The sequence below is a fragment of the Acinetobacter sp. 22301 genome, assembly GCF_052045285.1.
Classification (GTDB): domain Bacteria; phylum Pseudomonadota; class Gammaproteobacteria; order Pseudomonadales; family Moraxellaceae; genus Acinetobacter; species Acinetobacter pittii.
Genome location: NZ_JBQEOR010000018.1, coordinates 1 through 46,015 on the forward strand (window position 1 = coordinate 1; position 46,015 = coordinate 46,015).

Annotated in this window: 48 protein-coding genes, 1 tRNA gene and 2 pseudogenes; 28 read left to right on the forward strand and 23 right to left on the reverse strand. The window is 38.4% G+C overall.

The features are described from left to right. A partial coding sequence (locus tag ACTJJH_RS17625) for an IS3 family transposase (RefSeq protein WP_202743106.1) occupies positions 1-85 on the forward strand: 85 nt, incomplete at its 5' end. A 509-nt stretch (positions 86-594) separates the two neighbouring features. On the opposite strand, the gene ACTJJH_RS17630 is transcribed toward ACTJJH_RS17625, so the two are convergent. Both ACTJJH_RS17630 and ACTJJH_RS17635 read right to left on the reverse strand, forming a co-directional pair. After that, entirely contained in the window at positions 595-933 is a 339-nt protein-coding gene (locus tag ACTJJH_RS17630) for a hypothetical protein (RefSeq protein ID WP_017481398.1), read from the reverse strand. 285 nt (positions 934-1,218) lie between these two features. Then, positions 1,219-1,986: a class I SAM-dependent methyltransferase gene (locus ACTJJH_RS17635; RefSeq protein WP_284108481.1), complete on the reverse strand. Its 768-nt coding sequence runs from the start codon at positions 1,984-1,986 to the stop codon at positions 1,219-1,221. A gap of 191 nt (positions 1,987-2,177) precedes the next feature. On the opposite strand from ACTJJH_RS17635, the gene ACTJJH_RS17640 reads away from it, so the two are divergent. From ACTJJH_RS17640 to ACTJJH_RS17650, 3 genes are all read left to right on the forward strand, one after another. Next, positions 2,178-2,852, forward strand: coding sequence for an HAD family hydrolase (locus ACTJJH_RS17640; RefSeq protein ID WP_025466012.1), 675 nt, complete (start codon positions 2,178-2,180; stop codon positions 2,850-2,852). 234 nt (positions 2,853-3,086) lie between these two features. Continuing rightward, positions 3,087-3,572, forward strand: a complete 486-nt coding sequence (locus ACTJJH_RS17645; protein WP_031944142.1) for an Lrp/AsnC family transcriptional regulator — start codon at positions 3,087-3,089, stop codon at positions 3,570-3,572. Between the two features lie 178 nt (positions 3,573-3,750). Continuing rightward, positions 3,751-3,867, forward strand: coding sequence for a hypothetical protein (locus tag ACTJJH_RS17650; protein ID WP_002117441.1), 117 nt, complete (start codon positions 3,751-3,753; stop codon positions 3,865-3,867). Positions 3,868-3,882: 15 nt separating this feature from the next. Here ACTJJH_RS17650 and ACTJJH_RS17655 read toward each other — a convergent pair whose 3' ends face one another. From ACTJJH_RS17655 to ACTJJH_RS17670, 4 genes are all read right to left on the reverse strand, one after another. Next, positions 3,883-4,692 (reverse strand): pyrroline-5-carboxylate reductase family protein, encoded by an 810-nt coding sequence (locus ACTJJH_RS17655; protein WP_440601527.1) that lies wholly within the window; start codon positions 4,690-4,692, stop codon positions 3,883-3,885. Positions 4,693-5,046: 354 nt separating this feature from the next. Beyond that, the gene (locus ACTJJH_RS17660) at positions 5,047-5,271 is read right to left on the reverse strand and encodes a hypothetical protein (RefSeq protein ID WP_005076883.1); all 225 of its coding nucleotides are present in this window, start codon (positions 5,269-5,271) and stop codon (positions 5,047-5,049) included. 222 nt (positions 5,272-5,493) lie between these two features. Next, positions 5,494-5,709, reverse strand: a complete 216-nt coding sequence (locus ACTJJH_RS17665; protein ID WP_005070223.1) for a cold-shock protein — start codon at positions 5,707-5,709, stop codon at positions 5,494-5,496. Positions 5,710-6,052: 343 nt separating this feature from the next. Beyond that, the gene (locus ACTJJH_RS17670) at positions 6,053-6,985 is read right to left on the reverse strand and encodes an LpxL/LpxP family acyltransferase (protein ID WP_032056596.1); all 933 of its coding nucleotides are present in this window, start codon (positions 6,983-6,985) and stop codon (positions 6,053-6,055) included. 239 nt (positions 6,986-7,224) lie between these two features. On the opposite strand from ACTJJH_RS17670, the gene ACTJJH_RS17675 reads away from it, so the two are divergent. Further along, a complete protein-coding gene (locus tag ACTJJH_RS17675; protein ID WP_014206232.1) occupies positions 7,225-7,842 on the forward strand; it encodes a LysE family translocator in 618 nt (205 codons plus the stop codon). 96 nt (positions 7,843-7,938) lie between these two features. Here ACTJJH_RS17675 and ACTJJH_RS17680 read toward each other — a convergent pair whose 3' ends face one another. The 3 genes from ACTJJH_RS17680 to ACTJJH_RS17690 all read right to left on the reverse strand — a co-directional run bounded on the left by ACTJJH_RS17680 (position 7,939) and on the right by ACTJJH_RS17690 (position 9,368). Beyond that, positions 7,939-8,484, reverse strand: a complete 546-nt coding sequence (locus ACTJJH_RS17680; RefSeq protein WP_311082781.1) for a glycoside hydrolase family 108 protein — start codon at positions 8,482-8,484, stop codon at positions 7,939-7,941. Positions 8,485-8,514: 30 nt separating this feature from the next. Then, positions 8,515-8,904, reverse strand: coding sequence for a hypothetical protein (locus tag ACTJJH_RS17685; RefSeq protein WP_002119864.1), 390 nt, complete (start codon positions 8,902-8,904; stop codon positions 8,515-8,517). Positions 8,905-9,113: 209 nt separating this feature from the next. Next, a complete protein-coding gene (locus ACTJJH_RS17690) occupies positions 9,114-9,368 on the reverse strand; it encodes a hypothetical protein (RefSeq protein ID WP_002119927.1) in 255 nt (84 codons plus the stop codon). A gap of 673 nt (positions 9,369-10,041) precedes the next feature. Here ACTJJH_RS17690 and ACTJJH_RS17695 point away from each other — a divergent pair. Further along, on the forward strand, positions 10,042-10,713 hold the full coding sequence (locus ACTJJH_RS17695; RefSeq protein WP_017481391.1) for an XRE family transcriptional regulator: 672 nt from the start codon (positions 10,042-10,044) through the stop codon (positions 10,711-10,713). 151 nt (positions 10,714-10,864) lie between these two features. Here the strand turns inward: ACTJJH_RS17695 and ACTJJH_RS17700 are convergent, their stop codons facing one another. Together ACTJJH_RS17700 and ACTJJH_RS17705 are read right to left on the reverse strand one after the other, a co-directional pair. Further along, entirely contained in the window at positions 10,865-11,098 is a 234-nt protein-coding gene (locus ACTJJH_RS17700; protein ID WP_002119938.1) for a hypothetical protein, read from the reverse strand. Positions 11,099-11,273: 175 nt separating this feature from the next. Next, positions 11,274-11,350: transfer RNA gene (locus ACTJJH_RS17705), tRNA-Met, on the reverse strand. 255 nt (positions 11,351-11,605) lie between these two features. On the opposite strand from ACTJJH_RS17705, the gene xseA reads away from it, so the two are divergent. Both xseA and xseB read left to right on the forward strand, forming a co-directional pair. Then, on the forward strand, positions 11,606-12,871 hold the full coding sequence (gene xseA, locus ACTJJH_RS17710) for an exodeoxyribonuclease VII large subunit (protein ID WP_440601528.1): 1,266 nt from the start codon (positions 11,606-11,608) through the stop codon (positions 12,869-12,871). After that, complete coding sequence (xseB, locus tag ACTJJH_RS17715) at positions 12,861-13,055, forward strand: exodeoxyribonuclease VII small subunit (protein WP_002119890.1); 195 nt, start codon at positions 12,861-12,863, stop codon at positions 13,053-13,055. Before xseA ends, xseB begins: the two co-directional genes overlap by 11 nt. A gap of 255 nt (positions 13,056-13,310) precedes the next feature. Here the strand turns inward: xseB and ACTJJH_RS17720 are convergent, their stop codons facing one another. Next, positions 13,311-13,529: a hypothetical protein gene (locus ACTJJH_RS17720; protein ID WP_017481389.1), complete on the reverse strand. Its 219-nt coding sequence runs from the start codon at positions 13,527-13,529 to the stop codon at positions 13,311-13,313. A 48-nt stretch (positions 13,530-13,577) separates the two neighbouring features. Further along, positions 13,578-14,171, reverse strand: coding sequence for a LysE family translocator (locus ACTJJH_RS17725; RefSeq protein WP_005076893.1), 594 nt, complete (start codon positions 14,169-14,171; stop codon positions 13,578-13,580). A 443-nt stretch (positions 14,172-14,614) separates the two neighbouring features. Here ACTJJH_RS17725 and ACTJJH_RS17730 point away from each other — a divergent pair, with 443 nt between their 5' ends. Next, a complete protein-coding gene (locus ACTJJH_RS17730) occupies positions 14,615-14,944 on the forward strand; it encodes a hypothetical protein (RefSeq protein ID WP_440601529.1) in 330 nt (109 codons plus the stop codon). Between the two features lie 459 nt (positions 14,945-15,403). Then, positions 15,404-15,760: a four-helix bundle copper-binding protein gene (locus ACTJJH_RS17735; protein WP_005070246.1), complete on the forward strand. Its 357-nt coding sequence runs from the start codon at positions 15,404-15,406 to the stop codon at positions 15,758-15,760. 607 nt (positions 15,761-16,367) lie between these two features. Here ACTJJH_RS17735 and ACTJJH_RS17740 read toward each other — a convergent pair. From ACTJJH_RS17740 to ACTJJH_RS17750, 3 genes are all read right to left on the reverse strand, one after another. Further along, a complete protein-coding gene (locus tag ACTJJH_RS17740) occupies positions 16,368-16,775 on the reverse strand; it encodes a GFA family protein (RefSeq protein ID WP_410562864.1) in 408 nt (135 codons plus the stop codon). Positions 16,776-16,802: 27 nt separating this feature from the next. Next, complete coding sequence (cueR, locus tag ACTJJH_RS17745) at positions 16,803-17,204, reverse strand: Cu(I)-responsive transcriptional regulator (RefSeq protein WP_001020650.1); 402 nt, start codon at positions 17,202-17,204, stop codon at positions 16,803-16,805. Between the two features lie 75 nt (positions 17,205-17,279). After that, complete coding sequence (locus ACTJJH_RS17750; protein ID WP_440601530.1) at positions 17,280-19,751, reverse strand: heavy metal translocating P-type ATPase; 2,472 nt, start codon at positions 19,749-19,751, stop codon at positions 17,280-17,282. 166 nt (positions 19,752-19,917) lie between these two features. Here ACTJJH_RS17750 and ACTJJH_RS17755 point away from each other — a divergent pair, with 166 nt between their 5' ends. Further along, positions 19,918-20,118 (forward strand): heavy-metal-associated domain-containing protein, encoded by a 201-nt coding sequence (locus ACTJJH_RS17755; protein WP_078210158.1) that lies wholly within the window; start codon positions 19,918-19,920, stop codon positions 20,116-20,118. Between the two features lie 57 nt (positions 20,119-20,175). Here the strand turns inward: ACTJJH_RS17755 and mobR are convergent, their stop codons facing one another. Then, the gene (gene mobR / locus ACTJJH_RS17760) at positions 20,176-21,846 is read right to left on the reverse strand and encodes a phenol degradation transcriptional regulator MobR (RefSeq protein WP_440601531.1); all 1,671 of its coding nucleotides are present in this window, start codon (positions 21,844-21,846) and stop codon (positions 20,176-20,178) included. A 369-nt stretch (positions 21,847-22,215) separates the two neighbouring features. Between mobR and ACTJJH_RS17765 the strand changes: the two genes are divergently transcribed. The 7 genes from ACTJJH_RS17765 to ACTJJH_RS17795 all read left to right on the forward strand — a co-directional run bounded on the left by ACTJJH_RS17765 (position 22,216) and on the right by ACTJJH_RS17795 (position 27,939). Beyond that, positions 22,216-22,503 (forward strand): phenol hydroxylase subunit, encoded by a 288-nt coding sequence (locus ACTJJH_RS17765; protein ID WP_000193471.1) that lies wholly within the window; start codon positions 22,216-22,218, stop codon positions 22,501-22,503. Positions 22,504-22,524: 21 nt separating this feature from the next. Beyond that, positions 22,525-23,526 carry an aromatic/alkene monooxygenase hydroxylase subunit beta gene (locus tag ACTJJH_RS17770; RefSeq protein WP_002119874.1) on the forward strand — a complete coding sequence of 334 codons (1,002 nt, stop codon included), beginning with the start codon at positions 22,525-22,527 and terminating at the stop codon, positions 23,524-23,526. 11 nt (positions 23,527-23,537) lie between these two features. Beyond that, positions 23,538-23,804, forward strand: a complete 267-nt coding sequence (locus ACTJJH_RS17775) for an MmoB/DmpM family protein (RefSeq protein ID WP_000049448.1) — start codon at positions 23,538-23,540, stop codon at positions 23,802-23,804. A gap of 45 nt (positions 23,805-23,849) precedes the next feature. Then, positions 23,850-25,376: an aromatic/alkene/methane monooxygenase hydroxylase/oxygenase subunit alpha gene (locus tag ACTJJH_RS17780; RefSeq protein WP_440601532.1), complete on the forward strand. Its 1,527-nt coding sequence runs from the start codon at positions 23,850-23,852 to the stop codon at positions 25,374-25,376. Between the two features lie 59 nt (positions 25,377-25,435). Next, complete coding sequence (locus ACTJJH_RS17785; RefSeq protein WP_057105724.1) at positions 25,436-25,798, forward strand: phenol hydroxylase subunit P4; 363 nt, start codon at positions 25,436-25,438, stop codon at positions 25,796-25,798. 14 nt (positions 25,799-25,812) lie between these two features. Next, entirely contained in the window at positions 25,813-26,874 is a 1,062-nt protein-coding gene (locus ACTJJH_RS17790) for an NADH:ubiquinone reductase (Na(+)-transporting) subunit F (RefSeq protein WP_130173997.1), read from the forward strand. A 183-nt stretch (positions 26,875-27,057) separates the two neighbouring features. Continuing rightward, positions 27,058-27,939 carry a SphA family protein gene (locus tag ACTJJH_RS17795; RefSeq protein ID WP_130173996.1) on the forward strand — a complete coding sequence of 294 codons (882 nt, stop codon included), beginning with the start codon at positions 27,058-27,060 and terminating at the stop codon, positions 27,937-27,939. Between the two features lie 48 nt (positions 27,940-27,987). Here ACTJJH_RS17795 and ACTJJH_RS17800 read toward each other — a convergent pair whose 3' ends face one another. Together ACTJJH_RS17800 and ACTJJH_RS17805 are read right to left on the reverse strand one after the other, a co-directional pair. Continuing rightward, entirely contained in the window at positions 27,988-28,947 is a 960-nt protein-coding gene (locus ACTJJH_RS17800; protein ID WP_017386346.1) for a LysR family transcriptional regulator, read from the reverse strand. A gap of 44 nt (positions 28,948-28,991) precedes the next feature. Further along, positions 28,992-29,121, reverse strand: a pseudogene (locus tag ACTJJH_RS17805) (hypothetical protein). 104 nt (positions 29,122-29,225) lie between these two features. Between ACTJJH_RS17805 and benA the strand changes: the two are divergent. The 7 genes and pseudogenes from benA (at position 29,226) to ACTJJH_RS17840 (ending at position 37,388) form a co-directional block, all read left to right on the forward strand. Next, positions 29,226-30,608 carry a benzoate 1,2-dioxygenase large subunit gene (gene benA, locus ACTJJH_RS17810; RefSeq protein WP_002119889.1) on the forward strand — a complete coding sequence of 461 codons (1,383 nt, stop codon included), beginning with the start codon at positions 29,226-29,228 and terminating at the stop codon, positions 30,606-30,608. After that, positions 30,605-31,124 (forward strand): annotated as a pseudogene (benB, locus tag ACTJJH_RS17815) (benzoate 1,2-dioxygenase small subunit). Before benA ends, benB begins: the two are co-directional and overlap by 4 nt. A gap of 52 nt (positions 31,125-31,176) precedes the next feature. After that, positions 31,177-32,193, forward strand: a complete 1,017-nt coding sequence (gene benC, locus ACTJJH_RS17820; RefSeq protein ID WP_440601533.1) for a benzoate 1,2-dioxygenase electron transfer component BenC — start codon at positions 31,177-31,179, stop codon at positions 32,191-32,193. Positions 32,194-32,211: 18 nt separating this feature from the next. Then, on the forward strand, positions 32,212-32,997 hold the full coding sequence (locus ACTJJH_RS17825) for a 1,6-dihydroxycyclohexa-2,4-diene-1-carboxylate dehydrogenase (RefSeq protein WP_440601534.1): 786 nt from the start codon (positions 32,212-32,214) through the stop codon (positions 32,995-32,997). 57 nt (positions 32,998-33,054) lie between these two features. After that, positions 33,055-34,248, forward strand: coding sequence for a benzoate/H(+) symporter BenE (gene benE, locus ACTJJH_RS17830; protein ID WP_068929976.1), 1,194 nt, complete (start codon positions 33,055-33,057; stop codon positions 34,246-34,248). 481 nt (positions 34,249-34,729) lie between these two features. Continuing rightward, positions 34,730-36,088 (forward strand): aromatic acid/H+ symport family MFS transporter, encoded by a 1,359-nt coding sequence (locus tag ACTJJH_RS17835; protein WP_320125028.1) that lies wholly within the window; start codon positions 34,730-34,732, stop codon positions 36,086-36,088. A 43-nt stretch (positions 36,089-36,131) separates the two neighbouring features. Next, entirely contained in the window at positions 36,132-37,388 is a 1,257-nt protein-coding gene (locus ACTJJH_RS17840; protein ID WP_068929978.1) for an OprD family outer membrane porin, read from the forward strand. Between the two features lie 100 nt (positions 37,389-37,488). On the opposite strand, the gene ACTJJH_RS17845 is transcribed toward ACTJJH_RS17840, so the two are convergent. Both ACTJJH_RS17845 and hrpA read right to left on the reverse strand, forming a co-directional pair. Then, positions 37,489-38,595 carry a beta-ketoacyl-ACP synthase III gene (locus ACTJJH_RS17845; RefSeq protein WP_032004013.1) on the reverse strand — a complete coding sequence of 369 codons (1,107 nt, stop codon included), beginning with the start codon at positions 38,593-38,595 and terminating at the stop codon, positions 37,489-37,491. 95 nt (positions 38,596-38,690) lie between these two features. Next, a complete protein-coding gene (hrpA, locus tag ACTJJH_RS17850; RefSeq protein ID WP_440601535.1) occupies positions 38,691-42,548 on the reverse strand; it encodes an ATP-dependent RNA helicase HrpA in 3,858 nt (1,285 codons plus the stop codon). A gap of 352 nt (positions 42,549-42,900) precedes the next feature. On the opposite strand from hrpA, the gene ahpC reads away from it, so the two are divergent. Further along, a complete protein-coding gene (gene ahpC / locus ACTJJH_RS17855) occupies positions 42,901-43,464 on the forward strand; it encodes an alkyl hydroperoxide reductase subunit C (RefSeq protein ID WP_003652649.1) in 564 nt (187 codons plus the stop codon). A gap of 194 nt (positions 43,465-43,658) precedes the next feature. Beyond that, complete coding sequence (locus tag ACTJJH_RS17860; RefSeq protein WP_002119898.1) at positions 43,659-43,874, forward strand: KTSC domain-containing protein; 216 nt, start codon at positions 43,659-43,661, stop codon at positions 43,872-43,874. Between the two features lie 65 nt (positions 43,875-43,939). Here ACTJJH_RS17860 and ACTJJH_RS17865 read toward each other — a convergent pair whose 3' ends face one another. Further along, on the reverse strand, positions 43,940-44,527 hold the full coding sequence (locus ACTJJH_RS17865; RefSeq protein ID WP_046812983.1) for an O-methyltransferase: 588 nt from the start codon (positions 44,525-44,527) through the stop codon (positions 43,940-43,942). 45 nt (positions 44,528-44,572) lie between these two features. After that, entirely contained in the window at positions 44,573-44,791 is a 219-nt protein-coding gene (locus ACTJJH_RS17870; protein WP_206218450.1) for a DUF1653 domain-containing protein, read from the reverse strand. 256 nt (positions 44,792-45,047) lie between these two features. Between ACTJJH_RS17870 and ACTJJH_RS17875 the strand changes: the two genes are divergently transcribed. Further along, positions 45,048-46,015, forward strand: a 968-nt coding sequence (locus ACTJJH_RS17875) for an FAD-dependent oxidoreductase (RefSeq protein ID WP_440601536.1), incomplete at its 3' end; no start/stop codon positions are given.

Below are 46,015 nucleotides of genomic sequence, written 5' to 3' on the forward strand. Positions count from 1 at the left end.
TTATTATAATCATGAGAGAATCAAGGTGAAGCTACAAGGTTTATCCCCTGTACAATATAGAAACCAGTTTTTAAAAACTGCTTAACTAACTGTCCAACTTTATGGGGTCAGATCATTCCGCCGCAGAGGGGGCACGCAGGGATGCCCACAAAAAAGAGAGACTTTTTCGTGTGCTTTGGGTATGCGGCCTGTCAAAGCCGACTGGCAATGTGGCCAGCAGGCAAAGGATAATCGGAGGGGTTTTAGGTGTCAATGTGATATTGGCTAGAAAATAATTAAATAAATATTGTTTTTTATTGGATTAAAATATTTAACTAATTTATTAAAACTCATTATTTAGTAAAAATAATAATAGAACAAAAGAGGGTTAGCAGACTGATTTACCCAAAAATCAGCACATCCGAAGATGTCCCCCTTCCGTTCCGCCGCAGAGAATAATAAGAGAGATTTCAAGTGTCAATCGGATATTGGGTGGATTTTTAAATTTAATTATCTAGTTTAATTAGGGAATTATATTTGGTGATACACCGATAAAATGGATAATTAAATCCATCTTATCGACTTGCTAGAATCGGTTTTTAAAACCTTATTTTTTTATTGTTTAATATATTTGGGGAACTCTTTTAAAACCTTATGACAAAAGTGGCCCTGTGTGTCCTCTTTCTTACGCTCTTCAAACTCCTTCATACCAAATTTCATAACCTCTCTACCATATTTTTCACCAAGATCATGTTTAGTACATTTTGCGGCAGCATCCTTTAACTCTTCTGAATAATAGTGATAATTACAATCAAGCTGAGCACGGCTTAAAAAACCATGCAGTTCCACTGCTTTCTCACACTGAGTTTGCTCTAGAAGATTTCTAGACTCTTGAGCAGCATAAATTGATGTTGCTAAGAATAAAGTGAAAATCGTTACTAAAATATTACGCATTATTTCCCCGACAAAGTTATTAAAAGTATTAGTGATAATATTGCGGGCGTATTAAATAATAATTATTTATAAGTGTCTATTAATAATAAAGAAAATGGGATAAAACCCCATCTCTTTTGAATACTTAATCACCTTAATAAAATTGGGTGATTAATTTTTATCAAGTGAATGATATTAAATTTGTTTTATAACCATCTTTAATATTATTCGAGTTATTCGAAAAAAGAGTTTTAGTGATATTTAATCCATTTCTAATCTACTAAAACCCTTATTCATAACACTACGTTAAAACCCTAATTTCTTAAAGATAAAATAACCCACATGGCTTTCAAAGCTACCGTCATTTTGGATTTTAAAATACTTCTTCACAAGGTCAGATGAACCTTCCTGCAAATAACGTAAAGTTTTGATTTGATCTTCAGGCGTTTTCATGCGCTTTACCCAACTATCAAAGTCTAACGAAAGCGTTTGTTTATCTAAACCCACCAAATCAAAGCCTGCATCTTCAATAAAATAGACCCACTCTTTCACACTATAGTTTCGTACATGGCTTGGGTCTCGAATAGTTTCGATGGTCTGTAAAAAAGTATCTAATATGGGCGAGCTAGAACTAATAATGTCTACAAAAATAACAATACCATCTGGCTTAAGCACACGGTTTACTTCTTTCATGGCAGTCGGAACATGTTGCCAGTGATGCGCAGAATATCGGCTAATGACCACATCAAACTGCTGATCACTAAAAGGCATGTCCTCAGCAATGCCTTGCTGCACAAAAATGTTTTTTAATTTGCGTTGGCTAGCCGTCTTAGACACGGTGTCTAACATTTCATGAGATAAATCGTAAGCAAAAACAAGGTCGGCATGCGGAGCAACATTGTAGGAAACATGCCCACCACCACAGCCTAAATCAAGGACTACAGCTTTTTCAATTTTCTGAATCTCATTAATAAATTTATTAAATTCAATACCTTCAGAATGAGCTTGGCTATTTAAATAGTCGAGAGATTTATTTTGATATTGTTTTTGATTTATATCATGCTGGGTGATCATAACCTTGCTCCTCCTTTGTAATGGAATTACATTAAAGGAAAAGTTAGATAAAAAATAATGATTAGTTTTTCTTCAATTCATAAATAAAAGTTATTATTTAATTGAATACAGAGTAAGCACAAAAATTGAAAATTCTTAAATCCAATAGACAGCTATACTGTGTTTATCTAAAAATTTTATAACACTCCAAAATGCCAAATATTATTTTATTTGATTTAGATCAAACTCTACTTGACCGAAATACATCCCTTATAAAATTTGTTGAGTGGCAAGTAAACTTTTTTCAATTGGTATCACAAGAAAATAAACAAGCTTTTATAACTAGATTTATCGAATTAGATAACAATGGAAGTGTGTGGAAAGATTTAGTTTATTCTCAATTATTAGAAGATTTTAATATAAAAAACTTTAGTGTTGAGAGCCTACTTGAATCGTACATTAACGACTTTAATAAGTTTTGCCGCCCTTTTGAGAAAGTTCTAGAAACAATTCAAAATCTTTATAACAAAGGATATAAATTAGGCTTAGTTTCTAATGGTAAATCCCCCTTCCAAGAAAATAATTTTTATGCACTCGGTCTCAAAGAGTTTTTTTCTACAATTATCGTCTCAGAAGCCGTAGGTATGCGAAAACCAGATAGACAGATATTTGAGTATGCATGTAAAGAACTTGGCTGTACTCCTAATGAATGTATTTTTGTAGGAGATAATCATAAAGCCGATATTGAGGGTGCTAATAACGCAGGAATGAAAACTATATTTTTTCACCCAGATCCTTCTATCTGCTCGACTGTAGCGGATAAAAGAATTCACCATTACGATCAACTAGAACCAGCAATTAATACATTAGAGGATTTCATTCTTTAGAAAAGGATATTTGTTCTTTTTATTAAATCCGCAAAGAGCACTGTTTAGTCACCCTTACTGAAACAGTGCTCTTTGCTCCATCCCAACCTCTATCCAGAAAGGTTCGATGCATAGAAATAGTGTATGTACCTTTGACTCAAAATGTTTCCTGTATTTTTTAAAATTTTTAAACATTCACAGCATAAAAATGAAGTATATTAATTTTTATCAGAAGATTCTTCTTTGGTTTATATTTTGAACAGAACAGAATACACACTAGATCGTATAGATCGGAAAATTTTATCTGCATTACGTGGAAATGGCCGTTTAACTGTAGCTCAACTGGCCGAAGAAGTAGGGCTTTCATCTTCTCCATGCTGGACTCGACTGAAACGTCTGGAAACTTTAAAAATTATTGAAGGATATACGGTAAACGTAAACCAAAAAGCGATTGGCATTCATGAAGTCTTTTTTATTGAAATTACTTTAGAGCGCCACGATGACGAAATGCTAGAAAATTTCAGTGAAGCATTAGCAGATATACCTGAAGTAGTGGAAGCTCATCTCGTCACAGGTGACTATGATTATCTGGTTAAAGTAGCAGTCAAAGATGCTGACCATTACGAACGATTTTTAAGAAAGAAGCTTTATTCAATTAAAGGAATACGCCACACCCGTTCGACCTTTGCCCTACGCCCTCTCAAATCTGCTAATACAGCCGATTTAATGTTAATCGAATAGAAATGCTAAACACTTAGAAATAATTCCTTAATTTATTGATTTAAAAATCTTTATTAAGATAGAACCTAGAAAATATAACAGATCATAGCTCTGTTATATTTTTTTTAAAAAATTCTGTATCTATGATTACAGCCTTCACCTCTTCAAAATGTAATTAATCTGAATTGGAGGCATCGCCATGAACATTTTGAAGAAAAAAAATAAGGCCAGTTTTGTATTCTTTATTATTACCCTCTACTCTTTTATTGGGTTTGGCTTAGGCTTCGTAATTTGGGAATACTTTTTAAAGGCCTAGTTTGCTAAAGAAGCATCAGCTCACCTCAGTAATAATTTCTGAAGTGATTTCTTTACTACGATGATATGCGGCCTTCATGGCTAAACGTATATCATCAGATACATTTCCTAGTTCAAACATTCTGAGTGCTGATTCGGTAATCCCGTTAGCCAACGTCACCTTACCACACAGATCCGCTGGCGGGACATTACTTTTACGGACCATTTCAACTGCGCCACTAGCCGCTTGGAGTGCTAAATCTAGAGCAAATTGTTTATCAAGTCCTAAAGAAACCCCTGTCTTTATCATGCTGTCTAAAAGATAGAAAAAGTAAGCTGGTCCCGAACCAGACAAAGCAATAATTGCGTCTGTCTGCGTTTCAGACGGCGCCCAAAAAGTCTGACCAGTTGCAGAGTACAGCATTTCAATTAGGTCTTTATCCAGCTGGTCCATTTGCTCTGAAGCAATAAGCACATGCGTCCCGGTATGCGTAAGCACAGGTGGATTTGAAATTACACGAACAATTTTTTTCGAACCCGTAAAACGAGTTAAGTTTGCAATATCTACTCCCGCCATCATAGAAACTATAATTTTACTAGCTAACCATTTTTTTAGCGGTATAAGTGTCTCTTTTAACTGTTTAGGCTCTAGTAGCAAAACAACAATTTCAGCTTTTTTTAGTCCATTTTCTTTTTGCTTCAAAGCATTTGTATCATTAATCTTTTTCTCTTCAATAAGGTGTATTTTTTCTTTTTGAAATCCTTTTAAAACCAACCCTCCTATTAACGCTAAAGCTAAATTACTACTGCCAATAAAACAAATATTAGGTTGTACTGCATTTAACATTTAAAATGTTTTCCTTTCTTAAGAGAGGTTTATAACAACAAATATTATCTATAATTTAATTATATATATTGAATTAATGATGACCGTCTGAATAAAGAACCCACTTTAATAAAATATATTATTAAAGTGGGTTTTGTTTTATTTGCGCAATAAATAAAACAACTTTAGATTAAGCCTAATGTATTACTATTGTTAGTAAATACCACTAAAAAAATGTTAATCTATGTAACATATACAAGAGTATTGTAAAAAATTCTGTAACGAATTCTATTAAGCTTATATAAAGAATATCTATTACTTAATAAGAAAATCTTTAAACCAAAACAAGACACTGAAGTGTTCTAGTTCAAACAACTAAAGAGTTTCTTTCTTGTTCGCTAAAATTCTCTCGGCTTTTCTGATGGCCTGTTGTAAATCAATATCTTCGCACACCCAAAAGGTAAAAATTTTTCCAAATAGGTGGAAATGCTGTTTAACATACTGAGAGCTATTGTCTGAATAGTGCTCTTCTATCTTAAAAAAATCATTATGATTTTCTATCTTTTGACCGTCTAAAATACCGCCAATACAAATATCCATTTGAGTACCATACACCTAATTACTTATATTTTAACAAAAAATTTAGAAGCACTTTTAAGAGCATATTTTTATTCTGCTTTTTATTTTGAAAGATAAGTTTAATTAAAACTTATAAAAAACCCACAAGATAGAGTGGGTTTTTAAACTCTTCTAAAGCGCTTTAGCCTTAAACATATTCTATTTAAATAATATATTTAAAACAACTCTAGTCGCTCTATGAAATTATGAATTCTGAAGAATCACAATATTTGAAGCTTGTGGGCCTTTTTTACCCTGTACTACAGTAAACTCAACACGTTGGCCTTCTAAGAGAACCTTAAAACCTTGTGTTTGAATATCGGTAAAATGAGCGAAAATATCCTTACCTTCATCAGCCGCAATAAAACCAAAACCTTTAGTTTCATTGAACCATTTTACTGTACCAGTAGAAGTAGACATATATTTATCCTAAATTTTAAAATATTATAACTTATTATTGGGGAAACCAATTTAACTAAAAAATAGACGTGAAAACTTAAATATCTGAATGAACCGAAGACTTATAAATAAAACTACGAAATAGAAATTTATGATGACAAGAATATTTTGTTAGTTATGCTCGACTATACACGCTTCAAAATCATTTGCAATCGATATTCAAAATAATTAAAGCAAGAAAAATTTTATAGTGTTGACTCAACATCTTTCATCTTGATTTGATTAAAGATTCTTTCAATTAAAAATCTAATATTCTATATTTTAATTGAAAGAAGTACTTTTAATTCTTGAATTACTGACGCCATTAATAGAATTTCTGTTCACCAGCAGGGCGTGTTTTAAAGCGTCGGTGAAACCACATGTATTGTGTAGGGGCAATTCGAATTTGATTCTCAATAATCTTGTTTACCCTTTCAGCGTCACTGACTTCACAGCCACTCGGGAAGTTTTCTAATTTTGGCTCTACCAACACATGGTATTGAGGGTTACGAATATCACCACTTCGATAAAAATATAAAGGCACGGCTGCTGCTTTTGAGATATCCATTAGTCTGCGATGCGCTGTAACAGTAGCTGCCTGAATACCAAAAAATGATGCCATTACGCCTTGTTTTAAGCCAAAGTCCTGATCTGGGCTATACCATATCGCATGACCATGTTTAAGGTTTTGTATGAGTCCACGCATGTTGTCTCGAGCAATTTGGTTTTTATACACTCGCGCACGACTACGATGAATCAAAAAATCTAAAAACGGATTGTTTTGAGGTCGGTAAACCACGTCCATATTAAAGAATAAAGTACATGCCGCTCCACCTGCATCTAAAAGCGTACTGTGGGTACCTAATAAAAGTACGCCATTTTCCTGATTATTAGTTAAATTTTCTAAACCATCTATGTGAACACGACTTTTAAACCAATTTGGGCAATACCAAGCATTTAAAGCTTCAAATACACCCGTTAAAGTATCAACAAAAACCTGTTTAGCTTTTGCCTCAATTTGCAAAGGTGTTTTTTCTGGGAAACATGCTTGTAAATTACGTAGTGTAGTTTTTCTTCGAGAACTTAAAGATTTCCACGCTATTTTTGATAGTAAGTCAGCAAGGCGCCATTGAATAGCCCAAGGTAACATCGCAAATAACATTAGAATAAAAGCTAAAAACCATATACCCCAATATTTAAACGCTAAAAAGGAAAATTGAAACTCGCCAGATTTAAACTGCCGTTCATTTTTCGTCATACTATAGATTTCTTGAGGTATAGACTTAGTATACTAACATGCTCAATTTTTAACGTTGTGTGTTTATGTTGCTTTCACTTTTATAGTTTTATATGTCCTATTTATTTATATAAATCTATATTTTAAATATTTAATCTATTTAAGCCTTAAATATACATAACCTTCTGTATACATCGATTATTTTCTCATTTAAAGTAACCGCACAATCTTGCCTCAATTGATAAATAGGATATATCAGCGTGAGCGGTCTTTTAGTATTTATAACAATAGCATTTCTTACCCTATTAAGCCCAGGACCGGGAGTTTTATTTACTGTCACAAATTCAATTAACTATGGTGTTAAAACTGCTTTGTTTGGAATAAGTGGTTTAATTATTGGTATGTTTGTGATCGCTGTAATTTCTGCCAGCGGTGTAGGACTTATTATTACCAGTAATCCTACTATTTTTACGGTTTTAAAGTTTATTGGTGCATTTTATCTAATGTATCTCGGATATAAAAACTTCACTAAAAAACTTGCAACCCAAGAGTTAATGACCGATCAACAAAAAGATAAAGCTGTAAGTAAATCTAAATTGTTTTATCAGGGCCTATTCGCATCTTTGCTTAATCCTAAAACAATCGTATTTTTTATCGCACTCTTCCCTCAATTTATTGATATCAAGAAAGAGATTTTAAATCAATTTTTAATTCTTTCTTTAACCTTTTGTTTTATTGGTTTTTTAATTCATTTAGTTTACGCAAATTTTTCTTCGATTTTCAAAGAGAAGATGTTGGCTGGAAATAATTTCTCGATTCTCAACAAAATTAGTGGCGCTATTTTCTTTCTGCTTGCCATTTTACTCATCGCACAATAAAGCATTGCTCGACCTATTATTTGTTAAAAAGCCTTAACTCATGGTTAGGCTTTTTAACTCATTAGATCTTTAAACATGTTCTCTTCTAATACATTTTTAGAGTATTACTCTGTTTAATATCCAACCATAAAAGAAATCTTCGTAGTTAGGGTTGTTCTCGGTAATTTCAATATAATGCTGCCCTTGCATAATATTTAAAATGCGCACGAGTACTTTTTCACCCTCTTTATTACGTCTATTTAAGTACGTAGCCAGTGCTTGCAAAGTAAGAGGTCCGTACTGGCCATCTACCACAAGATTTGACCAACCTTCCTTCCCCTGCTTATTCAGCAGATTTAAAGCACGTTGTAATAAAGGCTTTGTAAAATTGATGCCACAATTTATAGCTGTATCCAGTAACTCTTCTGCAATAGCTGGGCTAATCGCATTAATCTGGTCAAACTGTGGTTCAAGCCAGTATTTTTGCTTATAAATAGATTTGGCGATACTTAAGGGCAAGTCTTGCATGTTGCCTTGATATCCGTTCGATCGAGCGACTGCTTCTGTAATGCCAAATTTAGTCGCATGGCCATGATCTGATGGATGGTTAACATATCCGCCTTCTCGGCTGATAACTTTTTCTAAGTATTGATCAATATTCATTTTATTCTACCTTTATATTTAAAGCTGTCTTTAGCTATTTTGGAGATCATCTTTTGCTTTTTTTAGGTCTTTAATGACCTCTACAATCGTTTTACCTTCTTGTTTATTGATGAAGTTAAATATCCATCTCACAATAGCCCAGCCCGGTAAACCACAGATGAAGAAAAATCCAGATAGGGTGATCATTCCCCAAATATCGGATACCCATTCATGCAGGTTCCATTTCATAATAATGAATGAGCCGCCTGTCAGGCTTGAAACTACTGTACAGATGAGAGCAACAATCCATTCTTGTGGAGAACGAGGAAAACGCATCATCAATACAACTGCGACAACTAAGCTGACTGCCAAAGCCACCATAATTGCAATACTATAAAAATTTAAAAATGTGGCTAACCCACTGCTAGAAACTGTTTCCATGACTTTGTCCTGCGCTAAAGGGTAAAACTTGAAAACTCATCACGTTGACCAGCTTGTGGTTTTCAATGTTTATTAATCCCTTCGTTTTCTTTATTACAGTCAATAAAAAACACTAACGCTTTAAAGCAGCGCTAAATTGCAAGACGAACTTATCCTTGACCCCATTTATTTCAGGGGTCCGAGAAAGAATGTTTGTATGCTAAAGCCTGTTAGTGTGCACCGTTTAAGGCTTGTTCAATCAACTCAATCACTGTGATTGCACCAATCGCTTTTTGCATAGAGACTTGATCATCGAATTCGAATGCGTCATCTTCAAGCTCATTTACAATCTGCTTGGCCTCCTCAAGTGCCCTTTTTATTTTTTGTACCTTATATTTGTTTACGTCTTTGGCAATTGTCGGGATATACCCTCCACGTTTTGCATTTTTAAGTTGTTTAGCTCTGTTCTGCATTGCTGTAGTCATTCACTATCTCCAACTCAATGTACTCGTTAGTAAGGCGTCTTTATCGTTTGTTATTCTTGAGGTTTTGATACATTCTTTGAGCAATATAGCTAAGCTATGACTACAAATGTGTGTTCAAAACGTTTCATCTGGTACAACAATCATAAAGAACCCAACTATATGCAATTAAGTCACTAATTTATAAACAAATATTTCCTTTTCTAAAAATGTAAAAAAGTATTAAATTTTGTGGATTTAAGCTTTTTACACGCCTTAATTTTTTGACCAAAAAGTTCATATAAGGCTTTGCCGTATATCGGAAACTTTTGTTAGGTCTCACAATCTTTGTTAAATTCTTCATGTTCTTGATACCCTTTATCGACGAACATTAAGCCTGATCCACGGAATCGGGCTTTTTTTTATTCCAATTTTTGTTTTGATAGCCTGTTTGCAAATAATAATTGAGCTATCTCCCTTTTATTCTGCTACCTCTAGAAACAAAATAAATTTAGCTTCCATCTCAAAGCTTTGATAAAGCAATAAATAGTGACTTAGGCACCACTTAAAATTTCTCTATTTATCTTGAGATATAACTGATATTATAACTATAGTTATTATTAGTCAATAACTATAGTTGTTTTACTAGATATAACTTAAGTTATATATTTGTTATAAGTTTACTGGTGTAACCATTATGGCTCTTAAAGACCGTTTAAAAGACTCTAGAATTAAAGCCAAAAAAACTCAGGCTGAAGTGGCAGAAGCTGTAAAGATGTCACAACCTGCCTATCAGGCTTTAGAGTCAGGGAAAAATTTAAAATCTGCATTTCTTCCTTTAATTGCCCAATTTTTAGGAGTGGATGGTTATTGGTTAACGACTGGGAATACTGAAGACTCTTTTAGAGAAAGTGATGTATTAAGCCCGACTGTGGTGAGTGCAGAATCTACCGATCAATATGTCTGGATTGAAGTCGTAGAAGCTAACTTTTCTTGTGGGACTGGTGAATCTATTGAATTTCATTTTGATGCTATTAATGGAAAAATTCCTTTCCCCGCTTCATTCTTTAAAGAAAAACGTGTTGCACAAGAATGCATGCGTATTATTAAAGCTAAAGGCGATAGTATGACCGACTACATTAAAGATGGAGATTTGGTCGGTATTGATATCTCACAGACTGAAGTCATTGATGGCGAGATTTATGCGGTTTACTTTGCCGGTGAAGGAATGATTAAACAGATTTTTAAAGAAGCAGATGGTTCTTTAATTTTGCACAGCTTAAATGAAAAATTTAGAGATCGACGCGTAACAGAAGAGAACGGTAAAAACTTTAAGGTTATGGGTCGCCAGTTTTGGCGAGCAGGCTAATTTAGTTATTAAATATAATTAAAATAATAATACGAGCTTTTTAATCATTTCAGCCTTTTTATAACTTTAATTATTTATATAACCTGTAAACATAAAAAAACCTATCTCCTTTAAAAGAGATAGGTTCTCTCGCTTTATTACCATGGTTTTATCAACAATATGTATTTAAACGATAAAGTTGATTAAATCCGGCATAGAAGCTTTTACCATCTTGATTTAACTCAATTTCTTCACCAGATTGAAGTTGAATTTTTTTACCAACTTCGACCCAACGATATCCATCGAGAGAGTTTTGTTTACGCACATGAGGAACAATCCTCACATTAATTTCATTGCCATTTACGGCTGTGGCAATGTGCCACTCATTTACTATATTCACAATCATTCACTCATCACTGAGCTCATGTGATTTTACGGTATGTAATTAGAACGCTAGATTTAGGGTATGGACAGTTCGTCTAGAATTTAATATTTAGCTTTATATAGGGTTATTTATAAGCTAATTGCTTTTCATAATTTTCGTATTATGAAAAGTGGTACATCACAGAGCATAATATTTTTGGATGCGGGAGTCGGATTTGAACCAACGACCTTCGGGTTATGAGCCCGACGAGCTACCAGACTGCTCCACCCCGCAATTGGAAGTAAGCTTTATACGCTCATCTATTTTATAAAGCAAACTTTATTTTTTAATCGGTTGTAATTATTAACAATTCTCTTTTTATTATTTTTTCATTTTAACCATTCAGTCTAAATTCACCTATCAATTTCAATTTTTAATTCTTTAAATTGTTGTATTTATTTTAAATAGAACCCGATATTCATAGACAACAATTGCCTTGGTTGGATGGCTTTTATACTATCTAGTTTGGCCCTTTAATTTTTAGTTCGTATGTCTGAACCTCAGTTTTCCCTTAGTGAATATCTCGGCACAGTTCAGGAAGTCATACGTGTGGCTTTTGATGAGCCAGTTTGGGTAAAAGCAGAAATTCGAAATTTAAATATTAAGGGCGGCCATTACTATTTAGAACTCGCAGAAAAAGATGCAGAGACTGATAAAGTCATTGCCAGCTGTAAAGCCACAATCTGGAAATTTTCAGCGAGTAAAATTGTTTTAAAGTTTGAACGTGAAACTGGGATTGAGATTTCGAGCGACTTAAATGTGCTCATCAAAATTAGAGCACGTTTTGATCCTCAATATGGATTTTCGGTCAACATCGAAGAGATTGACTCAAGCTTTACGTTGGGTGAAATTGCTAAACGTTATCAGCAAATTATTGAACGCCTTACTCAAGAAGGTTTAATCCATAAAAATAAACTTCTTCCCACTCCTTTTGATATTCAAAATGTTTTAGTCATTGCTCCTCAAAATGCTGCGGGCCTTGGTGACTTTAAAAAAGATGCAGATGCACTTGAGCGAAATGGGGTTTGCCATTTTGTGTATCACACCGCTACTTTTCAAGGAAACACGGCTGCAACCAGCTTGATTGAATCCTTAGGTTCAGGTTTAAGGCAATGGGCCAGTACGTTTAACTTTCCACCTGACTTAATTGTGATTATTCGCGGTGGTGGATCGGTGAATGATTTAGCTTATTTAAATGATTATGAACTTGCCGCTCTACTTTGCAAACGGAGTGTACCCATTTGGGTAGGCATAGGGCATGAAAAAGACCGTACAATTCTTGATGAAATTGCTCATCGCTCATTTGATACACCAAGTAAAGTGATTGCTGGCATCCGAAACCACATTGTTGAACGCGTACAAGAAGCTGTAGATAGTCTGCAAACGATTAAGCTACTTTCTCAGCATCAAATCACGATCTATCAAAGCAAGAATGATCAACTGCTTCATCACATTAAGTCATCCGCACAGAGTCAACTTAGCTCGGCACATCGTTTGCTTGACCAGATGAAAGAACGTATTCAGTTTAGCTCACAGCAACAAGTTAAATTTTCATTAGCCCAAATCGAATCTTTGATGAAAGAAATTCTTTTGCAAAACCCGAAACAGGTTCAGGCCAAGGGCTATGCAATTGTTAGATCAGAAGGAAAAGCGATTCGCTCTATACACCAAATTTCAAGCCCCGCCCTTGCTATTGAGATGCAAGATGGTGTGGTTGAAGCCAACATTACGCAGGTAATTCCAAATGAAGAATGAAGAATTAACGTTTAAAGATGGTCATGACATTTTGAAGAAAAATGCCGAATTACTTGAATCTCAGGAAAGCCCGGATATCGATAATTTAATGAAAATTGTTGAAGAATCTATTACGGCTTATAAAGCATGTAAATCACGTATTGAAGCTGTTCAACAAGCTCTAGATGAGACATTCAAAGAATAAAAAAAGCCCACTCCTACTTCTCATTGAAGAAATGGGCTTAGTGAAATCCACTTAATCCTGAAATGCAAAAATGTGGATTAGGTCACATTTTTACACAGAGGCATAGTCCCATAACCATTTTAGATGTTCAATATTTTAATTGTGTCTATACGTTAGTTTGGCTTAATTTTCACCACCTCTTAAATAAAACGACTTCTATTAAGACCATACAAACACAAACTCTACTCATGGTTATTGTTAAATTTAATTTAAGAGTTATTCCTCACTGAATGGACCAATTAACTGATAAATTTTGCCGTCTTTAGGGTTTTCATAGAGCAAATCCATATTGGGTAAAATAATATCGTCATTAATTTCAATATGTTCAACACTTTTATGAAGCTCAAGCACGTGGTCATTCATGGGTCTAACTTTTGCCAAAGCAATTGATTCTTTATCAAACTGATCCTTGATAATTACTTTTAATCTTGTCATGAAAATCTCCTGAAAATTAAATTTTTTAATATAAATAAAGGGTTAAGTTTAAAATGAGCTAATCGCAGAATAGCCGATTGGCATCGCAAAAAAAGTTAAAATAAATGCAGCCGTACGTTGTAAATTACGTTGGTTTAACCAAGTTACTTTGTTTGAAATTAATACGGTTCCAAAAGCAATCCATAAAAATGCAATGGGTGTAATTAATGATAAAAAAATAGCAATATGCACAAAATAAACGTGAAGCACTTCCCATGCTGCATGTGGAAAAATAGCAGAAGCAAAGAGTAAAGCTTTAGGATTTAAAAGTGTTGCAACAAATAAAGCCTTAGGCGTAATCAGTGGGTTGTCTAATTTGATGTCATTTGTTGATGTTATCCAAAGTTTAAATGCAAGGTAGAGAATAAAAGTTGCACTTATTAACTTTAATAAGGCAGGAAGCCAAGGGATAAAATGTGAAACTGACTCAAGCAAAACACCCCATGAAGTAATTGCAATGAGATAACCCATCACTTCAGCAGGAATAAGTTTAAGAGACTGCTTCACCCCTGCTTGTATTCCAGCCGAGGCTAACAATGTATTTGTTGGGCCCGGAGTCAACAAAATGGTGACCACAAGTCCAATAAACATAAATGACACCATAGGCAACGAACTCTTTAATTATGCTAGGCGAAATATGTCAAAAAGGAATATCTATTGTCGACATAATGGTTGTAACAAGAAATATTGAAGTTTATTTTTTTAATTTTAAAACAAACAATTAACTCCACCTGACTACAAATTCACTTACTATTTCAATAATTTTAAATATGCAAAATCGATCACAGAAACATAGAATAAGCGCTATTTTTTCTGCTCGCTAAACCATTAAATCAAGCTTTTTTTTCACAGAAAAATAAGCCGTTATTTTTAATATTTAGTTCTTATTCAGCTTATTTAATAAACGCTTTTTTTCTTACTTGAAATTTGAAAATTGATCAATATATAAACAACTAGAAATCGTGATTTTACTGAATATGATGTCCCGTTCCCCATCAATTCTTTGATTGTCGCTTTCATCAAATAAATCAGATGATGGAGGATGCATGATGAATGCTTATGTTCGCCCTTATCCAGATGGTTTTAAATCTTATTTAGGTAAGAATCAGAAAACCGGACTCTACATTGTACGAGTTGGTTGGACGGTTTATGAAACGAATGGCAATGGCTCTGTGCTGTACATTGTTAAGAATGAAGATACGATTCCGTTGGATGTAGAAAAGTTTAAAACTGATCGTCCCAAAATTTATGCTGCTCTTCTAAGTGAAGTCCAGTTTCAACGCAAGAAACAACTCGCGATTGATCTCCAGCAATCAAACATCCCTTCTTATGACCGTAAAGCCTACAAAAAACGGCGTGGCTTTATAGACTCTTAAGTGAAGGTATTTACTTTAAACTCATATAGAAAAAGCACCCTTAGGTGCTTTTTCTTTTAACGACCAGTTGTAATTAATACGAGCATACTCAGTATTAAAGTGCTTAATGATCGTTTGCAATGTATGTGGACTTCATGCTCAGCTCCGTGAGCAAATTGATTAACGTTTTCCATTTCGTGTGCCCTTAAAGTTCACACTGATAATTTGCACAATTTTCACACAATAAGAAATTAGCCAAAAGTATTATATCGAATCAAATTTTAAATCTAATGCTGGGCAAGTAGTTTTGAAATTTATAACTGAAGTAGCTAGATGTAACATTCTTATACGAGGTTAAACCCTATTGAGCGTTTGTAGACCTTTCATTTCAAACTCACCTACCAAAGAAATGATTTTATAAAATGAAAAGAGATAACAATATTCTGTTTTTTAATAATAGTCTTCGACAGGAGAACTTTTATGGAAACTCAACAAGAAACCAACTCTTCTTTATTTTGTAATGCTTCTACCTCAATTCAAGCATGTATTGAATGTATGATTGCCTGCAAAACATGTGCAGCTGCATGTTTGCAAGAAGAACATGTGCACATGATGCGTGAATGTATTAAGCATTGCATGACATGTGTAGAAACCTGCCAACTTTGTACGTCTTTAGAACTCAGAAACTCTGAACTAGCAGAATCAGCCATGCAACTTTGTGCGAACGCTTGTCAACTTTGTGCAGCAGAATGCAGTAAACATGACCATGAACACTGCCAAGTTTGTGCTAAAGCGTGCCTTGCTTGCGCACAAGCTTGTCTGGCATATCGTGCCTAAGTGGTATTTACAACTTTAAGCCTACGCAATCTTTAGATCGTAGGCTCATTAAAATATTTTAAATAACATTGAATTAAATATTCTTTATTTAAACTAATTACAATTTTTACTTTTTTATAGGCATAAAAAAAACCCGCATCTTGGGGAAAATGCAGGCTCTTAGATCTCCCACAACGACCATGAGTTCATTATTAAACTTGAACTTTAAACCGTTAACCAAATGTACCCTTAATAAAAACAAATTGCAATACAGAAGAGTCTGTATATTTGAAATATTTTATTATTTTTACATTACTTTTTCATAAATAGTTTAAAAATATAAGATATTTCCAAATAAGAAATAGTTTTTTACAGGCATTAAAAAAGCCCGTTTCACGGGCTTTTCTGCAACGGTGAGCAATATAAGCGTTGTGTCTATCCAACTCTTGTTTGCTCTTTGCTAGCTATATGTAAGGTTTTATCGTATCTTTTGCCCTGTCCCAAGTTTCCCTGTGGAGCGAGGAGATATTACGATTACCTTAAGTACATTTATAGCACATTATTTATTCATGACTAGTGTTGTTCACGTTTTTTTACAAATGAACAAAATACGATCTATCCTTAATATTTAAGGGTTTTCTACCCCATTTGGATATTGGCGAGCGTCATCACAAATTGGATACCACTTCACTTGTGAATTGACAAAAGCATGAGAGATGACTGGCATCGATATTTCTTCATTAATAAGTCCGACCCTCAGGCGTACCACTTCTGACTTATCTAAACGTTCACTCCAGATCGGTGAACCGCAAGTTTTACAGAACACTCTCTTTTTGTTTGGAGAAGCAAAATACGCTTGCAAAAGATTTTCACCCTGTACAATGTTTAAATCAGTTTTCTGTACCTGTGTAATAGCTGCAAAAGCAGCCCCTTGGGCTTTTTGGCATTGCTTACAATGACAAACCATAATGGGATTTAATTCAGCATTAATGCTGAGTTGAACACCATTACAAAGACAAGAAGCTGTATAAATCATGATTTTACCCTTTTATTTTTATGGGATTTAGCTTACACCCACCCCTTTCTCAATGTGGTCTAAAATGGCACAAGAAGCCTGTTGGTCGCCACAGCAATCATCGGCAGAAGCCTGCAAAATATTAACCATTTCTTGTAGGTGGGCAATTTTTTGCTTTAATTCGGCAATGTGTTTGACGGTTAAGGCTTTCACCTCTGCACTATGCCGATCAGTATTTTTCCAAAGTGAAATAAGCTCTTTCATCTGTTCAGATGAAAAACCTAACTCTCGAGCATGCTTTAAAAAGTTTAAAGTTTTAAGGTCTGTTTCTGAATATATGCGATAGCCAGAAGCAGAACGCTGAGCTGCTTCAAGTAAACCGATTTCTTCATAGTAGCGAATCATTTTCGCCGAAATGCCCGAATGTTTGGATGCCTGACCGATATTCATCTCACACCTCAAATATTAAATTTGGTTTAAGACCTGCTGTCATGATCTTAAACCAAAAGTTGATTTTCAGCACGCTTACTCTACTGGCGCATGAAAGCGTTTTAAGCGTAATGCATTGCCTAAAACAAAGACCGAAGAAAGTGCCATCGCGCCTGCTGCAAACATCGGTGAAAGTAACACACCAAATGCTGGATATAATGCCCCTGCTGCAATTGGAATTAGGGCTACGTTATATACAAATGCCCAGAACAGGTTTTGACGTATGTTTCGCATGGTGGCTTTACTTAATGCAATTGCATTCGGTACGCCTTTTAAACTACCTGACATGAGCACAACATCAGCTGCTTCGATGGCAACATCTGTTCCTGTACCAATAGCTAAACCGACATCTGCTTGCGCCAAGGCTGGTGCATCGTTAATACCATCACCAACAAAAGCTAAGCGCCCATACTGTTTTTGCAGTTGGCGGACTGTGTCCACTTTGCCCTCGGGTAAAACCTCTGCCACAACTTCGTCAATATTCAGCTTTTTGGCAATTGCTTGCGCCGTATGACGGTTGTCTCCTGTAATCATGGCAACTTTGAGACCTAATTGATGCAAGGCCTCAATCGCAGCATAGGTTGTTTCTTTAATTGGATCTGCCACAGCAATAATTGCCGCAAGTTTTTGATCAATAGCAACGTATAGCGGGGTTTTGCCTTCTTCACCTAACTGAGCAGCAATCGCTTGGAAAGAGTTGGTGTCTAAACCAAGTTGGTGCATATAACGGTCTGCGCCAATTTGTACTTTTTGGCCTGAAACTTCTGCTTCAATACCTGAACCTGTAATCGAGTTAAATGCTGTTACTGGTAATAGGTTTAGGCCTTCATTTTCTGCTGCTTGAACAATCGCGAGAGCAATCGGGTGTTCAGACTTAGCTTCGACCGAAGCCACTAAAATCAGCACTTGTTTGCGTTCAAAGCCAGATTGCACATTAAAGTCAGTCAGTGTCGGTTTGCCTTCGGTGAGTGTACCCGTTTTATCAACTGCAACTACTTGCGCTTCTTGTAAAAGCTGCAAAGCTTCACCTTTACGGAACAAGACACCTAACTCGGCACCACGTCCAGTACCGACCATAATAGAAGTTGGTGTTGCAAGTCCCATCGCACAAGGACATGCAATAATCAGTACCGCAACCGCATTCACTAAACCAAAAGTCAGCGCAGGTTCTGGCCCAAAAATAAACCAAACCAAGAAAGTAATTGCAGCAATTAACATCACTACAGGTACAAACCACATGGTGACTTTATCGACTAAGCCCTGAATCGGAAGTTTAGAACCTTGGGCTTGTTCAACCATACGAATAATTTGTGAAAGTACAGATGAGCTACCCACTGCGGTTGCCCGAATGTTCAGTGTTCCGTTTTGATTGACCGTGCCTCCAACCACCTGTTGTCCCACTACTTTTTCAACAGGAACTGGTTCACCCGTAATCATAGATTCATCAATGTAGCTGTGCCCTTCAACCACTTCACCATCGACTGGCACACGTTCACCCGGACGAATTTCTACAATAGTTCCACTGACCACTTCAGCAACAGCAACTTCAACCACTTGACCGTCACGTTGAATACGGGCTGTCTTAGGCTGCATTCCTACCAAATGTTGAATCGCTTGTGAAGTACGCCCTTTAGCTTTGGCTTCAAAATAACGTCCGAGTAAAATTAAACTGACAATAACGGCAGCCGCTTCAAAGTAAACATTAACCGTGCCTTGTGGTAACACATGCGGTATAAAGGTTGCTACCACTGAAAAACTGTAGGCAGCCAAGGTGCCAACTGCCACTAGCGAGTTCATATCGGGTGCTAAACGCCATAAGGCTGGAATCCCTTTTTGGTAAAAACGGCGACCAGGAAAAACAAGAACTAAGGTGGTTAAAGCAAACTGTAAAATCCAGCTATTGTATTGACCAATCGTGTCCATGATCCACATGTGAAAAGCTGGAATGAGATGTGAACCCATTTCCAAAATAAACACAGGTAAGGCCAACACAATCGAAATGATCAAATCTTTTTTAAGCTGATCTAACTCTGATGCTTTTTTATCGAGTTGCTCATTTTGATTTTTTTCAGATGCTTTCGCGTCATAACCTGCTTTTTTAACAGCGCGAATTAAGTCTTCAACATTAACTGATGCATCTGCTTGTACCCAAGCCTGCTCTGTTGCTAAGTTAACTGTAGCTTGTTGAACGCCGTCTACTTTTTTAAGGGCTTTTTCTACACGTGCAACACAAGATGCACAGGTCATGCCCTCAATAGATAACTCAACTGGTGCGGCTTTTGGAACATCATAACCTGCTCTTTCAACTGCTTTAATCAGTGCTTCGCGCTGGATTGGTTGATTTGAATAAACAACGGCTTTTTCTGTTGCCAAATTAACGTTGGCAATCTCTACATTTTCAACTTTCTTAAGTGCTTTTTCGACACGACCTACACACGAAGCACAGGTCATGCCTTCGATTGGAAGTGTTTCACTATATGCTGGCAATTTTGTGGTTTTTGAGTCCATCAAACACCTCTGCAAATCTGCAAAATTTAATATTCTGTATTGAGCATACAGATTCCCATCATGGGAAGGTCAAGCATATTTTTTTAAAAATTTGGTCTTGACCTTACAATCATGACAAGGTTTAGACTCAGTGTTATCCAAACAAATATCTCATTCTTGATGGAGTATGAACATGAAACTACTTATTGAAAATATGACTTGTGGCGGCTGTGCACGTGGTGTGACTGCGACGATTCAGGACGTCGATCCAAATGCAAAAGTAGATGTAGACTTAGCGACCAAAATCGTGACTGTTGAAAGTAGTGAAAGCATCGATAAAATTACCGAAGCACTTGAAGAAGATGGTTTCCCAGCGAAAGTGCAATAGTCGATAAGGCCTAACGTTTAAAGTTAGGCCTTTATTTTTGAGCTTGTTGATATTGACTCAAAGCTGAAATTTTTTAATTCGATAATCCAGTGCTGCCCGAGTTAGCCCCAATAAACGTGCCGCTTCAGACACATTATGATTTGCCTTTTTTAAAGCCGTTAAAATTAACTGCTTCTCGTGTTCTTCTAAATTAAACTCTGCCTGCAACAATTGCTCAAAGTCGGTTTCAACAACTACAGCCTGCTCTGGGTCATGCTTGATCTGTGGGAAAATGGCATTTAACTTAATCAGTTGCTGATCATCCGTTAATAAAACAGCCCTTTCTAATAAATTTTCCAACTCACGAATATTTCCCGGCCATTCATATTGCTGCATAAAAACTTTGGTCTTTTCACTTACACCCTGAATGGTTTTGCCGTACATTTTTTCAAAGCGATGAAGAAAGTGTTCAACCAATAAAGGAATATCTTCACGGCGCTCTCGCAAAGGCGGGATCTGCACTGGGAAAATATTTAAGCGATAATATAAATCTGCGCGAAATCGCCCTGTTTTTACAGCCTGCTCAAGATCTTCATTGGTTGCTGTAATTACACGGACATCTAAAATACGTGTCTGTGAATCTCCGACTCGCTCAAATTCACCTTCCTGCAAAATGCGTAATAGTGCTGCTTGTGCACGAGGAGAAAGCTCAATCACTTCATCTAAAAAAATCGTACCACCATTGGCTCGTTCAAACTTACCCAAGCGAGACTGATGTGCTCCTGTATAAGCCCCTTTTTCTACCCCAAATAACTCAGACTCAATTAACTCTGGTGGAATCGCTGCACAGTTTACTGCAACAAAAGGTTGGTCTTTTCTTTGGCTATTTGCATGAACCCCTCGTGCAAAAGCTTCTTTACCAACCCCTGTTTCGCCTTGTAGTAAAATAGAAACTTTCGAGCCTGCTGCTTTTGTTAATAATGCACAGACCTGTTTATAAGATGCTGACTTACCCACAGAGCTAAATAATTGGTAATCGACTTCGCTGTCGCTATAAATTGATTTTTTAAGCTCAAAAAGTTCAGCCTGCAACGCAATCAGTTCTTTTTCCATAGGTTCGGGTGACATGAACTGAATCAGCTCATCAGCATTTTCCCACTCTTCTAAAGGCTTACCAATAATACGGCAATGCTCATCGCCGCAAGCTTTACACTCTATTTCTTGATAAATAATGGTCATGCCCGTTGCAAAACTACTGTAGCCGCACGCATAACCCAGAAGCATCCAGCACGCAGGTTCATCACTTGAGCCAAAATGCTCTAAATGCACATCGGCTTCAAAAGAATTGAGCCAATTTAAATCGGCATAAAACTGTTTTTTATCATGGCTTAAATTGAGCTGGTTGGTCTGTACTTGCACCATTCCACGAATCGCATGCATTTGTGGGCCCGCCATAAAAGCATCGTGTTCATTTAAATCGGGACGCATTTTTGTTGTAACTTCTGCATCTTTTAACCCAGCTTGATAACCTAAACGAATAAAGAAACGCTTAGTCCGCTCAAGTCCAATCATGTGCGCTAAGTCTTTACGCAAATATCCCATAATGCTGGTGTGTAAAAGCAGCATCCGATATTCATCAAACCAGATTTGGCCGTGGGCAGTATCAAAGTGCAGTTTAGACAGCAAATCGTGAATTTCTTGCGGATGATCTGCGTATCGTCCCGTTGTATCGTATTTTACTCGAGCCATGAGTGATCTGTTTTAATCCATTAAACACATTTGGGTTTTATCTCATCTTATCGAAGAACCAGATAAATGTCCTAGTACCTTAAAGACATAACTTCATACTAAAAAAGTATTTCTAAATCTCTCCATTTAAAGCCTCAAACAATCTAAAAAGAAATTTTTACGACCCTATTCATCAAATCATGAATATCTCTATTTCACCATTCAAAAAAATTCATGAAATGGTGAATTTTAAAAATACCTTACTTTCCATAAAAAACTTAATTAATTGTTTTTAATAATAAAAATAAAGTTGGCATAGCTTTTGTAAAGCTTATAGCGAGAGCAAGGAGCATTCATCAATTTCAAGACCATGTCTTGATGGAGTACAGCATGACGCAACCTCAAGTCGAAGCATTAACCAAATATATTCGGGTCACTGGCGACTTAAACGCAGAGTTTATCGAATTCGATTTTGCCATTCACGACCCAAGTCTATTTGTGGAACTGGTTTTGCCTAAACATGCATTTAATGATTTTTGTAAGACCAATCAAGTGGTTGAAATGACCCAAGAACAGCAAGCTTTTAATGATGCTCAGGAAGAAAAATGGCGCTATGGCACTGAAGCAACCTTAGTCGGCACGCAACGTAATAGCAACGATCACGATGATCAGATGTAAAAAATATAAGGAGATAAAGCCATGACTTTAGAAATCAAAACGTCAAATGTCGAACCTATCCGCCAGAACTATGCTTATATCGAAAGACGATTTGGTAGTAAGCCAGCAACTCGATATCAAGAAGTAAGTTTTGATGTACAGGCAGAAACTAACTTTCACTATCGTCCTTTGTGGAAACCTGAAAAGACCTTAAATGATAAAACCCATACTGCCCTGCAAATGCAAGACTGGTATGCATTTAAAGATCCACGTCAATTCTATTATGGAACTTATGTTCAGCACCGTGCGCGTTTACAGGACACAGCCGAAAGTAATTTTGCTTTTTTTGAAAAACGTCAGCTTGCAGAGCATTTGTCTGACGAAGTCAAAGCCAAGGTTATTGAATGCCTATTGCCATTTCGCCACGTTGAACAAACTGCAAACTTACACATGATGTCTGGCAGTGCCTATGGTTATGGCACCGTACTTACCCAAGCTTGTATTTATGCCGCGATGGATCATTTAGGAATTGCGCAGTACATCTCACGGATTGGCTTAGCTTTAGATGGCAACAGCGGCGACTCACTACAGCAGGCAAAACAGGCTTGGATGCAACATCCTGCATGGCAAGGCTTACGCCGTCTGTGTGAAGAAAGCCTCACCGAGCAAGACTACTTCAAACTCTTTTTATTACAAAATCTTGTGATTGACGGCTTTGTGACCGAGCTTGTTTATCAACAGTTTGATCAGTGGTTAGTGAGTCAAAATGCTCGTGACTTAGCCATGCTGACTGAATTTATGAAAGACACTTTAGGTGATTTACGTAAGTGGTCAGACACCGTCATTAAAACTGCGGCAGCAGAATCCGATCATAACAAACAGCTATTAAATGAATGGTTCACCCAGTCTTTAGCTCAAGTAAAAGCAGCCTTTACACCTTGGGCAACAGCAGCCTTAACAGCAGATGCAGTCGATCAAGCAGAACAAGTTGTGATTGATCGAGCAAAAAAACTCGGCCTACAACTAGAACTTGCAAATGCTTAAGGAGAAGCAACATGTCTAAAGTCTATCTCGCGTTACAAGACAACGATACTTCACGCTATATCATTGAGGCGATTGAAGAAGATAACCCTGAAGCTTCAATTCAGTATTTACCAGCCATGATTCGAATTGAAAGTGAAACTGATTTGGTCATTAAAGCCGAAACCGTATCTGAAAAACTAGGCCAAGATTGGGACATCCAATCGTTACAACTCAACATGATTACGCTGGGCGGCAACGTCGAAGAAGATGACGATACTTTCCGCCTTCACTGGAATTAATCACAACATAGATGTTGTTTAACAAAGATTTAAGGATGATCAATCATGACAACTCAAACGAAAGAAACCAGCAAAAAGTTAAATGCTAAAGATCGTTACCGTGCATTAACCCGTGATCTGGACTGGGACTTTTCCTATGCTGACCGTCAAAAGGCCTTCCCTTATGAGGAATTTGAAGGCATCAAAATTACGGACTGGTCTAAATGGGAAGATCCATTCCGTTTAACCATGGATGCTTACTGGAAATATCAGGCAGAAAAAGAGAAAAAACTTTATGCCATTTTTGATGCCTTTGCTCAAAACAATGGTCAGATGAATGTCAGCAATGAACGTTACTTAAATGCGATCAAACTCTTTTTAACAGCGGTGACCCCACTTGAATATCAGGCCTATCAAGGCTATGCCCATGTAGGCCGCCAGTTTGGTGGAATTGGAGCACGTATTGCTTCTCAGATGCAGTCGATTGATGAGCTGCGTCATGTACAGACCCAAATTCATGCCATGAGCCATTACAACAAGTTCTTTGATGGTTTTCAGGATTGGGCGCACATGCATGACCGCGTTTGGTATTTGTCTGTGCCTAAATCATTTTTTGAAGATGCCCGTTCTGCTGGCCCTTTCGAGTTTTTATTAGCGATTAGTTTTGCTTTTGAGTATGTACTTACCAACTTGTTATTTGTTCCGTTTATGTCGGGTGCAGCTTATAACGGCGATATGGCAACCGTAACCTTTGGTTTTAGTGCGCAGTCTGATGAAGCGCGTCACATGACGCTTGGTCTGGAAATCGTAAAATTCTTGCTCGAACAACATGAAGACAACGTGCCGATTGTGCAGGAATGGATTGATAAATGGTTCTGGCGTGGGACGCGTTTGCTTTCAATTGTAGGCATGATGATGGATTACATGCTGCCAAACAAAGTGATGTCTTGGAAAGAAGCTTGGGAAGTTTATTTTGAGCAGGCAGGCGGTGCGTTATTTAAAGATTTAAGCCGCTATGGCATTCGTATGCCGAAATATAGCGATGTGATTGTGAAAGAAAAAGAGCACGTCTCACATCAGGCATGGTGGATTTTCTATAACTTTGGTCATGCTGCCGGTTTCCATACATGGATTCCAACCGGCGAAGAAATGGATTGGTTATCTGCTAAATATCCAGACACTTTCGATAAATACTACCGTCCAAAATGGGAGTTGGCTCGCCAAATGGAAGCCGAAGGTAAACGCTTCTATAGCGCAGGTTTACCACAGCTTTGTCAGGTTTGTCAGATTCCAATGACCTTTACCGAAATGGGCGATGACCCGACTCAGTTCAGTTATCGCCATAGCATCTACCAAGGCGAACGCTACCACACCTGTTCAGATGGCTGTCATGACATTTTCGAACGCGAGCCTGAGAAATATATACAAGCATGGCTACCTGTAAATCAAATTTTACAAGGTAACTGTGGTGGCGGTGACCTCGAAACCATGCTCCGCGATTATTACCGCATGAATGTTGGTGCTGACAATCTAGATATTGAAGGTTCTCCAGACCAACAGCGCTGGAAAAAATGGAAAGGCAACGCAGCTTAAGCACAAGGAATTGTTCAGGCAGTCATCAAGCTGCCTGATCGGAAATAAGGAGATTGAACATGACTGTTCGCGCGATACACAACAACTATCAATTTGAACCGCTCGATCTGCAAAAAAATTATGGCGATCAATTCTTACTTTACGTGGGTTGGGATCATCACACCCTTTTTTGCTCGGCACATGCCATGCTTGCCTCGCCTCAACAAACTTTGGGACAGTTGATTGAGCAACAAATTACAGGTGGTTTTGCTCAACATCCAGATTTTGCCAAAATTGATTGGTCAAAAGTGCAATACACCTTAGATGGTCAAACAATCGAACCAGAGAGTACAAAAACTTTGGCAGAGCTTGGTTTTGGACATAAGTCATTACTTCGTTTCGTTACGCCAGAGTTAAATGGCTATAACGACAGCTACGTTTAATTCGGAGGTGTGTCATGAGTTATCAAGTCACCATTGAACCGATCGGAACAACGATTGAAGTAGAAGAAGACCAAACCATTTTAGATGCTGCCCTACGCCAAGGCGTTTGGTTACCCTTTGCCTGTGGTCATGGCACTTGCGGGACATGCAAGGTTCAAGTCACCGATGGTTTTTATGATGTCGGTGAAGCTTCTCCCTTTGCACTCATGGATATTGAACGTGATGAAAATAAGGTGCTTGCCTGCTGCTGCAAACCACAATCCGACATGATCATTGAAGCCGATGTCGATGAAGACCCAGATTTCTTAGGTCATTTGGTTCAAGACTTTCAAGCGACAGTCATTGAAATAAAAGACCTGTCGCCGACCATCAAAGGAATCCGACTACAACTAAATCGTCCAATTGAGTTCCAAGCTGGTCAATATATCAATGTCCAGTTCCCAGATATTGAAGGAACTCGTGCATTTTCAATTGCCAATTCACCAAGTGAAGTAGGTATTGTTGAGCTGCATATTCGTAAAGTTGAAGGCGGTGCAGCGACGACTTATGTGCATGAACAACTTGCCACGGGCGATCAGCTTGATATTTCAGGCCCTTATGGTCAATTTTTCGTACGCAAGTCAGATGATCAAAATGCCATTTTCATTGCAGGTGGTTCAGGTCTTTCAAGTCCACAATCGATGATTTTAGATTTACTTGAGTCTGGAGATAGTCGCACCATTTACCTCTTCCAAGGAGCACGAGACTTGGCAGAGCTATACAACCGAGAATTATTTGAACAGCTCGTAAAAGACTATCCGAACTTCCGCTATATCCCTGCTCTCAATACACCAAAACCAGAGGACCAATGGACTGGATTTACCGGATTTGTGCACGAGGCTGTTGCCGATTACTTTGAAAATCGATGTGGTGGACACAAAGCGTATTTGTGCGGCCCACCAATCATGATCGACTCGGCAATTTCAACACTCATGCAAAGTCGCTTATTCGAACGGGACATTCACACTGAACGCTTCTTAAGTGCAGCCGATGGTGCTGCTGGACAGTCACGTTCGGCCTTATTCAAACATATTTAAAGATAAACCTTTAAGCACTCCAATTTTTCAAATGAGCTTTGTATCTGTAATTTATAAAGAAAATACAAAGCTCATAGGAGTTCTGCATTCCAAATTTACAGGTTAAACAGACTCAAATTTTAAAGACCGTTAAGGAATAACGTTTTTTAGTGACAAACCAAACAACACAGAATAGGACATTCTATGAATAACAAAATTGCTGCAATCCTATGTGGTGTAACCAGCGCCCTTTACCTTCCCTCTGCATTTGCGACAGAAAACGGCTCGGACTCTTTTGCTTTAGGTGCCGAAGGTATGATGGCGGGTGCCTTACCACCTGCTGGGGTTTATCTACTCAGTTATTATCAAAATTATCACGCATCAGAGTTTCAAAATGGTCCCGATCAGTTCCATGTTGATGTCAACGCCGTGGTTCCTCGGTTGGTCTGGATGACCGATCAAAAAATTCTGGATGGACAACTCGGGTTTTATGCAGCCCAGCCATTGGTTGATCTAAGACTCAAAGTAAATGGAATGGCTGACTCAAACCAAGGACTCGGAGACTTGATTTTGGGTGGTATGCTCGGCTGGCATCAAGGAAATCATCACTGGATTGCAGCCCTAGAAACTGTACTGGGAACAGGTGAATACGACACTCCAAGTACGACACATCCAGTTGAAGCCAATCTCGGGAAAAACTATCACACCATTCGACCGATTATTGCCTATAGTTATGCCAACGCGGCAGGTTTAGATCTATCTACTAAACTGTCTTATAGTTGGAATACGCGTAACGACGCGACTGACTACCAGTCTGGACAATACATTGCGGGTGACTATAGCTTGGGTTATCGCATTAACCCAAAAATCAAAGTGGCAGTTGAAGGCTATGCTTTTAAACAAACCACAAATGACAAAGTAAACGGAAGTGACATTGGGTTTAAAGGACAGGCTTTTGCAATTGGTCCAGGCATTCAATATGCAGATAAAAACTGGTCTATTGAAGCAAAATTTCTAAAAGAAACCGAAGTCGAATATCGTCCCGAAGGCCATACCAGCTGGCTAAAACTAATTTGGGCTTTCTAAAACACATCAACGCATAGCTTCAGCTTTTGAGGCTATGCACTTCCTTATTTAAAAGTCGATACCATTTGAATCATCTATTGGGTTCTGATCAAGTGTAAAGACAGTCCGTTGATAAGGTATTCCTTCTAAGTCATAAACCTGATAAATACAATCAAATAGTGACTGTAAATCTTCACTTCGGTCCATTGCCCGTGCTGTAATAAAAATTGGGCTGACCGCGCCGTTATCTAAAATCGGAATATAGTTTAGGTGTGGAAATCGAATGGTATCGGCACTTGCCGGAATAATGCAAATCCCTTCTCCCGCTGCCACTAAGCCCAAAGCCAGTTGAATTTCTCGTATTTCATGCATATTTTTTGGAACCAAACTATGTTCGGCAAAAATATTCAAAAGCTGGGTCGAAAAATTGGGTTTCGGTGAAGTGGGATACATAAACATCTTTTCATCAATGAGGTCAGCCAGATATACCCCTTCCGTGCGCTGAGCAATTGGGTGGCTCGTATGCGCAGCAACCACCAAGCGTTCTTTACGTAGCAGAATACGTCTAACAGCAGGATCACTAATTCTTAAACGTCCAAATCCAACATCAATACGTCCTTCCTTTAATGCCTGTAGCTGTTCGGTTGTGCTTAACTCCATGAGCTGAATATTCAGATGGGGTTGCTGTTGGCGAAATAAATAAATGATTCGAGGCAGCAAACCATAGAGTAAAGACCCAACAAAACCAATGGTCATACTTCTTTCGATGAGACCAATACGCTTGGTCATACTTTTTATTTCTTCAGCATTCGACAAAAGTTTAACGGCGTGCTGATAAAAGAAATGCCCTGCTTGTGTAGTTTGTAAAGGACGGCTTCCACGCTCAAACAGTTGAATACCAAGCTCGCTTTCCAGATTTTGAATCTGTCGACTCAAAGGTGGTTGAGCAATAAATAGTTTTTCCGCGGCTTTTGTAAAGCTCTGCTCTTCAACAACCGCCACAAAATACCGTAAATGTCTTAGTTCCATAAGGTTTCCATACCTTTAAGATATAAAAAAATGCAAATTCAGTCTTAGACACAGTTTAACCATTCTTTTAAGGTATATACAAGCAACGAACCGATGAAGTGATGAATTGCTTTGTGAACAAGCCTTTTTGCCAATCTTCCAGTGATTCATCTTCATCAATTCACGGTTAAACACCCAGCGCACTCATGCGCTTCATTGACAATATTAGGATATCAAGACCTTTAAGAGTAGCTAAGGCCTTGGTGACTTCCACACTTTTGGAAAGTCGGAGAACGGACATGCCACGTATTCCTGTAATCAATACTAGCCATCTTGACCGTATTGATGAATTACTTGTCGATAACATCGATACAGGTGAATTTAAACTTCATCGCTCAGTGTTTACTGACGAAGCTCTTTTTGACCTCGAAATGAAATATATCTTCGAAGGCAATTGGGTTTACTTAGCACACGAAAGTCAAATTCCAAACAATAATGACTACTACACCACTTACATTGGTCGTCAGCCAGTCATTATTGCACGTAACCGTAACGGTGAATTGAATGCCATGATTAATGCGTGTTCACACCGCGGAGCACAACTTTGCCGTTACAAGCGTGGTAACAAAGCAACGTATACTTGCCCTTTCCATGGCTGGACTTTTAACAACTCAGGTAAATTGCTCAAGGTTAAAGATCCAAGTGAAGCAGGCTATTCTGACTGTTTTAACCAAGATGGTTCACACGACCTTAAAAAAGTGGCTCGTTTTGAGAGCTACAAAGGTTTCTTATTTGGTAGCTTAAATCCCGATGTTCCTTCACTTGAAGAATTCTTGGGTGAAACCACCAAAATCATCGACATGATTGTTGACCAGTCTGAACATGGTTTAGAAGTTTTACGTGGTTCATCTACCTATACCTACGAAGGCAACTGGAAACTCACCGCTGAAAATGGTGCCGATGGTTACCACGTTTCTGCTGTTCACTGGAACTACGCAGCAACAACTCAACACCGTAAAGAAACTCAAGCTGCCGATAACATTCGTGCCATGAGTGCAGGTTCTTGGGGTAAACAAGGCGGTGGCTCATATGGCTTTGAAAATGGCCACATGTTGCTTTGGACACAATGGGCAAACCCAGAAGACCGTCCAAACTTCCCGAAAGCAGACGAATACACCGAAAAATACGGCGAAGCGATGTCGAAATGGATGATCGAGCGTTCACGTAACTTGTGTCTCTATCCAAATGTTTATTTGATGGATCAGTTCGGTTCACAAATTCGTGTACTTCGCCCACTTTCGGTTAATCGAACCGAAGTTACCATTTATTGTATCGCGCCTAAAGGTGAAGCACCCGAAGCTCGCGCACGTCGTATTCGTCAATATGAAGATTTCTTTAATGCTTCAGGCATGGCAACACCAGACGATTTAGAAGAATTCCGTGCTTGTCAGGCAGGCTATGCAGGGATTGCCCTTGAATGGAATGACATGTGCCGTGGTTCAAAACACTGGATTTATGGACCAGACGATGCAGCGAATGAAATCGGTTTAAAACCAATGTTAAGTGGGATTAAAACTGAAGATGAAGGTCTTTATCTTGCCCAACATCAATATTGGTTACACACCATGAAACATGCGATTGCATCAGAGAAAGAAATTGCTGATCAGGGAGAAACAGCATGAGTGCTCAAGACAAAGCAACTTTAGAAAATATTGCTCAGTTTCTCTATCGTGAAGCTCGCTTTTTAGATGATGAACAATGGGATGACTGGCTTGAATGCTATGCACCAGAAGCTTCTTTCTGGATGCCAGCTTGGGACGACGACGATAGATTAACTGAAGACCCGCAATCTGAAATTTCACTTATTTATTATCCAGATCGTCAAGGTTTAGAAGATCGGGTGTTCCGTATTAAAACCGAGCGCTCATCTGCAACCATGCCAGACACTCGCACAAGCCACAATATTGCCAACATTGAAGTTCTCGATCGCGACGGCGACAAAGTTACTGTTCGCTTTAACTGGAATACCTTGAGTTTCCGTTACAAGACAAATTACAGCTATTTCGGTATGTCACGTTATGTGATTGATTTTTCAGGTGATCAACCAAAAATCTTGAGCAAGTATGTCGTTTTGAAAAATGACTACATCAATCAAGTCATTGATATCTACCACCTTTAAGACATACCCCCTCAGTTAAACGGACTGTTGGCTGAGGGTAAAAGTTTCAAATATTTTGTAGGATACATGCCATGTCAAACCACAATGTTGCACTTCAATTTGAAGATGGTGTTACACGTTTCATTAACGTAGCTCAAGGCGAAACCCTATCTGACGCAGCCTATCGCCAAAAAATTAATATTCCTTTGGATTGCCGTGATGGTGCATGTGGAACTTGCCGCGCATTTTGCGAGTCCGGTAGTTATGACATGCCAGAAGAAACCTATATTGAAGATGCATTAACCCCTGAAGAAGCTGAGCAAGGTTATATTCTTGCTTGCCAATGTCGACCAACTTCAGACGCCGTATTCCAAATTCAAGCCTCATCAGATGTCTGCAAAACAGAAATTCATAGCTTCCAAGGTACTCTAGCCCGCGTTGAAAACTTATCAGATTCAACCATCACTTTTGACATTCAACTTGATGACGGCCAACCGGATATTCATTTCCTTGCAGGCCAATACGTTAACGTTGCAATTCCAGAAACTGGCGAAACACGTTCATATTCATTTAGCTCAAAACCGGGTAATCGTTTAACTGGTTTTGTGGTACGTAATGTACCGAATGGCAAAATGAGTGAATTCTTAAGCAAGAATGCTAAAGCCGGTGACAAAATGACTTTTACCGGTCCATTCGGTAGCTTTTATTTGCGTAATGTAGCGCGCCCAGTGCTGATGCTCGCAGGCGGTACTGGGATTGCCCCATTTATGTCGATGTTACAAGTGCTTGAAGAAAAAGGTTCAGAACAGCCTGTTCGCTTGGTATTCGGCGTGACCAATGACTTTGATTTGGTTGCTCTAGAAAAACTCAATGAGTTACAGGCGAAATTCCCATGGTTTAAATATCGAACTGTAGTCGCAAGCCCTGAGAGCAACCATGAACGCAAAGGATATGTCACTGGTCATATTGAAAGTGAATGGTTAAACGGTGGCGACGTCGATGTTTACCTATGTGGCCCAGTACCAATGGTAGAAGCGGTACGTGGCTGGTTAGAAACTGAAAATATCAAACCTGCTAATTTCTTGTTTGAAAAATTCTCTGCGAATTAACAGGTGGAGAAGTTATCTATGTCAAACCGTCAAAGATTTACCGATAAGGTCGTGATTGTTACGGGTAGTGCTCAAGGCATTGGCCGTGGCGTGGCACTACAAGTTGCAGCTGAAGATGGACAAGTCGTCATGGCGGACCGCTCTGAATATGTTGAAGACGTTCTCAAAGAAATTCAGAGTGCAGGTGGCGATGCTGTCACGATTAATGCCGACCTTGAAACCTATGCAGGTGCACAAGCGGTTATTGCAAAAGCCATTGAACATTATGGTCGGGTAGATATCCTGATTAATAATGTGGGTGGCGCGATCTGGATGAAACCTTTTGAAGAGTTTTCCGAAGAAGAAATCATTAAGGAAGTGAATCGCTCATTGTTTCCAACGTTATGGTGCTGCCGCGCTGTGCTACCCGCCATGATTAAGCAACAAGCGGGTGTTATTGTAAATGTCTCTTCAATTGCAACCCGTGGTATTAACCGTATTCCCTACTCTGCATCTAAAGGTGGTGTAAATGCTCTAACAGCATCGCTTGCTTTTGAACATGCCAAAGACGGAATTCGTGTCAATGCTGTTGCGACTGGTGGAACCGAAGCACCACCTCGGAAAGTACCACGCAATGCCAATCCATTAAGTCAAAATGAAAAAGACTGGATGCAGCAAGTAGTTGATCAAACAATAGATCGAACATTTATGAGCCGTTATGGCACAATTCAAGAACAAGTCAATGCAATTTTATTTCTTGCATCAGATGACGCATCGTATATGACGGGATCGGTCATTCCGGTCGGAGGTGGAGATCAGGGTTAACCCTGACCTTTTTGCATGATTGGGTAAATAACATGATTTGCATGGAGGCAATCACACATGGCAACCCTGTTAAAGACGTTAAAAAATGACTGGTCCATATCAGCAACAGTTGCTGGCTTTCTTGCGGTTTTAATTTCTTATTCAGGCCCACTGATTATTTTTTTCCAAGCTGCTCAGCGTGCCCATGTATCCACCGACATGATGGTGTCATGGATTTGGGGAATCTCAATTGGTGCCGCCGTTTCAGGTATTTATCTTTCGATTAAATATAAAACTCCTGTCATAACCGCATGGTCTGCACCGGGCACTGCCCTATTAGTTACCCTATTTCCAAACGTCTCGTTGAATGAAGCAGTAGCCGCCTATATTACTTCTGCCATTGTTATTTTTTTAATTGGCGTTACAGGTTACTTCGACAAATTACTTAAATGGATTCCGCAAGACGTCGCTGCGGGCATGATGGCAGGTATTCTTTTTCAATTTGGTATTAGTCTATTTACCGCGTCTGATAGCATGCCTTTTATTGTCTTTAGCATGCTTATTGTCTTTTTAATTGCCAAACGTTTAATGCCGCGCTACACCATGATTTGGGTGTTAGCTGCTGGAGTTTTATTAAGCCTCATTTTAGGCAAAATGAATCCGGTTGATGTGAGTTTTAGTTTAGCTATTCCACAGTGGATTAGCCCAGAATGGACCTGGAACTCAACACTGAACCTCGCTGTTCCTCTCATTTTAGTCAGTCTAACCGGGCAATTTTTACCGGGTATGGCGATTATGAAACTCAGCGGTTATGACACCCCAGCCAAACCTATTATTACTGTCACCAGTATTGTCTCTTTAGCTGTTGCCTGTGTCGGCGGTATTACAATTGTACTTGCCTCAATTACCGCTGCTTTATGTATGGGCAAAGATGCACATGAACTGAAAGAAAAACGTTACATCGCAGGAATCGCCAACGGGATTTTTTATATTTTAGGAGGCTTATTTGCTGGGAGTATTGTCATGCTATTTAGCTTACTTCCTAAAGAGTTGGTGGCAGCACTGGCAGGTTTAGCTTTGCTAGGTGCTATTGCCACCAATATTTCAGTTGCCATGAAAAATGACAATCAACGTGATGCTGCACTTATTACCTTTTTAGCTACCGCATCAGGCATGCATTTTCTCGGGTTAAGTTCGGTCTTTTGGGGTATTTGTATTGGTGTTATCGCGCATTTCATTCTTACGCCCCGCTCAACTCCAGCCACAAATTAAGTTTTTTATCTAAGCGCCCGCCACTAAAATAAAACCTCAATCGCCACATCAGCATGCAAATAATTCGCTAACCCTGATTTGGCGATTTTTTATTGAATATAGATTAAATTTCATTTTTAAGATGAATCTCTAAAATAATTAAATAATAGACTTTAGTATTTTGTTTTTATATTTTCACCCCAACTCATAATATAAATTTAATGATATTTTCAAGTGTGATTCTAATCAATAAAGTTAATAAAAAAACATCCATAAAATACTTAAAATTCTCACAATGCAATATTTAACCCTATTTTAAAGACACAACAAAGACAGCTAAAACAATAAAAAAATAAATACATATTTTTCAAATAATTAAACCAATAAAAGCACAATACCTTAAAGACATAAAGATATATCAATTAGGTTTTTGACTCTAATCCAATAACAAAATAGTTTATTAAAAAATAACGCGACGCTTCACAAATTGGAGGTGAAGAAAATGGATACGAGCAAGGTTAATATTAATGAGTTAATTGATAAAGCCAGTTTTACATCTTTTCATTGGAAAGTTTTAATCTGGTGCTTACTTATTATTATTTTTGATGGATATGATTTAGTTATTTATGGGGTTGCTCTTCCTCTCTTAATGCAGCAATGGTCATTAACTGCGGTAGAAGCTGGTTTACTCGCCAGTGCTGCTCTATTCGGGATGATGTTCGGTGCCATGATTTTCGGCACACTTTCAGACAAACTGGGGCGAAAAAAAACCATCCTGATTTGTGTCACTTTATTTAGCGGATTTACTTTTATGGGTGCCTTTGCCAAAGGACCAACAGAGTTTGCTATTTTGCGCTTTATCGCAGGTCTTGGGATTGGTGGCGTTATGCCAAACGTCGTTGCGCTTATGACTGAATACGCGCCAAAAAAAATCCGCAGTACATTAGTCGCAATTATGTTTAGTGGCTATGCAATTGGCGGTATGACATCTGCTCTACTCGGTGCATGGCTCGTGAAAGACATGGGCTGGCAAATCATGTTTTTAATTGCGGGTATTCCTCTTTTACTACTCCCACTCATTTGGAAATTTTTGCCAGAGTCTCTCGCCTTTTTAGTGAAATCTAACCATAGCGAACAGGCGAAAGGTATTGTGAGTAAAATTGCGCCTCAAACTCAGGTAAACGCCAATACTCAACTGGTATTAAACGAGAGCACCACAACAGATGCACCTGTCCGTGCGCTTTTCCAACAGGGTCGTACCTTCAGCACATTTATGTTCTGGATTGCTTTCTTTATGTGCCTACTCATGGTGTATGCCTTAGGAAGTTGGTTACCTAAACTCATGCTCCAAGCGGGCTACTCATTAGGTGCAAGCATGTTGTTCCTGTTTGCACTCAATATTGGCGGTATGGTCGGTGCAATTGGTGGTGGTGCTTTAGCAGATAGATTCCATTTAAAACCGGTTATTACGATCATGTTTATTGTGGGATCAGCAGCTTTAATTCTGCTTGGCATTAATAGTCCACAATTTATTTTATATAGCCTGATTGCGATTGCTGGCGCTGCCACAATTGGTTCGCAAATCTTACTCTACACTTTCGTGGCACAGTTCTATCCAACAGCACTTCGTTCAACTGGCATGGGCTGGGCATCCGGCATTGGCCGTATTGGCGCGATTATCGGACCAGTTTTAACAGGAGCGCTACTCACACTTGAGCTTCCTCACCAAATGAATTTCTTAGCGATTGCAATTCCGGGTGTGATTGCTGCACTTGCAATATTTATGGTCAATCTAAAAGCCTCTGTTGCCGCACAAACGTCTTCAACTTTTAACCCTCAAAACACGCTTACCCAGCAGTAAATTAAATGCGCCGAGGACTGGCGCATCTTTTTGGAAATGGATTATGGAATTATTACATCGCTTTAAGCCATGTGCTTTAACTTTCGCGACCTTAGTGTTGATGTGTGGCAATTCATTCGCTGCAAATCCAAATCAGCAGCCCGAAGATGAATGGAAATTCACTTTAAAAAACGCCTATATCAACCGTAATTTTGATAATGATGCACTTAAAGACACTGGTAGTTGGTCTCAGGCAGCATCATTATTTTATAAATCGAAAATGCATGACACCCCTCTGCAAATTGCAGATAAGCCCATTACCATTGGTGCCGATGCTTCTGTTCAATATGCCGTTCGCTTGAGTTCAGATAAACATGTTGCGGACACAGTTTTGCCTTTTAATAAAGAAACACAATCTCAAGCCTCTGACTTCTTAAAATACGGCGCCACTTTAAAACTAGGTTATGACAAAACCTTGCTAAGTGTCGGTGAACTCTGGTTAGACCTGCCTGTAACAGCTGTGGATGCCAGCCGACAATTACTTGCTTCATATTGGGGAACCAATCTTAAGTCGCAACTTTCAGATCAGCTTTATGCTGAAATTGGTCGGGTTGAAAAAGTATCACCACGAAATGAAGAAGATTTTAAAAAGTTTTCGTTCACGGCAAATGGAATTACCAAAGAATCTGATGGTTTAAATTACATAGATCTGCGCTATCAATTCACACCGTCGCTAAAGGGTGAATATTACTTTGGTAATTTAGAAGACCTGTACAACAAACACTATGTAGGACTTGAGCACAATTGGAAACAGCCTAACTTTGCGCTTACATCTAAGTTTAAATACTTCAATGCAAAAGATGATGGCAATACTTTTGATATTGATGCGCAAAACATCGGGGTGCTAGAAACGCTCAAAGTAAAAAACCATACCTTTGGTTTGGGTTATCAACAGATTATCGGTGAGTCGGCTTACCCTCTACCAGATGGCTTTTTACCAGAGACCTATTTCATTAACTGGAATGCAACGGGTTTCTTTAAAGAAGACGAAAAGTCTTACCATGTGATGTATGGCTACGACTTTAAAGATTATGTTCCGGGCTTAAATGCAATGGTTAAATATGTCTATGGCCATGATTTTAAAGCGGCCAATGGCGAAAAAAATCATGAAACTGAGTCGAATGTAATTTTAAACTATGCGTTTCAACAGCCATTCTTAAAGGGTGTTGCCCTGCAATACATCCGTATTGATTACAACGTTAAACATGGCAATGACTTTGGTGAAGATCGCCTGTTTGTAAACTACACCAAAAAGTTTTAATCATTTTTGATTCAATTGAAGCGGGCTAATTTTAGTCCGCTTTATTATTTTCGACCCATAAAAAAACGCTCTTACGAGCGTTTTTAATTAACTTTGTAACTTAAGCAACGTGCTTTTGAACAACAATCGAACCTACTGAATAACCAGCACCGAAAGATGAAATCACGCCATATTCGCCATCATCCACTTCGTGGCCTGTACGGTGTAAAGCAATAATTACACCTGCTGAAGAGGTATTGGCAAACTCATCTAAAATAATTGGGGCACGGCTTAGATCTGCCTCTTTACCAGCCACATATTTCAAGATTAGTTCATTCATGTTGGCATTGGCTTGGTGTAACCAGAAACGCTTAATATCGTTTGCAGTTAACTGCATTTTTTCCAACTGGGCATTAATGATTTTTGCCACCAAAGGACAAACATCTTTAAAGACTTTTCGGCCATCTTGACGGAATAACTTGTCGTCAACGACTGCATCTTCGCTACGGTTTAAGAAACCGAAGTTATTGCGAATGTTGTTTGAAAATTGAGTAAATAAATGAATATCTAAAATTTCAAAACCAGTTTTAGTAGTGGTTTCTTCAATAATAGAAGCCGTTGCAACATCACCAAAAATGAAGTGACAATCACGGTTACGGTAATCTAAGTGACCTGATGTAATCTCAACGTTCACCAATAAAACACGGCGAGCACCCGAGCGAATTGCATCTGCCGCTTGTTTCAAACCAAAAGTTGCAGCTGAACATGCAACATTCATGTCATATGCATAACCTTGAATGCCAAGAGCCGACTGAATTTCAATCGCTACAGCCGGATAAGCACGCTGCATGTTTGAACATGCCAAAATCACAACATCGATATCTTCAGCAGTTACACCTGCATTTTCCATTGCCTGTTTCGCAGCAATCACGCCCCACTCTGCTTGAAGTGAAAGTTCGTCATTCGAACGTTCAGACAAACGAGGACGCAAGCGATTTGGATCGAGAATACCTGATTTCTCAATCACGTAACGGCGCTTAATACCAGACGCTTTTTCAATAAATTCAGCACTAGAACCACGTAATTCTTCGAGTTCACCTGCTGCAATTTTCTCTGCATTCTCTTGGTTATATTGTTCCACATAAGCATTTAAACTGTCGGCCAGTTCTTCATTAGAAATGATTTCTGTTGGGTGAAATAACCCAGTACCTGTGATACGAATGCCCATGTAAAACTCCTAAAAAAATGAATAGGGTCTGTTAATCTTTCATTTATAAATTGCGTTGTAGGCTAAACAACAGCATAAACAGACCCCGATCTATCTTAACTGATTCCCAAACGATCCCATAACTTTTGCAGTCGAGTTGGCGAAATAGGCATCTTGGTTTTCATCGGTTGAGAAAATAAAGAAATGCGGAATTCTTCCAACATCAAATACAATTCTTTGATTTTTGGATCGTTTTTGAATTTAAATACCTTGTCCATCCATGGATCGACATCGTCAATTGCAGCATGATCTCGCTGTAGATTATTTGGCAATCGATCTAAACGCAATAGCAGTGCTTTTAAATAACGCGGGTATTCTTGCCAAAGATCGACGGGTTGACGGTAAACAAAATTGCCAAGTGACATTAAATCGAGTTGATCTTCAATATCATCAATACTGCGCCCAAACACGTTTGGATCAAGCACTAAAAGCTGACGACGGATTTGTTGCCACTGAATATAAATATCACTTAATTGCTCAAGTGCTTGCTGACCATAACTCAAAAATTGTTTTTTGACCTGATCTAGCAGCTTATTAAATTCATCAGCGTTAATTGGCAAAGTCGTAATTGCCATCTGCAACGTTGCATAGACCAACATCTGCTCAAGCTTAGCTTTATCGCCCAAAGGAGAATAAGCCAACGCGAGCGGTTTTGAAATCTGCTTTTTCAACTGGCGAACTAAGTCACCCAGTTGCATATGAACCAGACGAATAATCCCTTCGCGATGCTGTTTAATCGCCTCAGCGTGATCATTAAACGTTTGAATAACAATGCCTGACTCATCTTTAGCTTCGAGGTCAGCAAAAGCCTTGGTCGGAACTAAAGCCTGATATTGCTTTACTACAACGCCTGTAACTTTATGAGAAGCCTCAAAAGTAAAGTTTTCAGGAAAATCCTTAAACTCACCTTTTTGCTGTTTAACTGGGCGATGCGTTTCCACTCGGCAACGTGCTTTTAACTCAGGTAAATCACGACCTTTCGCAATCAGCTTACCTTTTTCATCAATCACTTTAATGAAAGGCACCAAATATGGATCAATACGTTCAAACGAAAAATCTTTTTCAGTAATTTGCTCGCCACGTAAGGCAAAAGCTAAATAACTAAAAATATGTTCACGTAAATGTACTGCATCAACCCCTTGCATGAGCTTACGAGCTGTATCAGGAATTGGCACCACATTACGACGCTTGTCTTTAGGTAAAGCTTTGAGTAAAGCCTCAATTAAATCTTGGCGCCAACCTGGAATTCCCCATGACCAGATATTTTCATCGACTTGAGGCAGCGCCTGTACAGGAATTTGAACAGTAGCACCATCTTCGTCATGGCTCGGGTCAAAATGATATGTAGTTGCTAAACGCAGCTGCCCATTGTGTAAATGATCTGGGAATTGCTGCGTAGTTGGCCGATCATTGAGCCAGAGCGCATCATCGTCAATAAATAAATAACGTGGGTTATTTGCTTCTACTGTGGCACGCCAGTCTTCAAAGCTACGGCGACTCGCGATTTCCTCAGGAATTTTCGACGCATAAAACTGATAAATTGTTTCTTCATCCACCACCAAATCACGACGACGCAATTTATCTTCAACTCGCTCTACTTCTTCAAGTTTAAGCAAATTATGTTTTAAAAATGGTGGGACTGTACCCAAATTACCAGTAGTTAATGCATCGCGTAAGAAAATCTCATGAGCAGCAGGTTGGTCAACTTTCTCAAAATTAATTAACCGTTTTGGCTCAATAATTAAACCAAATAAAGAAATTTGCGCATACGCATTGACGATTCCCGCTTTCTTAGACCAATGCGGCTCGAAATAGTGATATTTCAACAAGTCACGTGCAGCAAGTAAAATCCATTCAGGGTCAATTTTGGCTAAAGTACGTAAGTACACTTGAGAGGTTTCGACCATCTCAAAAGCCATCACCCAAGAGGTATTGGTTTTATGCAAAGTACTCGCAGGGAAAACTTTAGCCTTTTGCTGACGCACTGCCATAAAGGTGTTGCGTTCATCAGTTTTATTAGCAATAAAAGATAATAAGCCTGTCAGCAACGCACGGTGCAAGTTTTCATAATTCGCAGGTTTTTCATTAAAGCTGAGTTTTAAGCCTTCGGCTAACTCAACCAATTGCTGGTGTGTCTGTTTCCATTCACGTAAACGCAACCAGCTTAAGAAATGCTGCTTGGCAAATTGACGCCGTTTATTTTCAGACATGCCTGCTTCGCCTTTAGGATTTAAAGTCTCCCAAAGTTTCAAATAAAACAGAAAATCTGAATCAGCTTCTTTGAATAATGCATGCTTTTGGTCAGCTTGCATTTGTTTATCTGCTGGACGCTCACGCGGGTCCTGAACCGCTAAAGCACTTACCACAATTAAGATTTCTTTGAGTACGCCAAAATGAGCACCGCCCACGATCATACGTGCCAAACGTGGGTCAATTGGCATACGTGCCATCATTTGCCCGACTTTAGTCAGCTCATTTTTCTTCTCATTCAGTGCGCCTAACTCAATCAGTAACTTACGGCCATCATTTACAAGGCGGAAATCTGGTGGCTCAATAAAGTCAAAGTTTTCTAATTCACCTAACCCTAAACTCTGCATTTGCAAAATAACAGATGCTAAGTTGGTTCGTTTAATTTCAGGTTCGGTAAATTCAGGACGACTTAAAAAATCTTCTTCGCTATATAAACGAATACACACACCTGGAGCAATACGGCCACAACGCCCTTTACGCTGATTGGCTGCGGCTTGAGAAATTGCTTCAATTGGTAAGCGTTGTACACGTGAACGATAGTTATAACGCGATATACGAGCAAAACCGCTATCAATCACATAGCGAATATTCGGAACCGTAAGTGCAGTTTCGGCCACGTTGGTCGCAATAATAATACGACGCCCTTTTCCACCCGGACTAAAAATCTTCTGTTGTTCAGAAACAGCTAAACGCGCATACAGCGGTAAAATTTCGGTATGTCTTGGCCCATACTTTTGTAAGGTTTCCTGCAACTCACGAATTTCTTGTTCTGTGCTTGAGAAAATTAGAATATCGGCATGTTCGGGGTGACCTTTTGCTTCTGCGTCAGCAAAGCATTCTTCAACCGCTTGTACCACTGCGCGAGGAAGATTTTCCTCAAAATCATCAAACTCATCGTCATCACTGCCACCAATATTCATTTCTGAAATTGGGCGATAAAGTACTTCGACAGGATAACTACGCCCTTCTACTTCAAAAATAGGTGCGTCATTAAAGTAATTACTAAAGCGATTTACATCTAAAGTTGCCGAAGTCACGATAACTTTTAGATCTGGGCGTTTTGGCAGTAACTGCTTTAAATAACCCATAATAAAATCGATATTGAGTGAGCGTTCATGCGCTTCATCAATAATGATCGTGTCATATTTAGACAAATAACGGTCATTACCTAACTCGGCAAGCAAAATACCATCGGTCATTAACCGTACAATTGAATCTTGCGAACCTTGTTCATTAAAACGGATTTTAAAACCGATAGATTCGCCAAGCTTTTCGCCGACTTCTTCTGCAATACGTTGAGAAACACTACGTGCAGCTAAACGACGTGGTTGGGTATGACCAATCATTCCCGTTAAGCCACGTCCCGCTAACATTGCAATCTGAGGAAGCTGTGTAGTTTTACCTGAACCTGTCTCACCTGCCACAATAATGACCTGATGCTTTTGAATCGCATCAATTAAACGGTCTGCATATTGAGAAACAGGTAAATCCTGATTCAATTTGATTTTAGGGAGACGTTCAAATCGCTGCCTTACTTTGGCATTAGATTGTTCAAATAATTTTTCAATCTCTGCTGTATTAGCTTTTTTATCTTTACGCAAACGATTTAAACGGTAACGATCTCTTGCCATCACCCACTGATCAATATTTAAATCATTCTGCACAGACAAATTTTCCTGAAAATACAACAATCCTCTATTTTACGCTCTAATGACCATAAGGTAAAACAGTTGGTTTTTTATATATTTTTAATTTTTTAAAATTTTACCCTTGAATTTTGACTAACGAGACTTCATGTTGTTAGGCAAGTTTCTTTTACGATAACTGTCATTTGATTTACATGTTTTTGCAGTCAAATCGAATACAGTGTTTGGGGACTTAAAAATCGTAAATTTATCACTTATTCGATTTTCCGATTTTAGTCATGTAAAAATACTATTTCCCCAATAAAGAATTTTTATTTATTCTACATCTCGTAAACAAGTTTAAATATAAACCTCAATCATGGAGACAATGATGAGCTTGATTAATACTGAAGTTAAACCATTCCAAGCAACTGCTTACCACAACGGCCAATTTGTTGAAGTTAACGAAACTAACCTTAAAGGTAAATGGTCTGTTGTATTCTTCTATCCAGCTGACTTCACTTTCGTTTGTCCAACTGAACTTGGTGACTTAGCTGACAACTACGCTGAATTCCAAAAACTTGGTGTTGAAATTTATGCTGTATCTACTGATACACACTTCACTCACAAAGCTTGGCACGACACTTCTGAAGAAATCAAAAAAATCCAATACCCATTAGTTGGTGACCCAACTTGGACTCTTTCTAAAAACTTCGACGTTCTTATCGAATCTGAAGGTTTAGCTGACCGTGGTACTTTCGTTATCGATCCAGAAGGTAAAATCCAAATCGTTGAACTCAACGCTGGTGGTATCGGCCGTGACGCGTCTGAACTTCTTCGTAAAGTAAAAGCTGCTCAATACGTACACGCTCATCCAGGTGAAGTTTGCCCAGCTAAATGGAAAGAAGGCGAAGCTACTCTTGCTCCATCTATCGACCTAGTTGGTAAAATCTAATCTCTTATTAGATTTTAAAAACTCAAAGAACCATCCCTCATCGGATGGTTCTTTTGTTTTGAATAAGCACATCACATTTTCTACTGATACTTTTACAATTATGCCCTTCCCCATTACATGAAGTTTGAGTAATGTCGAATAAATAACCGATGTTTTTTGAGCTTAAATCATATGAAATAAAAGGGGAAAAATTTATGACGAATACTGTGGCAGTCACTTCATGGAAATACAATGCGACTTCACGTCATCTAAAAATATTTTATAGCGATGGTTCAGGCGAACTTTATCATCCTGTACCAGAATTTATTTATGACAACTTATTACGATCAACAGACAAAGCTGCTTTTGTACATAAATATTTAGAATTCGACTTACACTTTACTCGCCTATCTTTAGTGAATGCTTCATAACATAATAAAATAAGGCCTGCGTTAAACAGGCCTTTATGAATAAATAAATCATATTTTCAAATGGCTTATCTTGCCACTACAATGCATAAACCAGCGCCTACAGGTAAAATACTGCTCATAAAATTTTCATCTTTTTTAATTAAAGCTAAGAATGAACTGACTTCAGCCGCATGTGAAATAACATTATCAATAATGAGTACGCCACCTTTTGGCTTCATTAAACGTTTTAAATCTGGCCAATAATTCTCGTAAGCAGGTCGCTCAGCATCTAACAAAATAAAATCGAAAGTTTCCTGAGTTTCTTTTAGGTAATCGGCTGCATCTCCAACCCAAAAATCTACCAATTCATCTAATGCCAGTTCAGTCGCATGGCGTTTAGCTTCATTACTACGATTGGCATCAATTTCAAGCGTGGTTACTTTTCCATGAGTAGCTTGAGCAGCCTCAGCAAGCCATAAAGTAGAGTAACCTGTTGAAGTCCCAATTTCTAAAATTGATTTAGCTTGCTGCATCCGAATAAATTGCGATAGTAATTTTGCAGACTCCGCCTCAATATTACGATACCGCAGCAAACGATCTGTCTGCTGTGCATCATGTCGTTTAAAGGTGTCATATAAATCGGCAACTCTTTGTAAGAAAAAAGTATTTGGCATATATTCACCCTTTAAAATCGTTATTTTATATAAAAGTCGTTTGAGTTAAGTGCCTTGAATTAACTTAAAGCGCGGCACGATACTTCCGTCAGCCATTTGCACCGTTTCAGTAAACATATTTAGCGGACGTACCCAAGTTGAATAGTCACCATAAAGACACTGATAAACGACTAACTCTTCTTCAGTCTCGCTGTGTTTTGCCACAGAAAAAACTTGATAGAGATTACCTTTATAATGCTGATAAATGCCGCGTTGCAATGACATGAAAGTACCTTTTAATGTTATGACATAAAATCTTTACAGCCATATAACATATATAAATTTTTAAATACTTTCACTTTAAAACACTACAAAACATAAAAAAGAACATTTTAGAGATAAATTATTGATCTTACTTATTAATAGTCTCAATAATTTAAAAAACCGATTAAATCTATAAAAACATACTGTTTTACCTATTTTATGTTTTCACGTATTATGCATCTATTGAAAGAATTTGGATGCATTGGAGTAAAAACAGATGTTAGATCAAAACATTAAAACTCAATTAAAAGCTTACTTAGAACGTCTAGAAAGTCCAATCGAATTAGTTGCTGCTTTAGATGAATCAGATAAAGCGGCTCAAATTAAAGAGTTAGTGACAGAAATTGCTGAACTATCTGACCAAGTCACTGCCCGTTTTGACGGAAACAATACACGTCGTCCAAGCTTTGGTGTCGCTAAAGTAGGTGAACAGCCTCGTGTGTTCTTCGCAGGCTTACCAATGGGCCATGAGTTTACATCTTTGATCTTGGCACTGTTACAAGTGTCTGGCTATGCACCAAAAGTTTCTGATGAAGTGCTCAACCAGATTAAAGGTTTAAACCTCAAAGCAAACTTTGATGTGTTTGTATCACTCAGCTGTCATAACTGTCCAGATGTAGTACAAGCGCTTAACCTGATTGCCATTTACAACCCGAACACCACGGCAACCATGATTGACGGTTCATTCTTCCAAAAGGAAGTGGAACAACGCAAAATCATGGCTGTACCGATGGTATTCCAAGACAACGAGCACATTGGTCAAGGTCGTATGACCCTTGAAGAGATTGTGGCAAAACTCGACACCAACTCTGCTGAAAAAGATGCGGCAGCACTCAATGCCAAAGATGCTTTTGATGTATTGGTGATTGGTGGTGGACCTGCGGGTGCAACAGCTGCAATCTATGCTGCACGTAAAGGTATTAATACCGGTATCGTCGCTGAACGCTTCGGTGGTCAGGTCATGGACACCATGGACATTGAAAACTTCACCTCTGTGCAAAAGACTCAAGGTCCTAAGTTTGCTGCCGAGATGGAAGCCCATGTTCGTGAATATGATGTCGATATTATGAACCTGCAACGTGTTAGCAAAATCACGGGTGCCAACCAGACTGCAAATGGCTTGGTTGAAGTTGAACTTGAAAACGGTGCAAAACTTGAATCGAAAACGGTGATCCTTTCAACAGG

Coding starts and splice junctions, on each gene's coding strand:
- ACTJJH_RS17690 (WP_002119927.1), bottom strand. CDS start 9,368: ATGACTACAGCAATGCAGAACAGAGCTAAACAACTTAAAAATGCAAAA.
- ACTJJH_RS17865 (WP_046812983.1), bottom strand. CDS start 44,527: ATGCCAAATACTTTTTTCTTACAAAGAGTTGCCGATTTATATGACACC.
- ACTJJH_RS17780 (WP_440601532.1), top strand. CDS start 23,850: ATGACAACTCAAACGAAAGAAACCAGCAAAAAGTTAAATGCTAAAGAT.
- ACTJJH_RS17825 (WP_440601534.1), top strand. CDS start 32,212: ATGTCAAACCGTCAAAGATTTACCGATAAGGTCGTGATTGTTACGGGT.
- benE (WP_068929976.1), top strand. CDS start 33,055: ATGGCAACCCTGTTAAAGACGTTAAAAAATGACTGGTCCATATCAGCA.
- ACTJJH_RS17665 (WP_005070223.1), bottom strand. CDS start 5,709: ATGTCTACTTCTACTGGTACAGTAAAATGGTTCAATGAAACTAAAGGT.
- ACTJJH_RS17795 (WP_130173996.1), top strand. CDS start 27,058: ATGAATAACAAAATTGCTGCAATCCTATGTGGTGTAACCAGCGCCCTT.
- ACTJJH_RS17845 (WP_032004013.1), bottom strand. CDS start 38,595: ATGGGCATTCGTATCACAGGTACTGGGTTATTTCACCCAACAGAAATC.
- ACTJJH_RS17660 (WP_005076883.1), bottom strand. CDS start 5,271: ATGGATATTTGTATTGGCGGTATTTTAGACGGTCAAAAGATAGAAAAT.
- ACTJJH_RS17835 (WP_320125028.1), top strand. CDS start 34,730: ATGGATACGAGCAAGGTTAATATTAATGAGTTAATTGATAAAGCCAGT.
- benC (WP_440601533.1), top strand. CDS start 31,177: ATGTCAAACCACAATGTTGCACTTCAATTTGAAGATGGTGTTACACGT.
- ACTJJH_RS17860 (WP_002119898.1), top strand. CDS start 43,659: ATGACGAATACTGTGGCAGTCACTTCATGGAAATACAATGCGACTTCA.
- ACTJJH_RS17670 (WP_032056596.1), bottom strand. CDS start 6,985: ATGACGAAAAATGAACGGCAGTTTAAATCTGGCGAGTTTCAATTTTCC.
- ACTJJH_RS17700 (WP_002119938.1), bottom strand. CDS start 11,098: ATGATTGTGAATATAGTAAATGAGTGGCACATTGCCACAGCCGTAAAT.
- ACTJJH_RS17770 (WP_002119874.1), top strand. CDS start 22,525: ATGACTTTAGAAATCAAAACGTCAAATGTCGAACCTATCCGCCAGAAC.
- ACTJJH_RS17790 (WP_130173997.1), top strand. CDS start 25,813: ATGAGTTATCAAGTCACCATTGAACCGATCGGAACAACGATTGAAGTA.
- ACTJJH_RS17730 (WP_440601529.1), top strand. CDS start 14,615: ATGATGAATGCTTATGTTCGCCCTTATCCAGATGGTTTTAAATCTTAT.
- ACTJJH_RS17695 (WP_017481391.1), top strand. CDS start 10,042: ATGGCTCTTAAAGACCGTTTAAAAGACTCTAGAATTAAAGCCAAAAAA.
- ACTJJH_RS17685 (WP_002119864.1), bottom strand. CDS start 8,904: ATGGAAACAGTTTCTAGCAGTGGGTTAGCCACATTTTTAAATTTTTAT.
- ACTJJH_RS17635 (WP_284108481.1), bottom strand. CDS start 1,986: ATGATCACCCAGCATGATATAAATCAAAAACAATATCAAAATAAATCT.
- cueR (WP_001020650.1), bottom strand. CDS start 17,204: ATGAATATCGGTCAGGCATCCAAACATTCGGGCATTTCGGCGAAAATG.
- ACTJJH_RS17870 (WP_206218450.1), bottom strand. CDS start 44,791: ATGTCATTGCAACGCGGCATTTATCAGCATTATAAAGGTAATCTCTAT.
- ACTJJH_RS17800 (WP_017386346.1), bottom strand. CDS start 28,947: ATGGAACTAAGACATTTACGGTATTTTGTGGCGGTTGTTGAAGAGCAG.
- ACTJJH_RS17735 (WP_005070246.1), top strand. CDS start 15,404: ATGGAAACTCAACAAGAAACCAACTCTTCTTTATTTTGTAATGCTTCT.
- ACTJJH_RS17740 (WP_410562864.1), bottom strand. CDS start 16,775: ATGATTTATACAGCTTCTTGTCTTTGTAATGGTGTTCAACTCAGCATT.
- ACTJJH_RS17680 (WP_311082781.1), bottom strand. CDS start 8,484: ATGAATATTGATCAATACTTAGAAAAAGTTATCAGCCGAGAAGGCGGA.
- ACTJJH_RS17630 (WP_017481398.1), bottom strand. CDS start 933: ATGCGTAATATTTTAGTAACGATTTTCACTTTATTCTTAGCAACATCA.
- ACTJJH_RS17725 (WP_005076893.1), bottom strand. CDS start 14,171: ATGGTGTCATTTATGTTTATTGGACTTGTGGTCACCATTTTGTTGACT.
- ACTJJH_RS17840 (WP_068929978.1), top strand. CDS start 36,132: ATGGAATTATTACATCGCTTTAAGCCATGTGCTTTAACTTTCGCGACC.
- ACTJJH_RS17785 (WP_057105724.1), top strand. CDS start 25,436: ATGACTGTTCGCGCGATACACAACAACTATCAATTTGAACCGCTCGAT.
- ahpC (WP_003652649.1), top strand. CDS start 42,901: ATGAGCTTGATTAATACTGAAGTTAAACCATTCCAAGCAACTGCTTAC.
- ACTJJH_RS17650 (WP_002117441.1), top strand. CDS start 3,751: ATGAACATTTTGAAGAAAAAAAATAAGGCCAGTTTTGTATTCTTTATT.
- ACTJJH_RS17775 (WP_000049448.1), top strand. CDS start 23,538: ATGTCTAAAGTCTATCTCGCGTTACAAGACAACGATACTTCACGCTAT.
- ACTJJH_RS17750 (WP_440601530.1), bottom strand. CDS start 19,751: ATGGACTCAAAAACCACAAAATTGCCAGCATATAGTGAAACACTTCCA.
- ACTJJH_RS17720 (WP_017481389.1), bottom strand. CDS start 13,529: ATGACAAGATTAAAAGTAATTATCAAGGATCAGTTTGATAAAGAATCA.
- ACTJJH_RS17755 (WP_078210158.1), top strand. CDS start 19,918: ATGAACATGAAACTACTTATTGAAAATATGACTTGTGGCGGCTGTGCA.
- mobR (WP_440601531.1), bottom strand. CDS start 21,846: ATGGCTCGAGTAAAATACGATACAACGGGACGATACGCAGATCATCCG.
- ACTJJH_RS17655 (WP_440601527.1), bottom strand. CDS start 4,692: ATGTTAAATGCAGTACAACCTAATATTTGTTTTATTGGCAGTAGTAAT.
- benA (WP_002119889.1), top strand. CDS start 29,226: ATGCCACGTATTCCTGTAATCAATACTAGCCATCTTGACCGTATTGAT.
- ACTJJH_RS17765 (WP_000193471.1), top strand. CDS start 22,216: ATGACGCAACCTCAAGTCGAAGCATTAACCAAATATATTCGGGTCACT.
- xseB (WP_002119890.1), top strand. CDS start 12,861: ATGAAGAATGAAGAATTAACGTTTAAAGATGGTCATGACATTTTGAAG.
- ACTJJH_RS17640 (WP_025466012.1), top strand. CDS start 2,178: ATGCCAAATATTATTTTATTTGATTTAGATCAAACTCTACTTGACCGA.
- xseA (WP_440601528.1), top strand. CDS start 11,606: ATGTCTGAACCTCAGTTTTCCCTTAGTGAATATCTCGGCACAGTTCAG.